The organism is Paenibacillus sp. AK121 (assembly GCF_019042715.1).
In the GTDB taxonomy this organism is placed as follows: Bacteria; Bacillota; Bacilli; order Paenibacillales; family Paenibacillaceae; genus Paenibacillus; species Paenibacillus polymyxa_C.
In genome coordinates, this window is the sequence record NZ_JAHPJM010000008.1 from 173015 (window position 1) to 230685 (window position 57671).

The following is a 57671-nucleotide window of genomic DNA, read 5'->3' on the forward strand; positions in this document are numbered from 1 at the left end:
CATTTAGCTCATTACCCGCAAAACGGATTATATTCAGTAGCAACCTTGTGTTTTCCCAGCTGAATTCGAAAGAAGGAAGGTAGATCCCCTTTCCTTTACCAAAGGCATGAGTAGACAATGCTATCATACCACTCGTTTCCTCCACTACCGCAGCTGACCCATCGGTAAGATAAATGCTATTCTTTGGCGTTATACTGGCTCCCTCAGGCACCAAACCATGCTCATCCCTAGCCTCGTATGCCCATCTTCCATGACCTACTCTGGAGCCTGTATCCTCATCCAGTCCGAGAACATGTGCCATTCTGAAAAAGCTGTCGTGGCCTTCAACCGCAGAGGGCTGGTTGATGCCAATAAAGGTACCACCCTCATAAACCCATTTCGTCAGTAAGTCCACACACTTGTTGTCATTCCAGTACTCCCCACCACTCCATGCTGAACCGGCAGAGCCTGCATTGATGACTACATCACAGTCCTGTAGTATACCCTGACGGATATCTTCAAAATCGATGAACTGAACTTCAACCGGCAATCCGGATAAAGCCTCATTGATATGAATCAAATCATGCATATACGTTTCGTGGAAATGGCCAGACAAGGTCCACGATCTCAATTTTCCCCAGCTGTGCAGAATAGCTACCTTCGTCTTGATGTGATAGGGTTTGCCTTCATGATGCAGTTCTTTGATTTCTCTGAACTCATTGGCAATCTTTTCGATGTAATCGCAAAAATCCGGGTAAGGCTCTACAAGATGCAAATATCCCCCCAGTCCAATCCGGTCAATAGGCTCCCTCAACAGTGCGCGTCGGATATTAATCCAATACTTTTTGGCATCTAGCGTGGGGTCGCCCCCCTCCATAAAGGTAGGAAGCCCGCCTAAGCCAACCGGAAATAAGTATGGATGCAGCCGAATCTCATGCGTATTCACTTTTACACCTGAACACAGCCTCGCCTCATAACCTGAGAACACACATTTAATCAACCCGTCAAATCCAAACTCTTGAAAACGGTCATTATAAGGCTCCATCCCAACCCAACTGTCATCATAAAACACGTAGGCCAGCTTATCGTGCTGATGCACAATATCAATTAATTTCTTGCCAAATTCGATTACAAAATCATTGATAAATGTCATCCAGTCCAGCTTGCGTTGCTCAGCCGGGATATGTGTGACGCGATACTTTCCGCCATTCACAAAATCCTCGGCAGTCATCGAATACCCATATCTCTTGGCAAATAGATCAAGCGCTCTTGAGCTTACCGTAAAATCGTATGACCCCCAATCAGAGAACAGATGGCGATTGCGCTCATTGCTGCCCCAAATCCAGGCGAAGTTATAAAATAAGGAGGTAAACCGGACAACCGTGGTTTCCTTATGATGAAGACACCAATCCTCCATCCAATCCAGCAGATACTGTTGCGTTTCTGTATACATGGGATCAATCTGCATTAAATGCTCTTTGTCCCAATGATTCGTGGTGTGATTGTACATGGAAATCTCTTCCCAGATCCGGTAGACCATGAAGCTTACCGTGTATTTATGCCAAGGAGCAATTCCGGTAATGACCACATTTCCGGATTCCCTTTCATAATTCCATTGTTCTCTTGGAACTTCTTCCCCGGTCGTTCTGTCAAAAACCTGCCAGTAGTTAAGCGCCTCTTTAGAATCATTCACTTTGAATTGTTCTGCAAAAAAATCCTCCATCAGATAGATGGATACATAATCCTGTACAGCTACCTTCGGATTCGTAATTAAAAAACACTGTTGCAGCTTATCCAGGTTGCGGGACGCCCACTCGTTATGATCTCTGATGATACAGATTGTAGAATAAATGCCGTACCCAGCGTTTATAATCTCATCGGATAACTGCGTGCCGTCACTGTCACGGATGACATCAGCGCCCCATCGTTCAGCTAATTTCAGGGTCAGCGCCTCATAACCAGATTCTCCTGGTAGCGTAAAGGCCCCCGTTGTTTGTTTAGACAACTTCGATCCCTCCTAATTCAACATATCGGATAGAAAAGCCAACGCTAAGCCTTGTCCCCAGCCCTGAATCCAGTCTTTTGGAATATTGCGATACCCTTCACGATCTTTCATAACCGCCGTGCCGCCCGATACACCCAATACCCGTCCGTCTTCGCTAATATGGTTCAAGATGCCCTCCAATGCCTTTTGCACGTATTTGGTATGCAGCGGATTGCCGTTATTGATCATGGCCGCCGCAATACCGCAAGATGCAGATACTTCTTCATAGGACTCCTCGTCATCCAGTACCGTCCGCCACAAGCCATTCTCTGTTTGAACACCCTTCAATGCAGCCAGTTGATCCCGAAGGGAACACTCCACGTCCATACAGGGCGGATACAAATACCAGTCTTTCAAATGAATTTTGACTTGCGACATGGTATATGCTCCCCAAGCATTCGCTCTTCCCCAGAAAAAGCCGGACATGTGATCCTGTTTGACATTATTGTAGCCATGGTACCAGAAGCCGCTACTAGGGTCTTGCAGGTATTTGATATGCCAGTAATATTGATTTAAGGCATCCTGGATCATTTTCTCGTCCTTTAATTTGGTTCCTACACGAAGCAGAAAGAATGCCGCCATAAACAACGTGTCTGCCCATGCCTGTTCTGGAAAATCATTAGCAACGGATACCGTATGCTGCAGAACATGGTCTCCGAACCTGAGAGCATGGTTTTGGATGTAATCCACCTTGCTCATCACAATATCCCAATATTTCTGGTCCCCTGTTTCTTCATACAATGTGATCAGCATATGGCCCATGGCACATGTGTTTACCGTCCAGTGCGGCAGACCCAGCTCGATGTATTCATCTGCCCACTGGGCAAGCATATTTAGATACTCTTTATTCCCTGTTTTCGTATAGGCTCTGGATACACCATAATAAGCCACACCACAGGGCCAATCCCACGTTAAATCCATCGCCATGGTTTTTCTGACGACTTTGTCGATAACTTTTAATATTTCTTCCTTGTCATAAGTTAATTGAAGCATCATTATTCCCCTCTCATTAGCGCACACGCCCCCAAAGGCGCTTGAGAGCTGTTCGTCACTATTTTGGAAACGCTTTACTTATTCCATTGTACGCAGTAAAATAGTCTCAATCTAAGCACATTCGCAACAATACTGCGCAATTCCAATCATTTATATGTATACCTGCTGGCTAAACTTGACATAGCGTTCACCTAGAATCAACTCAAATCCAAGTGTGGGAGTATCGAATATGCCCAGAAAAAAGAAGCCCATTATAGAATACCGACACTACAGCTTACCCATCAACTTTCCTGTCTTGCTATTAAGCGGTGACCGCTGGAAGATTTCTGATATTAAAAGTGAGCATCTCCATTTTCATAACCATTTGGAGATTGGTATTTGCTATTCGGATAGCGGCTTCATGGAGATCAAAGGAGAATCTGTCCCCTTCAAAGCCGGGGATGTAACTTTCATTCCCAGGTATCTTCCTCATACCACGTACAGTTCGCCAAATACAGCCAGCCTTTGGTCTTATATCTTTTTTTCGCCAGAGGATCTTTTTCAACATACTTTTAAAAGCGCTTACAGCAACTTTGAGCCCAATTTGTGGGTCGTAAAGGGAATAAACTGCATATTGAACAAGGAGCAGCATCCCAAGGTGTATACACTTGCGACTTCGATCGTAGAGGAATTACAACAACAGAATCCTTACTATCAGGAAAGCGCCTACGGCTTATTGCTATCCCTTTATATAGAACTTCTCAGAATTCACTCCAGGAATGAATCATTGAAAGATGCAGAAACAGTACATAGCCGGAAAAGCGATTTTGCCATTTCTCCGGCTTTGGAATACATCACTAAAAATTATATGACACCTGTTAACATTGATTTTTTGGCTGACCTATGCCATTTAAGTACAACTCATTTTCGCCGAAAATTTCATGAGATTATGGGAACGTCGCCTCTTGATTTCCTAAACAGCACCCGAATCGAAGAAGCCTGCAAGCAGTTAAAAAGCACAGATGACTCCATTCTTTCCATCTCTGAGCAAGTCGGTTATCGTTCCATTTCCAGCTTCAATCGATGCTTCTCCAAGCTTATGGGAGAGCCGCCTAAAGAATGGCGTAAAGGAGCGCAATCCGAAGCACAATCCGCGAAAGCGTCTATACTGGAGTTTACGGGGTGGGTTTAATTTTACCAAACTGAATCAAGCAGCTCGTCCACTTCCTGAATTCGGGTCACCGATGGTGTTTGTATAAGATTTCCTCTCACCATAACCATAGCTACATTCGACAAAGCTTTTATATTGTCCAAAGGGTTGTGCTCCAGCACGATTAAATCTGCCTGTTTTCCGATATCAATGCTCCCTGTAAGATGATCAATGCCTAGGATTTCCTCATTCTTTGTTACCCGTTCGATGACCTGACCCGCATTCAGTTTCGTTTGTCTCATATAGTGGTCTAGTTCCCGCCACATATCATAGTGAGTGACGTAAGACATTGCGGCATCCGTTCCAATTCCAATTTTGATCTCATGTTCTACAGCCTGACGCAGCCCCTTCAGCATGGAGTCGTACACAAGCCGCGAATTTCCCTTAACCGTTTCATTCACCTTCGTTAGGCTCGTATCCAATTTCGCAATGGGATACCCAGCCTGCAAGTAGGAATCAATGCAGTATAGCCCGATATAAAAAACAGGGAAAAGACATGATAATGGAAGCCGGTTCGCCCTGTTTTCCACTCCACTTTTCCCCGATTTCTTTCAAGTCTTCATTCATGTTTTCAGTGAGAACAACCCTGACACGAAGTGTCCCCATTATTGAAAGTTATTTTTTTCATAACATACTGCGCCGTAACTCATAAAAACACTGCACAATCGGATGCTTTAACTTCATCTTCTCAGACATGTTTAAAATTCGCTTTTTTCCTACTCGTCTGTCCACTAAAGCTAGAATATTCAATAAAATATCATTACTCTCTAAGCTGTCCTCTATAGAAGTAGTTAAAAATTTATTAGCTACAACATTAAAATTAGACTTGCTTAATAAGGCCTGTGCTGACAAAAGCTCCTTTGCATGCTCTGATATTTTTCTACCTCTTGCTATTACTTGTAGACGATCCTCCGGAACATTCCCATTAGTATCTTTTCTGATCGTTTCAATGTCTTCATTGCTGATAGGAACTTGGATATCTGGATCATTTTTGATTTCCAACTCCGTCTGATACCATTTGATTGAACTAGTGATATCATTCATATTGAGTATGTTCTTCTTATCTACAGTTATATAACAAGTTCCAGATTTATCAGAAAAATAACGGTAACTGGTCGCTCGGTATTCGACCCTTCCGTCTAACGCAGGACAGCGGAAGTTCTCCAGTTGTTGCTTCAATTTACTCCAGGACATATATCCTCCTATGTTTTCAATGTCTACTAAAAGCCCGTCCCCAACTTGGCAATTTAATTTCCGCGTTCCTCTACCTCATCATGATCCTTGCTTCCAAACTCATCAAGCAATGTACGCACTTCACTTGTTGATTTGGCGTTCATTAAGCTGTTTCTGAGTTCACTTGCCCCTCGGAATCCACGGACATATATTTTGAAGAAGCGGGCGAGAGGGCTGAACGAACGTGGCTCCTGCGCTGAATATTGATCATGGAGATCTAGATGAAGCCGCAGCAGTTCAAGCAATTCCTCACTGCTGTGTTCCTTCGGCTCCTTCTCAAACGCAAATGGATTCTGGAAAATACCACGCCCAATCATAATGCCGTCCACTCCATATTGCTCAGCGAGCTTCAAGCCGGTCTGACGGTCCGGAATATCTCCGTTAATGGTCAGCAGTGTATCTGGTGCTACCTCATCACGAAGTTTCTTAATCTCCGGAATCAGTTCCCAGTGAGCGTCTACTTTGCTCATTTCCTCTCTTGTCCGCAGATGAATGGACAAATTCACAATGTCTTGTTTCAAAATATGGGTCAACCAGTCGCGCCATTCGTCTACGGCAGTGAAACCGAGCCTTGTTTTTACACTAACGGGCAGTTCCCCGGCTTTGGCGGCCTGAATGATATCCGCTGCGATTTCGGGACGGCAGATCAGACCGCTTCCCTTCCCATTCTCGGCTACATTCGCTACAGGACAACCCATATTAATATCGATGCCTTTGAAACCTTCTTTCGCCATACCAATGCTCATTTCACGGAAATATTCCGGCTTATCTCCCCAGATATGGGCCACCATGGGCTGTTCATCCTCTGTAAAAGTCAAACGCCCGCGTACACTTTTGTTCCCCTCCGGGTGACAATAACTCTCTGTATTCGCAAACTCCGTAAAAAACACATCCGGTCTGGCTGCTTCACTTACGACATGGCGAAACACAACATCCGTCACATCTTCCATCGGTGCCAGTATAAAAAAAGGTCGTGGCAACTCACGCCAAAAATTATTCGTCATATCAAAAACTCCTCTATAATTACCAGGACAAATCTTTGGTCCCAAAATGGTAAAGCTAACCTGTTCATGTCCTTGCTTCTTCTTCACATATCACATGTTTAAGCAACGTAGTTCAAACGGCAGTATATGTTAAGCATAGACATCTAAATGAGTATATCATACTCAATAGAGGAGCATACTCCCCAAAAGACTCGCAAAAAAAGGAAGAGCGCCGCCCCTCCTTGCCATCTTCTATAACGTACTGCGCCGCAGTTCATAAAAATACTGCACGGCATAACTTCCACCAGTCTACGCCGTTCCCAAGAGATTTAAAAAAAGAGCCGAGGAATAATATCCTTGACCCTTTTCATCAAATTCTACACATGAATACCCAAAATTTTCAGCTGTTCATTGATTTTGGCTTCAAGTTCAGCGATTTCTTGTTTATCTTGCTCTATTTCTTCAAGTGATGCCACGTGAGCATATTTATCAACATTTACACGATTTCGGTACGTTTCGATAATCTTATTGATGTTTTTATCAGTAAGTTTGTTTTGATTTTCACCTTTTTCAAACGCCAATACACCTCAACTATTAGTCTTTTCTGACCAACAGCGCAACACTCTCCACATGAACCGTATGCGGAAACATATCTACAGGCTGTACTTCCACTGTACTATACCCGCCATCCTCCAGTATCCTTAAATCCCGCGCCAGTGTGCTTGGGTTACAGGATACATACACCACGCGCTCTGGCTTCATCTCCAGAATGGTGTCGAGTAGGCGTGGATCGCAGCCCTTACGGGGCGGATCGACGACGATAACGTCGGCGGTGATGCCTTGCTCTTTCCATGCGGGAATGACGTCCTCGGACGCGCCTACCTCAAATTTCACATTACGCATTTCGTTCAACAGCGCATTACTCCGTGCATCGTCGATGGCTTCTTTGACAATTTCGACCCCATACACCTGGTCCGCATGCTGAGCGAGGAACAAAGAAATCGTGCCGATGCCGCAATACGCATCAATTACCGTTTCTTTACCCGTGAGACCGGCATATTCGACGGTTTTGCTGTACAGCACTTCCGTTTGTACGGGATTCACCTGATAAAAGGATCGTGCGGAAATCGCAAATTGGACGTTTCCTATGTAATCGTAGATCACGTCACGACCCCACAGTACGCGAGTCTCGTCTCCAAATATAACGTTCGTTCGCTTCGTATTCACGTTCTGGCATATGCTTGCCACGTGTGGAATATGCTCACGAATACTGCCGATCCACGCATCTGCGTGCGGAATATCTCGTCCATTCGTCACGAGAACCAACATCATTTCACCTGTGCGAAAAGCAGTCTTCACCACGACATGGCGCAACAGCCCGCGTCCGGTTTCTTCATTATATGCACTGATGCCCAGCATTCGGCCAATCTCTTTGACACGTGCGACCACTTCGTCATTACGCTCGTCCTGAATGAGACAGGTATTCATATCCACGATGCGATGGCTGCCACGTGCATAGAAGCCGCCGACAAGCCCGCCCTCGGTGACACCAATCGGGACCTGGGCTTTGTTGCGGTACCGCCACGGCTCACTCATACCAAGCGTAGGATGCACGACTACGCCTTGTACACGCGACATGTGGTCTGCATTTCCATCCGCAGAGTCAGCCAAAACCTCTGCAGTACGCTCACTGGACTCCGTAGTCACACTCAGCTTTCCGATACGTTCCAGCACATCCACTACATGCTGTCGCTTCCAGCTGAGCTGCGCTTCGTAGCTCATATGCTGGAGCTGACAACCGCCGCATTGATCATAGATGGCACACGGAGCTGCAATCCGGTCAGGGCTAGCCTGCACAATATCCAGCAGCTTGGCATAGCCATATTGCTTTTTCGTTTTTAGCACCTTGACCCGTACCTTTTCACCCGGTAACGCACCCGGAACGAACAGCGTAAAACCCTCGACACGCCCTACGCCCTCGCCATCATGGTTCATGCCGATGATGTCTATCACGGCCTCATCGTTCTTTTGCACAGGCAGATCGCTACGCTCTGCACTAGACCGTTTACGATTGGAAGCCTCCTGACTCCGTCTCTCGTTACTCCGTTCATTTTTAGAAAAACGACGAAGGTTTCGTTCATTCACCCCTTTTTTCCGAGGCGAATCATCCATATTTCCATTTTTATTTTCGGTTCCAGTCCGAAGCATTCTATTCCCAGCTCCAACTCGTGACTGTTCCAGTTCTCTGTCTTTTTTCGACTGCATGGTCTTGTTGTGCTGCTTTCCTTGAACTGGAGTTGCTGTTGCTGTATTCCGGCGGCTTTTTCCACGTCCGCTACGGTTATTCGTCATGATGGTCACTTCTTTCTGTTCTTCTTTTCATGCTTATCTTCATTCAGCCATATCATTCAAATCGTCATCTAGACGATGTTTAAACCTCAACCCGAAAATGCCGTTACTCCCCACGGAGAACGGCAAGGACCGATATGTTCCCTACAAAAAACAACTATCTACTCTGCGTTCCGTATATCACACTGCTCAACCAACCGGAAATAAAATCACTACCGCTCATTTCTTTACCGAAACACATTCAAATGATGCGGCAGATTCCGGAAGGTCGCTGGCAAGGTGCCTCCTAATTCGCCATCCAGGTTAAGCTGGACATAGCCAGGTGAGGTCACTTCCATATAATCTGTTCTGAAATAAACGATTTTCTTGTCCTGCAAATGCTCCCCGCGCAGCGCAAGTGTAACCAAGCGGATCATTTCCGCCAGATTGCATTTGCGCACAGCGATGACATCGAGCAGTCCATCATCTATTGTCGCCCCAGGAGCAAGCTTTTCAAACCCGCCGACCGAATTTGTATTTGCGATCAGGAAAAGCATAAATTCGTCGTGGATCACTTCCTGACCCGATGCCTTGATGATCAGCTCCTGTGGAGCAAGGCTGACCATCTTCTCCATACCTTTAAAATAATAGGCCAATTGGCCAATCATCGTTTTGAGCTTGCTTGGAACTTCATATGTAAGCTCGGTTAAAGTTCCGCCGCCTGCGATGTTGATAAAGTAGCGGTCATTGGCTTTTCCGATATCCAACGGCTTCGGATTTTGACGAATAACGAGGTCACAATAATCCTCCCAATGCCTGGGAATGCCCAGTGCTCTGGCAAAATCATTCGTCGTTCCTAGAGGAAACACACCCAGAGGCGGGCGGTTTTCCCTTTCAGCCATCCCGTTAATGACCTCATACAATGTACCATCGCCACCAGCGGCAATAATCATATCATAGCCACGCTCAACGGCCTCTGTTGCGGCACGCGTTGCGTCCCCTTCCCCTGTAGTTGCATGGCAAGAGGCCTCAATACCACCTTCATCCAGGCGCTGCAAGACATCCGCAAGGCGACGCTTCATTTCCTCACGCCCAGAGGTCGGGTTATAGATTAATCTAGCTCTTTTCATTCCGTTACGCCACCCGTATATTTAATGATATTTATATTCACATCGCAGTTCATCACATTCAGTCTGTACAAAATATCATCATACTGGAAAAAGACCTCTTTTACAATAAAAGAAGCCATTCACTATCCAAATAAGGGAATTTCAGGTTCGGAACACTATCGCCAAATTCAGGTTAATTATTATCGGTCCTTGCTTGCGTCTTCATGCTCTGTAACAGCTCACGAATTTGTCTGTCCATCCAGCTTGTGAGCAAAGGATGCGGCAATATAGGGTCTCCTGAATAACGGTAATCCAGCCCCTGTAAGCGTTTAGGAATCATATGACTTGTAAAATATCCCGAACTCAAAAACAGCGGTGCCACAATAACATCATGACCCCGCTCCTGATTCCAGTACGCCGCCTTGTCATGCACACCCTCAGGATTTAGCAAAGCGTGGTCCGTAATGATGCCACTCACGTTTTGCACCGTACGGGCCAACGAGGAAATCCCTTGCTCCCAGCGCTGAAGAAAGCCGTTGTGCGCGCTGCCGTGTCCTACGAGTAAAATGACCTCTCGCGCAGGATCGACCGACAACGGGCGAACCTTGTCCCACACCATGCGGGCAACATCTTCGCCGTCATCCAATGGACTGCCAAAATGCACACGTGCCTTCAATCGAAACGGCTCCAAATCTGTTTCTTTGTCTGGCGCAGCTTTGACTCCCAGCGCATAGCTAATTTCATCTACATGCGTACTACCTGACGACACGAACAAAGGAATAACCAGTAAATCTGTTACCCCCAAGGCTTCCAGACGGTCAATCCCATTTTGAATCAATCTTCCTTTAACCGTTTCCAAAAATGAAACCTCTACCGGCATTTCTTCCAGCAATTGAAGCTTTGCAACTGCCTGATCCACCTGTTCCACCCAATATGGCTCCCTAGAGCCATGGCTGATGACCAGTATCCCAGGGTTCCGCATTAGCGACCCAGACGTTCCAGAGTCATTTTATACCCGTCATTCCCATAGTTCAGACAACGCTTAACACGTGAAATGGTGGCTGTACTGGCGCCTGTCTCAGCTTCAATCTGATTATACGTGCTGCCTTTGCCAAGCATACGGGCAACTTCCAGACGTTGGGAGAGGGATTGAATTTCATTAATTGTGCACAGATCATCAAAAAATACATAACACTCTTCCAAATTTTTAAGAGTTAAAATAGCTTCAAACAATTGATCAATACTTTTATCATTAAGCTTTTTAAGCTGCATAGATTATCATCTCCCAAAGGTTACAATCTCTCCTCATTGTACTCGACAAATAGTCAGTTTTTCAAGCATTAACGGTTTCACGCATTACAGAACAACATTACATGACTACAGAAACATACTGTGCGAATGCCCAAATCCGCTTTTATACCTAATTTCGGGACACGCGCCTAAACCCACTGTGCGTTTGTAACATACAGTAGAGTATCAATCTGCAAAGGAATGTGATCTCATGCCTGGACATTACTATCATCGGAGGGCGCAAACGCGTTCCATTTCCGATCCGTATAGTTCAACTCCTTATCCTGGACTCGATCCATACAGCGAGGTTCCGCAAGTCGATTCCTCCGCCGTGGTGCCCTATGAGGCACCAGCGAGTATAACAGATTCCGCCGTGGTCACGCCAGACCCCGCCCCAGCCAAAGGAGGGCTGCTTGGCGGTCTTGGTAATCTCAACGATATTAAAGGTATTATTGACCGTATGGGCGGTATTGACGGGATTGTTGCTACGGTCGGCAAGGTACAAAAGATCATGTCTAGCGTGCAGCAATTTGCTCCGATGGCAAAACTGATTATGGGCTCGCTCCCAGCATTCAACAAAAACGCAAGCAAAAAAACGACAACACCAATTACTGAGGAACTGGATGAATATACACCACCACGCCGACGCCGGAAAAAGACACAGCGCAAAAGTACCACTACCCCACGCAGACGTCCGCGCAAACGCACAAGAAAGTAGGCTATTTTATTTAAACCAACCTCGGCGCATAAACCACACCACCATCGCAACACTCAATAAGAACATAAAGAACAATACGCCAAAATATCCATATTTCCAGCCCAACTCGGGCATATTCGAAAAATTCATACCATAAATTCCTGCAATCAGCGTCAAGGGCATAAAAACAGTTGTAATTACAGTCAGCGTCTTCATAATTGAATTCATGCGATTGGAATTAAGCGATATGTAACTGTCTCTCAGGTCGGCTGTCATCTCGCGGTCGGCCTCCAGCATATCCGTCAGCTTCAATAAATGATCATAGATATCAGTAAAATAAGCCATATGATCCCCCTGACCCTGCACATGCTGTGAATTCAAAACTCGGTACATCAGATCACGCATCGGTACGATCGTGCGCCGCAGCTTGAGCAACCTGCCACGCAGGTCAAATACCTGCTTCATTAATTCCTCTACCGATTCGTGTGCACCCAAACCTTCAAGCTCGGCTAATTCATCCTCAATGATGAAAAGGCTCGGAAAATAGTTGTCAACCAGCTTGTCCATCACCGTATAAGCTGCAGCCAGCGGTCCGCGAGACCATATTTTGCGTTCGTTCGCATGCTCGACAATCCGCTCCCAGGCCTGATCCAGCTCCTCTAGTTCATGATGGTGATATGTAACCAAAAAACGGCTGCTAATAAACATATCTACCTCTTCCGCCTCTAATGTATCTACATCAAGCGCATGTACCACCAGAAACTGTACATTCTCGTAATAATCCAACTTGGGACGTTGCAGAACATGCATACAATCCTCTACAGCCAGCGGGTGAAAATGAAAATAACTCGTCAGCAGCTCCGACTCTCGATCTGTAGGCTCGTTAAAGTCAGCCCAGATCCATATGTAATCTTCCATGACAATCTGCTCCAATGGTTGTCCCACCGTCACCTGATGATCGTGCCCTATAGTCAATGTGCGTATCACCGTACGTCCCCCTCGCTTACTGCCGTTTTATATGTTATTTATATTGTATATAAGCCATTCAACATTATACAAATCTCACGCTCTACATTCCCATACACTAAATAAAAAAAGGATATCTCCGGGCCAGCACGCTCCCGAAGATATCCTTATACAATAATCCACGCATTATATTTTTCAAAAAAACTATGCTTGTCGCTTCATACCCTAATCGGCGATAAAAATAATGTGCATTCAGTCGTTCACCCCGATAGTCATATGTTGCTTGTATCGCTATTTCCCTCGGCGCAGCAAGCAAAGCGCTGCGCCAATTCCGCTGCCTGCACCCACTCATTTAAAAGTGGGGCAGGCTTTTGCGAAGAAAGGAGTAGGTTCAGCAAGTCGTAGCGTAGCGGTCCATTTGAATCTGTAGAAGCGCCAGCGTTCGCCTTTGCCCTTGAATTTTCACCATATAGGTCTTATATAATCGAAAAAATTCATAGGCAACAGCGATCGAAAGATCAAATGGATTGTGGAGCGTCTCACAACGAGCACCCCGACTCACATTCACACCCCCTACCCCACTTACAATACCTTCTCCAAGAAACTTATAGTCCGCTCGTTTTTCGGATTACCAAATACCTCTTGCGGTGTTCCTTCTTCCACGATGTAACCACCGTCCATAAATACGACACGGTCGCTTACTTCTCGCGCAAAGCCCATCTCATGCGTTACGATCATCATCGTCATGCCTTCGCGAGCCAGATCTTTCATTACGCCGAGCACTTCGCCCACCATTTCAGGATCAAGCGCCGAGGTTGGCTCGTCGAACAGCATAATGTCTGGGTTCATTGCCAGAGCACGTGCAATCGCCACACGTTGCTTCTGACCGCCGGAAAGCTGTCCTGGCAACACATCTGCCTTATCAGCCAAACCTACACGATCCAGCAGCTTCATAGCCGTCTCGCGGGCCTGCGCCTTCGTCTGTTTGCCCAGTTCAGTCGGTGCGAACATAATGTTCTTGAGCACCGTCATATGCGGGAACAGATTGAAATGCTGAAACACCATACCTATATTTTCACGGACCTTGTTAATGTCCACGTTTTTGTCACCCAATTTGTAGTCATCGACGATGACCTCACCAGCTGTAATTTCCTCCAGCATATTCATACAACGCAAAAACGTACTTTTCCCTGAACCAGAAGGGCCAATGACGCATACAACTTCGCCTTCCCGTACTTGCATGTCAATGCCTTTTAGCACCTGGTTACTGCCATAGCTTTTTTTCAGGTTTTTAACGATAATTTTACCCACGGCGAACTCTCCCTTCAAGACGGTTGGAAATTTTGGTCAGGATTGTAATGACGATAAGATACATCACCGCAACGACCAGCCAAATATCAAAGGATTGGAACGTCCGCGCAATAATGATTTTGCCCGATTGGGTCAATTCAACCAAACCGATAACTGACAAAATTGACGTATCCTTCAACGTAATAACCAACTGATTGATAAACGACGGGATCATGATTTTCACAGCTTGTGGCAAAATGATCTTCAGCATGGCTGTCCGGTATGGCAAACCAAGCGAACGAGCTGCTTCCATTTGTCCTGGATCAATGGACTGAATACCCCCGCGGATAATTTCGGTCACATAAGCACCAGCGTTTAGAGATAACGTCAACACCGCCGCGACAAAAAGCGGCATTTTAAAATCGAGTGCCTGTGGGATACCGAAGTAAATAAAGAATGCAAGTACGATCAGTGGAATACCACGGAATACATCAACGAAAACAGTTGCAATACCGCGGAACACCTTGTTATGGCTAACTTTCATAAAGCCGAACACTAGTCCCAGCACAAAGGCTACGAGCAAGGATACCAGGGTGTACAACAGCGTATTTCCCATCCCTTTAATCAAAGCAGGCAGCGAAGCGGAAATGAGCTCCCAGCGGCTACGTTCTACAGGGGCCACACCTTTGCCGGATTCGCCAAGATATTTGGACATAATCTTGTCATATTCCCCGCTGTTGCGAAGATTCACAAGCCCTGCATTAAATTTCTCCAGCAGCTCCGCATTTTTGCCTTGGTTGACAGCAAAACCGTAAGAACCGCCTTTTTCCTTATCAGTCACTAGCTTAAGACCATTATTCTGAGTCACACCGTATGCCAGTACCGGATAATCATCAAAGCAGGCAACCGAGTTACCTGTTTTAACTTCATCATACATCTGAGAAGAATCGTCGAACGGAACTGTAGTGAAGCCATATTTCGCCTTAATGGATTCCGCGAACGTGTAGCCTTCTGTTCCTGTTTTGACAGCGACACGCTGTCCTTTCAAGTCCTCATAGCGTTTAATCGTATCATTATCCTTACGGACCGCCATGACAACACCTGAGTCAAAATAGGGTTCAGAAAAATCAAATTTTTGCTTGCGTTCATCGGTAATACTCATCCCGGCAATGACACCATCCACTTGATTTGTTTCAAGGGCCTGCACTGCCGCGTTAAAGCCAAGTGGCTTAATGGTATACTCAAAATTCTGATCCTTAGCAATAGCTGCCAGTAAATCCATGTCGATTCCGACAAATTTCCCATTTACATCTTCAAACTCAAAAGGCGCGAACGTTGTATCCGTGCCGATATCATACTTTGTTTTATTTTCTGCGTGAGCCACCACACCGAAATTACCGGCCAGGGCAACCACAGAAAACAAACAAATCATGAGTGCTATTAGTTTTCTTGGTTTTTGCATAAGATCCTCCAGTCAGTTGAACGGTTCAAAGTTTTCTGTTTATTCTACAGGAGTTATTAAAAATTGACTACTTTGATGTCAGGTATTTTTTAAAAAACATCTCATGGAACTATCTGGATGTGTGAACTCTGAAGATGTATTTTTGCCCCAGAATGCCAATAAGCCCCTGCCGCAAAAAGCGGACGGAAGCTTATTGTGTATCCTATATTGTATGTTCTTTTTCAGGGATTCATGAAGAAAACTAGAAAAGAATTTTGAAAATTAAACCTGACAACAGCGCAGAAATTGGAATCGTTATTACCCAGGTTATTACAATACGACCAGCTAATGACCAGCGAACTGCGCTAAAGCGCTTCGCAGAACCAACACCCAAAATTGCCGAAGTTATGGCATGTGTGGTACTTACTGGCAAATGGAGCAAGGTGGCTGTGAATATAACGGAAGCCCCCGAAACGTCGGCTGCGAATCCATTAATTGGGTCAATTTTAAAAATTTTGGTTCCCATCGTTTTGATGATCTTCCAACCACCAATAGACGTACCCAGTGCCATAGCGGTTGCCGCTGAAATTTTAACCCACATAGGTACTTCCAAATGGTCTTGATACCCTGCGGAGACGAGTGCGAATGTGATAATCCCCATCGCCTTCTGAGCATCATTCGTACCATGCGTAAACGACTGGATAGCTGCCGTAATGACCTGCATGGTGCGGAAACCTTTGTTCACTGTATGTGGACTGCGATAAGCAAAGATGTATTTCAAAATCATCATCACAATGTAACCGACAACAAAAGCAATCAACGGGGAGAAAATAAGCCCTTCCACAATCCCGATGAAGCCGCTCCAATTTAATTTATCCTGTCCCGCACCTACATACACCGCCCCTGCCAACGCACCAATCAATGCATGAGAGGAGGATGAAGGAATACCAAACCACCAGGTTAGAAGATTCCAGATAATCGCAGCAATCAGCGTCGCAATGACGATATCAATACCGTTGGTTAATTTGGTAGGGTCAGCAACACTTCCACCAATGGTTTTGGCAACCCCAGTGAACATGATGGCCCCAAGAAAGTTCATAACCGCAGCCATAATAATCGCACGTCGCGGCGTCAATGCACGGGTCGAGACCGAAGTCGCAATCGCATTCGCGGTATCATGAAACCCATTGATAAAATCAAATGCCAGAGCAAGAAAAATAACAATACCTAATACCAGTAAACTTGTATCCATGTAACAGGACTCCCTTACGAGTTACGCATAATGATGGATTCCAGCATATTTGCAACATCCTCGCATGAATCCGTTGTATTTTCAAGGCGTTCGTACAATTCTTTACGTTTAATCAGCTCAATAGGATCAGTTACAGTTGCAAACAGGTTTTTGATGCAAATACGCAATAATTCATCCCCCTGATTTTCCAAATCATTTAGGCGAATGGTGTATTCACGAATAGCCAACAATTTTTTCTGTGAAAGCAAATGTACAGCCTTCTGAATTTCGTAAGCTGATTGACGCAAAATATCAGCGAACTGCACAATATACTCGTCCGGCTCTGTAATGTTGTACATATAAAAACGAGAGGCTGTCGCTTCAAGACCGTCCAGCACATCATCCATGGTCGTTGTCAGTTCCATGATGTCGTCGCGTTCCAGCGGCGTAATGAAGGTCTTGTTCAACTCAGTAATAATCGTGTGTGTGTAATCATCACACTTATTTTCATACTTCTTCATCTCATTGGTAAACAAAGTCACATCTTGTAAATTTGAAGTATGTTGGGCAAAATAATCGGCTGCTTGCACGATCGTATCTGCCATATTTTCCAACGTCTCGAAGAATATATCCTTTTTCTTCAATCTCATAACGATTACCCCTTTACGAAAATATCCGCAACCTGTTTCGACTGCAATAGACAACCTTTGCTATCTTATCACACTCATCAATGTTTTTGTAATGTTTGTAAAAGCAAATTTCTAGATATACGTATACAATGCCCGACATAGAGAGTCATTATCCGACAATTTTTTCCTAAATAGGTGTATTACGTTTTCTAATTCGCTTCAAACGTTACATGTTCCGTTAGTGAAGTATCTGCAGGTACTACATGTATATAGGATGTACCTGGTGTTAACGGGATTTCAACCCCATTTTTCATAAACCGAATCGCATCGCCAGATGTATGCTGCCATTCAGCACGTATTAACTGTCCTTGTTGAAACACCATGGCCTCTCCGCTACCGTCCAGTTCAACGCTTAGTCTGCCTACATCATCCAGCGTTCGATGCCTCGTGCTCATCACAATAACATTAGCCGCTGAGAGCTGTTGGTTATTATTTTGATCTAGATGTGACTTTTCGTTCACAAAACGCTTATATCGTTGATCGGCTCGATCATAGGTATAAGATACGCGATAGCTTTTCAGCAAAAACCGGATGTGCACAGATGCGGCACTCTCGTCCACCATAACTGGAGTTTCGCCGGTTTTGAGATAAGGATACACTGGAACTTCCGTCTGCTTGGTATATCCTTTGCTTTCGCTTCCTTTACGTAGCCTGCTCACATCTGTGTATAAATTATGTGGTGGACGACGATCTTTACTTCGCCAAAAATAAGCCCCTCCATTTGAAATCTCATCCAGATGCTCCTTCCGCTGCTGCTGTAAAATCGCATAGGCATCTGTACTTCCCCCTGCATGTATCGGTAACGCACCATAGGTTTCGCCTAGTTCAATCAAATACGGCCGAATACTGCGGACCGGACCGATCTTCACATCTCCACCATGACTTTGGAAAAAAGCTACCAAACGGGTAATTCCGCCTTCTGCAAGAACCTCATATACCATGTCTGCCTGGCTAAGCCCTGCCTGTGGACGCGCAGCCGGGGCATTGTTAATCATGACAGCCAGTGGCCGCTCCAAAACAGGCTGCTCCACCGGAAGCCCGGTAAGCGGAGCTGTAAATGCCGGAACAGATGGCTCCTTAGGCGGTTCAAGCACCTTCTTCTCTGTTTCTTGCTGGTTCGGTTGGGGAACGGATTCAGATTCACCCGTATTGGACAAAGCAGAACAAGATATCATTGTCATGCATAACAGAGCTGAGGCCATCACACGCAACCAATGATTTCGTTGAAACATGGGCCCGGACAAGTTCATCCCTCCACATCGTTATTTTTCTCATTATAAGCTTTATTTCCTGTTTTTGTCTTGATTGAGGCATTACCTCTCTATAGAATACTTATCTAAAGACATTAAAATTTAAAAATATTAGAGTTTGTGATTTTTATCACAAATAACTGTAACTGAACCTAATACAATAAAGGTGTAGCAAAGATGATCATCCCAAACAAAATGAAATACAACCCATCATTATAGATTAAGAAAGAGGAGTGATTTGAATGTTTAACAACTGGTTACGTGAGAACAAAGTAGCAATGTGGCTGCTGACTGTAGTACGGATTTATCTAGGTTATGAATGGATGACCCACGGACTTGAGAAGCTGACTGGCGGATTCGATGCAGGTGGATTTATTTCGGGGGCCATTGCTAAAACAGGCGGAGATCACCCCGCTGTACAAGGCTGGTGGGGATCGTTCCTTGAAGCCTTTGCCCTGCCGAATGTCGGTTTGTTCAACGTCCTGATCCCATTGGGTGAGTTCTTAGTCGGGGTTGGCCTGCTGCTTGGTACATTGACTACACTGGCTACTTTGATGGCTATGGTTATGAACTTCTCGTTCCTGTTCTCGGGTACAGTAAGCACCAATGCAATCTACCTGCTGGTTGAAATCTTCCTTATCGTTGCTGGTGCAAATGCCGGAAGAATCGGCTTTGACCGTTGGGTACTGCCCTTCCTGCGTGGACTGTTTGGCAAAAATAAAGATACTTATCAAACGGACCCCAATCGAAAAATAGCTTAACTATCCAAAAAACAACCGTTATCCTCTGGAAAATGGTTGTTTTTTTGTTCAGCCATGCTGCTTCTCTTTAATGTATGGCTATGCTGCACCCTCCTCTATTTAAGTGAACAAAGGAGTCCTCAAGTCCATCCTGACTTGGAGACTCCTTTTTCGGGTTCATCTTTCCCCCGAACGTTTACAAGTTGGATACAACATGGAATGTTCACGATACATTTACCTTGTACACTACAGTTACATCAAAGAACCTAATGGAGGGTTATACCATGAAAAAAATCACCCAAGCCTATCTCATGCTCGCAGCAGTAACTTTCACAGTACAGACGATCGGATTGGGATCTACGACATCAGCCAAAGCAGCGACATCTACTACAATATCTCAAGCAGAAGTTGTACAACATATTTCCAAAACCTTCGAGCAGCTACTTTGCCAACCAGGTAAGCTACCTCAGGCATTCATTTATTTGCAAAAACATATTCAATCCATTCCTGCCTCTCAAGCTACCATCCTAGTGCTACATTTCGAAAATGCACAGAAACAGCAATTGGATTCATATGCACAGACCTTATATCCGACCTCTGTTCAAACTAAGATTAATCAAGTCTATAAACCCGGTGATTCGTTCACTAATGTAATCAGTCGGACAAACGATGCAAAACTGAAAAAATTACTCACTCAATCCAGAGATGCCGGCTACAAACTTGAAACCGCAGAAGGCATGTTTTACCCAGTCATCAACTATGAAAAATATAAAGTATTCAGAAATGACATTACCGCAGATATCCGCAGCTATATTGACATCATGGCGACGGAATCTGGACAGCCGGCTACCAAGGATGCGGCATTACACATCGGTTATCAACAGTTAGCCGGAAGGGTGCTGGCGCAAGAGTCGTTTATAACCCAATATCCACATTCCAATCGTACACAAGCAGTGAAATCATTACATGATCTCTATTTCTTCTATACTTTTTATGGTACGAACAATACACCACTATTCGTTGATGACACCGGGAAGATTCGCCCCAATGCCAAAAAAGGGTATCAGCTCGTCGTTCAACGCAACAGGGATTCGAAGAGTACCTACATTCAAAAGCTGAAGGCATTTATGACACTATTGGATCAAAATGAAGATAAGCGAACTCCGCAAGTATCCGCCTGGCTAAAAAAGAACGTGCCTGCTAATTAATCACAGAAGAACACACCAAAAGAACTTCCAACCCCACACACCATGCGGTTTCGGAAGTTCTCTTTCTTACATTTACAGATCATTTTCTTGACCAAAAGCCCAACAATTGAGGCTCAATGAGCCAAGGACATACGACTGAAAAAGCTTACGCGCGGAGCGATCATGATCGGCAGCCCCCATCACGTAAAACAAAGGCGAAAAGTGCTCTATTCCATACGAAGGAACCGCCTGCTTGGCATATGGAGCCTTCTTGTCATATTGGAATAGATGACGCAAATTCCAGTCTTGAAGCTGCTGTGCAATCCAGTCATCATATTGAACGGCCCAATCGGCTGGCTCACTCGTCTGCTTGAGTGTCCGCAAGTTGTGGACCAAGCCTCCACTACCAAGGATCAAAATCCCTTGTTCACGCAGTGGCGCCAGCATCCGTCCAATCTCATATTGCTCCTGAGGATCGCGTCGTGAATCAATGGATAAGGGTACGACCGGTATGTCCGCATCAGGATATATATGCCGCAAAACCACCCATGCTCCATGATCCAGTCCCCGGTTCCGAACCGGCTGGTGGAACAGGTTATGCTGACTGAACAGATGCCCTATCTCCTCATACAGCTTTGGATCGCCTGGTGCAGGGTAATCAAGTGAGTACATTTCTTCGGGAAAGCCGTAGAAATCGTGCAACGCTGCATGCTGATCATCCGCGCCGATACATTGATCGGGGCTATCCCAATGCGCGGAAAAAATGATGATTCCTTTGGGTCGGGGCAGGCTCGCGCCCAGCTTTGCAAGAAAGCTGGTATATGCGTTATTTTCTACAGCCAGTGTCGGTGAACCATGCGCAACAAAAATTGAGGGTAATGTCATCGCTGCCAACCTCCACACGCCAGTATAGTGTTACTCTTTCATTTTACTCCGGCGGAGGAGCAATTTCCAATACAATCCGTTACACCCTGAAATCAGATCATCCAGTGCTGCCAATCCCGTTGAATATTTTCCTGTTCATCCAGCCATTCCAGTGTGCGGTCAATCAGCTGTTGCCGCTCTTTACCTGACGAGAAAGTGTGATCTCCCTGGAAAATAATCTCCTTATCACAGCGTCCCTCTGGACGCATCCAGAATACCTTTTGAAACAGAAATGCATAATCCACAGGAATGATATCATCCGAGGTGCCATGAATAACGAGCACATCACCGTTAAATTTAACGGCCTCTTGGAACGGTTGGAATTGAGCTAATGACTCAAAATAAGCTGGTGTGAACTTATAGCCCAAGTAGTCTGCATGACCGGTTTTAACAGACTCGTCGTACACGCTTCGCTCCGTAATTTTGACAATGTCGTTGAACGGATAGCCGACAGCTGACCAAAGGACCAGGTTTTGTACTCTCTTGTCCCGAACGGCTGTGAGCAGGGCAACAGCGCCCCCCAAACTGTGACCGATCAGCGTCACCTTGGTCGGGTCAATGTCCGCGCAATTCACGGCGTAATCCAACACTGTGCGTGTCTGATTGATCATGGATTCGAGCCCCTGCTTGCCGTATTCACCCGTACTTTCCCCACAACCGGCAAAGTCAAAGCGCAGTACAAAATATCCACCTTCGGCCAATTCACGCGCAGTCTTGACGAACAATCGATCGACTCCGATACGATTGCCCACAAAACCGTGACAAATGACAACGAGCGGAACTCGTCTCTGACGTCCTCCCTCATTCGTACGGTTTGGATAATGAATTGTTGCGGCCAGCTCCTCATGTTCAAAACGAATTCCAATTTGCCGTTCCATCCTGATTCCCCCTGTTTCAAGCTTCACTAAAGCATTTTATCATTCAAACTCATATAGTAACGTGGAATATCCATCCAGAATATTCATTCACTTTAATTCCGATAAGTTTAATAAGTTTTATAGTAAAGTCAGTCTATCATCGCCCTGCTTCCTTGTCAACCTGTCAGTTCATACCGGGATGGAAGTAAACAAATGGCGCTCCCCGATGTGATGCCGGAGAACGCCATACTACTCGCTTATTAGAGTGCATTCGCTACATTAGAGTAGACGACTTGCTACTCGTAGCTGTGCCTGAACATTTGGTGGGTTTCGACTCGTCCCTCCCACTCCAGTTTACAAGAGGCGCCGTTATTTTGATCCTCATGCCACAGGCTGCGGTAGCTCTGTTCACCCAGTTCACCTGCAAATTCTGTGTCCTCAGCCAATTCAGTATCGTCCAATATACGGTACGTTGGAGATGTCCCTTGAACGCTTCGGTGACTCACGTTTGCAAGCAAGGCTTCGCCGCTGTTCCCGTTCGGAGCACCTGTCAGTCGTTTTTGGACCGAATAATCTGCCTGGTTCTCCAGTTCCATGATGCCACATCCTCTCAACGTTTTATATTCAGGTTGCTCCATGTGCTCACCCTTTATCCAGTTTGAGGAGAATGCAGCGGTAATATACATAATGGATAAAGCCTTTTGCCATCCGGCGTTTCCTCACGTATACTGTCTTTGTTACAAAATGGCGATTCCAGCAGCTTGGGATACGATCATAAAGCAGGAGGAAGCAATGAATAAAGCAAAAAATTATACACTTATTGCCTGGGTTGCCTTGTCCATGTTTTTCTTGACACAGGCGATTATTGGTTGGTTTATCACATTTACAGGCGGGGATATCAAACCTTTTGAAAAAATTAGCCTTTCCACCCTCATCATCATCGCCGCAGGTGCCATTCTGCTGGTTGAAGCACTGATGAATTTCATGGATCGTCCGGAAGAAGGCGAGGAGACTCAACAGCCAGACCATGCTCCCGCGAAGCCCCAAATGAATTTCAAATCCATCTTGATGTATGTAGTACTGGTTGTTGTCATTCTTGTCGCCGGACTTGCGCTACGCAGTGTGCTGCCGGTATTCAAAATCTCACCTTGGATGAATTTAGTGCTTGCGGCTATTGGCTTTATTGGACTCAAACCGATTTTTCTGCGTAAAAAACGTTCATAACCTCGCAATTCTCACAGTGCTGGAGCCGCCTCATTACGGAATCGTAGCAGCTCCTTTTTTATTTGCAATCAGCCATCTGACTCGAAGCTTGGGAATCGTCAGAAAAGCCGTATCCCCACCTGCAAGAAGATGCATGGGGAATACGGCTTGATGTACTTTCGCATTTATTTGGAAAATAGTTGTTCTGCATTATCCAATGCAATTTTGTGCCCCATCGCGGAATAGTCCAGCCAAGGCTGTCCGTTCAACATGTAGACATGACCTTGCTTCACAGCTTTGAGTCCTTGCCATACTGTATTTCCCTCCAGCTGCTTATATACCTTTTGGGCATCCGCACCTTTACTGATAATTACCAGGATGGCATCAGCATCGTAATCTGGCAAAACCTCTTGAGACACAACCTGGTAGGCCTTATTAATCTTTTCCACACCTTTAGCTGGCTTCAAGCCCAAATCCTGATACAATAGCGGTCCTACTGGACGCTTCATCCCCATGACACGAACTTCTTTCGCTGTGACACGTACAGCCATGACAGTCCCGTCTCCGATTTTGGAATGAATGAGCTTTTTGACCCGTTCCCTCTGTGTATCATAATCTTTCAGAAAAGTGTCTGCCTGTGCTTCATGTTTAACCATAGCAGCTATTTTTTTCAATTGATCTTTCCATGTACCTTCATCCAAATCAAAAACCTCGGTCGGTGCAATTTTTTCAAACTTGGCCACATCGGTTCCCGAATATTTTTTGTCGAGGAAAATATGATCAGGTTGAAGCTCCAGTACCGCTTCCATATCGGGGTCTGTGACAACCCCCAGCTTACGAGTATTTTGAAGACGATCTTTTACATGGGGCAAAAAATCCTTCACATCTCCACCAATAACCGAACCCGCTGGAGTAATGCCCAATGCTAGCAGATTGTTCGTCAAATGAATAGACATGGAAGCAATACGCGAATCCGCACTCATGGTGGTTTGGGCACTATCGGCTGCTTTCGTACTACTAGCTTGTTTGTCTGCTGTTTGCCCACAAGCAGACAGCATGATCATGCATGCAACAAGAAACAGGGCTATCCACGAACGTTTAAACCCTGAACCCTCAAATCTATTTTTTCTCATGAATATTCTCTCCTATACTATAGAAGCTCTATTTTTAATGTTCGATCCTCAACGCTTCTATTTCGTTGTTGTTTAGCATGCTGCATCATGTGCAGCTTTGGGTTTCATATGTAACCTAATCCTATTGTCATTTGGTTCGGGACAACAAGAATAAAAAATACGGAGCTCCTACCACAGCAACCACTACACCTGCTGGAATCGCATTCGGCTGAAATACCGAACGACCAATCGTATCTGCCGTGACCAGAATGACGACTCCAACCAAAGCGGCTACTGGCAACAAATGCTGATACATCGGTCCAACCAAACGGCGAGCCAGATGAGGCGCAATCAGCCCAATAAAACCGATACCTCCGGCCATGGATACGCTGGCGCTCGATAGAGCCACTGCTGCGCCCAGCAGTATCAAGCGCTGGCGTTTTACACTTGTACCGATTCCAGCTGCGGTCTCATCACCCAGCGACAGATTATTCAGGCTACGTGTCTGCGATAGAACGTAGGGCAATACAATGACAATCCATGGCAGTAAAGCCACTGCATGTATCCAGTCCCGTCCCCATACGCTGCCAGCCAACCAACGTGCGGTAAATGCGTACGTATCCTCATCCAACCGCAACGACCAATACAGCGTTATGGCGCTGAGCCCTGAGGCTACACCGATACCGGACAGGATTAGCCGCACAGGCACGATTCCTCTGCTGCCACTATAGGACAGCATAACTATCAGCACCGCTGCGACGACACCTCCTGCAAAGGTAAACAAGGGGATGAACAAGGCTGCTGATCCTTCCAGATCGCGAAAAAAGCTGACATACATCACCAGGCCCAACGCAGCCCCCGCATGAAGGCCCAGCACTCCCGGATCTGCGAGTGCGTTTCGCGATAAGCCCTGCATGACCGCCCCGGCTGCACCCAGTCCCGCTCCAGCCAGTACCGTTACAACAATCCGCGGCAGCCGGTATTCAAACAGGACCATATGGTCACGTCCGCTGCCTCCGCCAAAAAGTGTATCCAGCACGCGTAGCGGTGGAATACGAATCGTTCCGGTATTCAAACCCAGAACAAGGACAGCAAAACTGATTCCAGCCAATACGAAGCAAACGAGCCAAGCCTTGGTCGTTCTTGTATCCCCTGCCCCTAGAGAGCGTCTCACTATAATTCCCTCCTTTCCTTACGGGCGAGAAAGAGGAAAAAAGGTACTCCGATAAAAGACACCATAATTCCAATAGCTAGCTCCTCTGGCGGATTCGCCATTCTCGCTCCCAAATCAGCCAGCACTAGCAGCACGGCTCCTAATAATGCAGACAATGGTACGATCTGGCGATAATCCACACCGATCAGCTTGCGAGCAATATGTGGCACGACCAAACCTACAAAGCCGATGGCCCCGGCAGCCGATACAGAAAGTCCAGCCAGGACCACCACAGTCAGCAGCCCCAGCAGCCGGATACGCCGGAGATTTAATCCCAGATTCAGCGCTACCTCATCGCCCATTGAAATCAATGAAATGGAGCGTGCGAGCCCCATAGACCAAGCGATCACAATAAGCAGAATCGGTGCAAGAATCTCAAGCTGCGACCATTTGATTCCGGCAACACCACCCGCATACCAGTAGGCTAGATCCTGACTTAGATCAAAATAAATCGCAATTCCCGAAGTCATGGAACCTAACAAGGCTGCTGTCACAGCTCCAGACACCGTTAGTCTCATGGGTGTCAATCCTCCCGGCGCGGAAGCTCCCAGTCCGAATACCAGTAAGGTACTCATCAGTGCCCCCAGGAACGACAAAACAATTAACGTCCCATAAGGTAGATCAGGGAAAAAAGCAAAGCTCACTGCAACTACAAACATCGCTCCTGCGTTAATGCCCAGCACACCTGTATCCCCTAGCGGGTTGCGCGTGATTCCTTGAATCAGAGAGCCTGCAACCGCCAGCGCAGCCCCAATGACAGCTGCACCGAGCACACGCGGCAATCGCAGTTCATGAATGATCTGATGGGTCGTCAGCGAACGATCATAGTGAAACACTGCTGACCACACCGTGCTTATGGTCAGATCCTTGGCTCCTAAGGAAATGGCAGCGAACATGGCCAAAGCCAATAATACAGCCGAAGCTGTGAACAACAACGCCTGCCGAATCCTGCCCGCTCGGAGCACCGGACGGGCTATAAAGGCTACTTCAGGAGCGTTCCTCTCTATCGAAGCTGTATGTTTGTCCATGCTGTCTTTAGACTGCATTTGGTGAGGTCACTCCCTCCATACCTGAAAGCCATTACGACTTTCATTACAATAAACGCCAATGATAATGATTATCAACTTGATTCATAATAGCATGTTTCTATGACATTGCAAGCCAAAAACTGTTCCCCCGTGGGAGGAACAGTTTTTAGATATATCTATGTGAGATCACTTTTACGATAATTTCAAGTAACCCTCTATTTAGTACGTAGGCCAACCTGCCGAATCCCATTTCAAATCACTAATCAGAAGCTTTGGATTTCCGCCATCAGTGGCATCATAGGCATGACGCGCAATCACACTGTTGTTATAGACAGATTGTCCGCCTGGTCCCTTCCAGCGATCATTCCCCGCATCCAGTATTGTTCCACCGCCGTCCATCAGATTTTTTCCGCTCTTATCCACATACGGCCCGGTAATACTGGTGGAGCGACCATAAATGATTTTGTAATTACTGTCTACGCCTTTGCAGCAGTTATCAATGGAAGCAAACAGATAATAATAGCCATTGCGGTATGTAACATGCGGTGCTTCCAAACCACCAGCCGTACGTCTAGCAATAGAATAAATCTGGCCCGTAGGCTTCATCGTATTCTTATCCAGTCGAGTCACTTTCAAGCCTGAATTCCATGAACCGAAGGAAAGCCACGGGTTACCGGAAGCATCAATAACAAGATTCGGGTCAATAGCATTATAATCGTCAGAATCCGTCGTACGCAGCACTAGTCCATCATCTCTCCAGCTTCCCGCGCCGATGCTCGTTGCTGAAGTCAAGCCAATGGCCGAAGTGCGCGATCCAAACGTAGAAATGGAATAGTAAACCCAGACACGTCCATTGTACTTTTGAGCATCCGGTGCCCATACATCATTAGTCTTTTGCTTAGGTACATACGATTTCCACCAAGATGGTGGCGACAAGAAGATTTGCGGCAATCTGTAAAAATTGCGTCCGTCATCCGATCTTTGAACCTGTATCCCCTGCCCTGTGGAGAAAATATACCATGCATTTCCTTCCTTGGTGATGGACGGATCATGTACTGCCACATCGCCTGTTAACGCCCAATGCTCGGCCGATGTGGACGGCACCACGGACAGCAACAAAGCAGCCGAAGTTACGGCAGCAAATGCTGTTCGGGCGAATTTACCCTGTACTGATTTTTTCCATGCTTTCAACATTCTTTCGCACCTCCGAATTAATATTTTATGATGAAAATCAGGTGATACGCTTATTACATTAGTGTTTATACTTATGAAGTTACCCATATATTAACCTATCAACTTCAGTTTTGTAAACGCTTTATTTCAAATAAAAAGAAATTTATAAACTACGCATAACATTGCATATACAAAAAAAAAGAGCCCGTAGGCTCCTTGTCAGATAAGCATATTAAACAAATTCTCATTTTTGTTCAATTCCGTATAGTTAAGCCCCTTGCGATTCATTCGTTCAATTAAAGGAAGATAGTCTTCCTTGTGTAACAATTCAATACCGACCAGCGCCGGGCCATTTTCTTTATCATTCTTTTTCGTATACTCAAACCTAGTAATGTCATCGTCCGGTCCAAGCACTTCCTGAAGAAACTCACGCAGTGCCCCTGCTCTTTGCGGGAAATTCACCATGAAATAATGTTTTAGCCCTTCGTATATCAGGGAGCGTTCCTTAATCTCCTGCATACGATCAATATCGTTATTGCCACCACTGACGATACAGACTACTGTTTTGCCTTGAATCTGCTCACGATACAGATCAAGTGCTGCTACAGGCAGCGAGCCCGCAGGCTCCACAACAATCGCATTTTCATTATACAGCGCCAGAATCGCTGTACATGCCTTGCCCTCCGGTACCTTCACAATATCATCCAAGGTATGTTTACAAATGTCATACGTTAACTGACCCACTCGCTTCACCGCAGCACCGTCAACAAACTTGTCTATTTGCTCCAGTGTAACGACCTTGTTCAAACGCATCGCTTCCGTCATTGATGCTGCGCCCAGGGGCTCTACGCCGATTACTTTGGTGGTCGGACTCACAGTTTTAACATATGTGCTTACGCCTGCCGCCAAACCGCCGCCGCCAATCGTCACGAACATATAGTCCGCAGGTGTATCCAGACTCTCCATCACTTCCATCGCAATCGTACCATTACCCGCGATAATTTTCGGCTGATCGAACGGATGGATGAAGGTCATTCCCTGCTCGCTACACACCTTCATAGCCTCGTCATAAGCATCGTCAAATGTATCTCCGGTCAAAATAACCTCTACACTGTCTCCGCCAAAGCGACGTACCTGCTTCACCTTCTGATTGGGCGTTGTGCTCGGCATAAATATTTTACCGTGGATGCCGAGCGCGTTACATGAAAAAGCCACGCCTTGTGCATGATTACCCGCACTCGCACACACGATCCCTTTCTCCATCTGCTCAGGAGTCAAGCTGCGGATCATGTTGTAAGCTCCACGGATTTTAAAGGACCGCACAACTTGGAGATCCTCTCGCTTCAGATACACATTACAGTTATATTTGGCCGATAGGACGGCATCCCTCTGTAAAGGTGTACGAACAATCACCTCACGCAGCATATGATGCGCCCGTACAATATCCTCCATGCCAACGGTTGACGCCGTGGCCGGTTCAGTTTTCTGGGTTTCTGTTGGTTCCATAGGTTCTCCACGCTCCGCCTGAATATTTCTGTGTATTTGAAATCTTTCAAACATCATACCACGTTTACCTATAGCTTGTGCAGTTGATAGCCATGAAAATGAGAATGAAAATCATTGAATCCATAAAAAAAGCAGGTCGAGACAATGCCCGACCCGCCTTTCCTGACTCTATACATTTCAGTATTCAATCGACTCATTCAGCACCGTAATGATTACCCTTTTACCCCGCCTGCAGTCATCCCTTCAATAAAGTAACGCTGGAAGAACAGAAACACAACGAGAATCGGCAGAATAGCCAGGACTGATCCGGCAATCAACACATCATAATTGTTGCCATATGGCGTCAGCAGACTGGACAGACCGATTGGCAGTGTCAGCATGTCGTTAGTACGCAATACGATCATCGGCCACAGGAAGTTATTCCAACTGTTCATAGCCTGTAAAATAGCCATTGCCGCAAAGGCAGGTGCCATCAGAGGCATCATAATCCGCACAAAAATACCATACTCTGAACAACCGTCAACTCGTGCAGCATCCATAAAATCCTTGGGTACTCCGCTCAAATATTGACGGAAGAAAAAGATCGGAATCGGTGCAACGACAAACGGCAAAATTACACCCCATACCGTATTGATCAGCTTCATACCGATCATTAGTTTGTAAAGTGGCAGCATGATAATTTCTACCGGGATCATCATCACGACCAGCACCAATGTAAAAATCACATTTTTCAGTCTAAAACGATACATCTCCAGGCCATACCCGACCATTGCGGACAATATCAGACATAACACCGTAAACAAGACGGTAATGACAAGACTATTCCAGTACCATTGAAAATAATCCGTCGTCCCCTGAAAGATGAACGCATAGTTTTTCAAGGACATGATGGCCCACTCCAGCTTGAGATTCAAACCGTAGCGCAGCAGCTCCGTTGATGGCTTGAATGAGGCAAGCGTCACGGCAAATAGCGGAAACAGGGCGAACCCGGCAAACAGAATGAACAGGACAACGAGAAATGCGGATAACGGGCCTTTTTGTTTCTGAGCCATCGCTTAATCCTCCTTCCGAAACATGCCAAAAAATTTGAGCTGGATCAGGTTCAGTACTAATGTGAATACGAGCAATACAATGCCGACTGCCGCTCCAAAGCCCATACTATTCTGTTCCAGACCTTGGCGATAGAGATAGCCAACAATCGTTAACCCAATATCATTCGGGGAGTTATTTCCGTTCCACAACATATAGCTCTCGGTGAACATGGATAACCCGGCATAAATACTAATCGTAAATACGTAGATCGTCACGGGTTTCAGCATAGGAATCGTAATCCGCCAAAATGAATCGAAACGACTGGCTCCATCAATCTGTGCAGCTTCATACAACTCGGGAGGAATGTTCTGGAGTCCCGACATGTAGTACAGCATATTTACGCCTAGCCATCTCCATAAGGCCAGCACGATCAACGCTAAAAAGCCGGTGTTCGCGTTCATTAGCCATTTGTAAGGCTCAAGACCGAATAACCCCAACAGAGAGTTCATCAACGAGCCGTCCAATTCCCCGAACATGAGTCGGAAGATTGTTCCTGCTACCACCACTGAGGTTAGTGCGGGTATAAACATCACGGAGCGAAACAGCCCTCTGCCCGGCATTTTAGGCGAATTCAGCAATACCGCCAGTACCAGTGGCAGAGGAATCAGCACGACCAGTGTAAGCAGCGTGTACAGGACGCTGTTTAATATCGCTTTTCCAAATGTAGGATTCATTAAATCCTTATAATTTTCCAGGCCAACGTAAGTTGTTATCCCCGGCAGAACTTCCTGAAAGCTCATAATGACCGTCGAGATGACCGGATACGCAAAAAACAGTGCAAAGGACAGTAAAAATGGAAGGACAAATACATACGGTGCCGTACGACTGGAATGAATAAATCGGCTCCATTGGCTTCTGGTCGGACGCTGAGTTTTTGGCGGCTGACCTGTCGGTACATTAGCGTTCGTATGAACGGGCGTTGCCATGAATCTCACTCCCTTTCCTGTTGGGGTCTATCTCAGTTCATCTGCTAGCTCATGCAGCACCCTGGCTGGATCTTCGCCACTCTGTAGTGTCCGATAAAGTATTTTATTGCGTACAGCACTAGCGATGTCAGGCGTTTTCGGTCCGATATGCACCGCATTGATCTCATCTTTGACTTCGATCAGCGTGTCAAAAATATTCGTTCCGAAATACTCCGTAAATTTGTTTTTGGCTTTGGCTTCCGGCATGGTCCACACTTCACTGCGGATGGGATCAAACCCTAGCTGCTTCCAAATCTCCACATTCCCTTGCTTGGACAGCTTGGCAAAGGCTAGAAAACGCATCGCCAAATCCTGGTGCTTTGACTGGTTCGTGACTACCGTTCCGGTCCCGCCCATACCTGCTGAGCGATAGCCGCCTTTTTCCCACGCCGGCATCGGTCTAATGATGATTTTTCCTTTCAAATCAGGCATGTAATCCGTAAAACGTCCCATATACCACATCGGCATCCACACCGAAGCGGCCCCGCCTTTGTTCATAAACCCGTAGTATTCCTCCATATGATGCCCGCCGCCCGGTGCGGGAATAGCGATCTTGTCTTTTATCATCTGTTGGAGAAACTCAAGTGTTTTAATATTGGTTTCGTTATCCAGCGTCAACTCGCCCTTGTCATCCAAAAAATCTGAATTTTGCTGTGAGATCATCGGCCAGTAGCTCCACAGGTCATTGGTCTCCAAGGTTGCCATCGGCTTGCCCGTTTTTGCCAGCACTTGCTTGCCAGCAGCAGCATAGTCTGCCCAGGTAACGATGGAATCCGGGTCTACCCCCGCCTGATCCATAATCTCTTTATTGTAATACATCACTTCGGCTCCAACGTGGAAGTCAATGCCGTAATACTTACCGTCTTTGCCGTAAATCTGTACTCTGGAAGGCACAATGTTATTGATCTCAGGGTCAATCACCGGATTGAGCGGGACCAGTTGCGGTATTCCTTTAAGGAAATTACCAATCTTGTTCACCTCAATATCCGCGATATCCGGCGCTCCCACCCCTGATTGCAACGCAATCGAGAGCTTGCTGTGGTGGTTGTCATAAGGAAATGTATTCGCTTTCAAATTAATCAATTCATCAGGGTGCTGTTGGTTCCATTGGTCAGCCATTTGCAGAAAAAACTTCTCATGCAGTTCATTGAAAGTCCACAATACAAGTTCTGTTCCCGGCCCATCCTTTTCATCGCTCTTGAAAGAACAACCTTGCAGCAGTCCAGCCATCAAAACCACCGCCATAAGCATCAAAGCCATGCTTTTTCTTCGCAGCAGCATATCCTTCCCCCTTCGCATGATGAAATCCTAATTCGTAAATGATTGCGCTTTCTTTTATTATTTAACATCAATACAAATTAGTTTACAACAACATTATTCAAAAAAAATTCGTTTTTGTGTAAAACAGATCTCATTGCATTATAGGGGGAAAATGAATTGGATGGGAATATGATGATTTCTGCATAAAAAAACGACCCAACTTCAATTGAAACTCGGAGTTGGGTCGCGCTATGTTAACTACTCTTGCGAATGTGCTGCTTCGTCTTTCACTTCTTCTCGAAATGATCTAATACTTTGTTTACGACGATTATTTTTTTCTTCGATCTGCTTACGCTCCTCATTGCTGATTTCAGAGGAAAATTCGTTTAGGTATCCTTCAGCCTCATGAAGATTCTGCAATGTATTCTGAATATTTTGTTGCAAATGCTCCACATTATCTGCTCGATTATCCGGTTTTGCCATCGGTTTAACGCCTCCTAATCATAGAATCGCTCACTAGAGCGCTAAACCGTAGCTTGATCGTTATCGAGTTGTTTTATACATTAAAATGCTTTCTAAACCACTGGCCGGCTGCTTCGGCTTCCGTACGGGTCAATTGATGACCATTGCGTTCCCAATAGGCTTCCACCTGCGCCCCAGCCCCTTCCAGCAAAGCTTGCAGCTCCCGCGATTCCGCAGCTGGAACAATCGGGTCATTTTCACCTGAAGACAAAAATACAGGGACACCGTTCAAGTTCGGCAGTTGCAGCCCTCGCAATGGCACCATGGCATGATGGAGAATGGCTGCACGCAGCGCTTTGGCATCATGAAAGAGCATACTGGCCGCTATGTTGGCTCCATTGGAATAGCCCAGAGCCACCACGTTGTTACGGTCAAAATCATATTGCTCTGCAGCTGAATCTACAAATTCGCTTAGTTCTTTGGTACGAAATACGAGATCCTCAATATCGAATACCCCCTCAGCCAAACGGCGAAAGAAGCGCGGCATCCCATTTTCCAATACATTACCTTTCACGCCCAGCACAGACGCTCCCGGTGCTACCATATCAGCCAAGGGTAGCAAATCTTGTTCATTCCCGCCGGTACCATGCAACAGCAAAATAACCGGGGCTTGCGGATCATTTCCTTTACGAAAGACGTGTTTCATATCTATTCCCTCCTTTAATTAACTTTAAATTAAGAATCTTATTTTTTGTATAAATTGATTATAGCCCATTTCACTGCTTTATACAAACATAATTGACCTCGTTCATTTTTTCTAAAATGATGTCTTGTTCCATTGACATGTAGTATAGCTGTATTTTACTATGGTGTTAGATATTTAGAATATTATCTAAATATCTAAAGGAGGAAATGTATTTTGAACGATGCCTTCAAAGCTTTGGCTGATCCGACCCGGCGTACAATCTTGCAGCTTTTAAAGGAAAAAAGCATGAGCGCAGGCGAAGTAGCTGAACATTTTCAAATTAGCAAACCCAGCATCTCCCACCATCTCAATATCCTGAAGCAGGCTGGGCTGGTGCTGGATGAACGACAGGGGCAAAACATTATCTACACCCTGCATACAACGGTTGTGGCGGATGTGATCGGTTGGATGTTCAGTATCGCCCACTCCGATACCCCTGCGAAAAAAAATAGGAATCATATTAAGGATGGGGAGGAATCTGAATGAAATTTCGAACACCTTGGAGCTTGACGGATGTTTTGACAACTTTGATTGCCTTATCACCCGCCATAGGCGCTATACTGCTGTACGACCGACTTCCCAATGTTCTAGCCTCGCATATTAACTTTAACAATACAGCAGACGGGTATACGAGCAAAAGTGGTTCTATTATCATGCTCGTGTTGTTGGGCCTAGTCCCGCTGGTCATTCGATTGGCACGCCACATGGACCCCAACAGAGCTAATTATGAGAAATTTTCAAAAGCCTATGAAGTTACGCGTGCAGGTGTTTCTGTAGTTCTCGCTGTAGCTGGATGGGGAATGCTGCTGTATAACCTGAATATACGACTGCAAATGAATGCTATAATTTTAGGGTTAATAGGCCTGATGCTGATGGTGATGGGGAATTATATGACTCAGGTACAGCCGAACTATACGTTCGGTATCCGCACGCCGTGGACTCTGTCTAATCCCGAGGTATGGCGTAAAACGCACCGTTTCGGGGGGCCTATGATGATGCTTGGCGGTGCTTCAGCGTTGGTGGCGGCATGGGTCGGTGGAATGGCGGGAGTAGTCATTTTCCTAACCGTACTGATCATATCCGTTATCTCTCCTGTACTCTATTCTTACTTGTTGTATCGTAAGCTAAACAAGTAAATAGACAAAGCCACACCTGAACCTAAAAAAGGAACCTCCCAAACCGCGATAAAAGCAGAATGGGAGGTTCTTTATACATCTACATATTCAATTAAAACAACAGTTTATCGGGATGGGTGCCTACACGCTCATCCAGATGAAGACCATTGATTCGGTCAATATCCTCAGTCGTCAGTTCAAAATCGAACAAATCGGCATTTTCGCGGATACGATGCGCGGTAACCGATTTGGGAATCGTCACAATCCCCCGATCCAGATGCCAACGCAAAATAACCTGAGAAGTCGTTTTGCCGTATTTAGCAGCAATCTCAACAATGTCTGCCTGCTCCGTCAGTTTCCCCTTCATCAGAGGACTCCACGATTCAAGCTGGATCTGGTGATCCCGGCAGTATTGATGCAGCTCTTGCTGTGTCAGACGCGGGTGAAGCTCTACCTGATTGATAACAGGCACAATATTGCTGTCTTTCAGGAGGTCTTCGAGATGGTGAATTTGGAAGTTGCTTACTCCAATTGCGCGTACGCTTCCTTCTTCATACAGCCGTTCGAACGCCTTCCAAGTTTCCTTGTACTTGTCCTTGCCAGGCCAATGGATAAGGTACAGATCAATGATATCCAGGCCCAGCCGTTTGCGGCTTTCCTCGAAGGCACGCAGTGTTGAATCGTAGCCCTGATCTTGATTCCATAGTTTAGTGGTCACAAACAGATTTTCTCTAGCCGCTCCACTGTCACGAATGGCTTGTCCGACCAGTTCCTCATTGCCGTAGATCGCCGCGGTATCAATGTGACGGTAACCGACCTCAATCGCTGTTTTGACTGCTTCGTAAACCTCATTACCTTCGGCCTTGTACGTACCAAAACCAAGCCAAGGCATCTGAACTCCGTTATTTAGTAAAGCTGTATCCGCAATGTTCCCCATGTCTATCTCCTCCTATTCTTAGTTATAAATTATTCAACGGGATGATTACAGTTTGGTCGCATCCTGAAAAGCATTCACTTCAAGTGGAGCAGCCAACAATTCTTTAGCAGCAGCAACAAATGCCTGGAAATGGGCAGACTTGTTATGGAAATCTACAGCAGCAGCATCCTTCCACTCTTCAACCATCGTAAATGCGTTGGGATCATTCAAATCCTGCATCAGCGTATAGCGCACGTTGCCTTCTTCAGCTTGTGATGCGCTGATCAACCCTTGGGTTTGTTGCAGAAATGTTTCTCTTTTTTCTGGTAAAACTTTCATATCAGCATGAATAATAATCATAATATTTTCCTCCTCGCATTATGTAACTATTTCTATTATAGACCATTCTTTCGATAGATTAAAAGTGCGGCCGTTTCTGAAATACAGTAAAATGAATCGTATTGGGGAGTTGATCGGCTGATCAACTGCTCCTATATTTTGTTTAGTGGCGGTGAAGGCATGTGCGTTTTCAGACAAAATTAATGGTATTCATATCCCTTCTAGTGCTAGTCGTTACCGGACTGTTGGGATTATCCTTGCGCTATATGATTACCTCCGCCTTGTATGAAGAGATTGGGAAAAGGGCGCTGACCGTAGCCAATACGCTTGCGGTAGATGCACAGGTCAGGGATGCTCTAGAACAGACCGATACAACGCAACTACGTGCGCGGATCAACGAGGCAGTGAAGCCCGTTCAAGCCAGCAGCGGGGCTGATTTTATTACAATTGCAGATCGTCATCTCATTCGTCAATGGCATGTTAACCCGGAACGCATCGGACAGCCTATGATGGACCCGCTGAATACTAAGGTGCTGCAAGGGCAGTCCTTTATTACGGAATCCACCGGCTCTCTCGGACCGTCACTGCGAGCCAAAACCGCAGTCTATAATGAACAAGGCCAAGCTATCGGACTCGTTTCTGTAGGTTTTCTGATGACAGATGTGGCGCAAAATATTCGTACATACACATATACATGGCTATGGTTCATGATAGGCGCGCTGATGATCGGCATATTAGGAAGTTTAGTTATAGCACGACGGGTACGGCGCGAACTGCATGGGCTGGAGCCAGTAGAGATTGGACGGTTGTATCAGGAAAAGCAAGCCATTCTCGAATCCATAGGCGAAGGGATTATCGCGGTTAATAGCAGTGGACAAGTCACACTTGCCAATCCACAAGCCGTCCGTTTGCTGGGCCTTCCCCCGGAAACTAGCCTCTATGGATGCGAGCTTCGTCACTTGGCGGACGCTGCAGATCAACTAGCAGATGTACTTGCTACAGATTTTATCGAGAAGAGTCCAAGCATGAAGCCCGATCAGGAACAGAACGTATTCAATGAGGAAATTGAGATCCAACAACGAGTCGTAGTCGTTAGCCGTGTGCCGATCAAGGATCGATTCGGACGAATGCTGGGCACGGTTGCCAGTCTGCGCGACAAAACAGAGTTGCTTCGCATGACGCGGCAGTTGACGGAGGTCAAGGATTACGCGGATGTGCTGCGATCACAAACACATGAATATACCAATCGGCTATATCTCATATCCGGTCTGATTCAGTTGGAGTGTTATGACGAAGCAGTGGACTTTATTACTCAGGAATCGGAGGAGTATCGTGTACATCGTTCCGTTTCCTCTTCTCTTTCACCTGATTCAATCATCGCCAGCCTGCTGATCAGCAAGAAAAAACAGGCATTGGAAAAAGGGATTGTACTCCATTCATATATTAAAGGAGCATTTTCAACTCCGTCTCCTACGTTGGAGTGGTCGCTTCTTGGTGCCATTGCCGGAAACCTGCTGGACAATGCTATGGAAGCAGTTGCGATAGGCTCTATACCTGACGGACAGGTCTGGTTCCGGCTTGAAGAAATGACTGAAGCCATCATCGTCGAAGTTGCAGATAATGGATCGGGTATTTCAGAGGATATCCAGGAAAAACTGTTCGTTAAGGGAGCATCAACCAAAGCAGGGGCAGGACACGGATATGGCCTCGCTCTCGTGCAGGAGTACACTGAACGAATGAGTGGCTCCATAAAAGTACATGAACGGCCTGGTGGTGGTAGCATTTTTGAAGTATACATTCCTTTAAATAGGACAGACACGGGGAGCAATAATGCAAAAGGAGGTTACGTCCATGAATGAGCGGGTTTTATCGGACATTGAGGTTCTTATTATTGAAGATGATCCGCGAATTGCGGAGATTAACCGACGATTTATTGAAAAGGTGGACGGGTTCGCTGTATGTGCAATAGCAACGAACGAATTTGAGGCAAAGCTTCAACTAGATGTTCTGCGTCCGTCTTTAGCCGTGCTGGATGTTTATTTTCCCGATACGAATGGTCTAACCCTGCTATCGTTCATCAAGCAACACTATCCGGGTACAGATGTCATTATGCTGACTGCCGCCAAAGAAGCTGAAACTGTGGTACAAGCGGTTCGCGCAGGCGTATTTGATTTTATCGTAAAGCCGCTCGTATTCGAACGATTGCGAGCGACCTTAGAGGAGTATGCCCGTTTTCGCCGCCAAGTCACAACATGGCAAGAGGAACAATCTACGGTGGAGCAATCCGAAATTGACCGTCTACTAAAAAGCGCGGGCACGGGTCGGATGACGAGTAACGGAGTCGGAGAGCTATGGGCCAAAGGCATTGATAAAGTCACTTGCGAAAAGGTGCTTGATCTCCTGAATCGACAAGGTGAGGTTACTACGGGTACAGTGGGAATTGAGCTAGGTATGAGCCGATCTACCGCCAGAAGGTATCTGGAATATTTAGTTGAAAGTGGCGATGCGCACCATGATCAGGTATACGGAACCGTCGGCAGACCGGAGCGTATCTATCGCAGACGGCAGGAAAATGCATAATCCCCGAATTTTGCTGCCAGGTCTGTCCTTTCCGCGCTCCTCGTTGCTTGTGACTTTTATGAACTTAATTCATTTAATAGGCTAAAATGGTTTAAATGATCACATTATTTACGTCCCCCTTCCCGGTTGCTAGAATGGTCAACAGTTAGTTAATTGATAATGATTATCAGTTTCTCTGGTAAGCATATTTGGAACGGGGGACAATACATGGCAACACCAAAACAGCGACTACCACTACGCACAGGCATGCTGCTTGCAGCGATTCTGGTACTACTGACAGCCATTATGGCGGGATGTGGAGGCCAATCACAAAATAATAATGCAGCAGCACCTCAGACCACAGGCGACACTCGAACGATCAAACATGAGATGGGAGAAACCAAAGTTACAGGTAAACCCAAAAGAATCGTAACGTTGGAATTCTCTTTTGTCGATGCCGCTACCAAACTGGGTGTGATGCCTGTCGGCATAGCTCAGGAAAATGAGGATGATATCGATGGTCTGCTTGGTAAAAAAATCGACTTTACACCTGTCGGCACACGCAAACAGCCGAACCTGGAAACGATCAGCTCCTTGAAACCCGATTTGATTATTGCTGATCTAAACCGTCATAAGAGCATATACAAAGAACTAAATGAGATTGCTCCTACCATTGTTCTTAAGAGCCGCAATTCCTCTTATGAACAAAACCTGGCATCCTTCGGCGTTATCGCTGACGCGTTGGGTGAGAAGGAAAAGGGTGAGCAAATTCTCGCAGCACATAAAGCTACCATGGCAAAGCTGAAAGAAGGCATCCAAGCTGGTGAGTCACGCAGCGTATTGCTTGGGGTATTCCGTTCGGATTCACTATCGGCTCACGGCGCTTCATCTTTTGATGGACAACTGCTGGAGCAAGCAGGCATCCACAATGCGCTTCAAAATACAAGCGAGCCTACAGTCAAGCTGACACTGGAGCAGATTGCACAAGCTGATCCAGATGTGATCTTCTTGGTGGAAGCCGATGAGAAGCTGCTTGCGGAATGGAAGCAAAATCCGTTATGGCAAAACATTACGGCCGTGAAAAAAGGGGAAGTTTACGAAGTAAACCGGGCACTGTGGACCCGGTACCGTGGACTCGGCTCTGCCGAGAAAATACTGGAGCAAGCGATTTCGCTTCTGTATCCCGCGCAAAATAAAGGAGACGGCTCCCGTTGATCGGACAAGCCTTACGCGACCGGCTAAATAAGCCGGTCGTCTTTGCACTTCTATTCGCGCTGCTGGCTGGACTGCTGCTGAGCGTGGCAATTGGCCCAGTCAGGATGGATATCCCCACCATGCTGACTGCGCTGTTCACCGAGCATCCGTCCAAGGATCAGCTCATTATCTTGACGATACGCCTACCACGTGCCGTCATTGGCCTGATCGTCGGCGCCGGGCTTGCCGTGGCCGGAGCGCTGATGCAGGCTATCACACGCAATCCGCTGGCTTCGCCGCAGGTTTTTGGAGTCAGCTCTGGTGCTTCGCTGGCTGTCGTTCTGTCGGTCGTGCTGCTGCCGAATATCGGGTCGTCCGGCAGCATTTATTTTGCTTTTGCCGGAGCGATCGCAGGCGGCTCCTTCGTATATGCGCTGGCCGGAACGGCGGGCATGACGCCAGTCAAGTTGGCCCTTGCCGGGATGGCAGTGCATCTGCTGCTGGCCTCTGTCACTCAGGGACTGCTCGTGTTTAACGAGCAAATATCCGATGTACTGTATTGGCTCGCCGGAGCCATCGACGGGTCCACTTGGGCCGATACGCGTCTGGTGCTGCCCTGGTTCGCCGTCGGTATGATCCTTGCACTGGCACTGGCCCCCTCGCTATCTGTGCTTAGCCTCGGTACAGAGGTCGCACAGGGACTGGGGCAAAATGTACGTCTTGTCCGCTTACTGGCCTCAGCCTCAGTTATTATGCTGGCAGGCTCTGCTGTAGCAGTAGCCGGGTCTATCGGCTTTGTGGGCCTGATGGTGCCGAATATCATCAAGGTGTTTACAGGCGATAATTACAAACGGGTCATCCCCCTGTCTGCAATCTGCGGAGCTCTGCTGCTGACATATGCAGACGTGCTTGGACGATTTATTGCCTTTCCTTATGAATCGCCCGTTGGTATCGTAACTGCGCTAGTGGGCGCGCCCTTTTTTTTATTTCTGGCGCACAAGAACGGGAGGGCTTCACGATGAAAAAGCTGTGGATTTTACTCGTGTTAATGCTGTGTGTTTCCTTTGTAGCTATCGGCGTGGGCAGCACCTACATTACACCCGCTGAGCTGATCGCCGCTCTGACTGACCGAAATGCCTCTTCCTGGTTCATCGTTCACCATTACCGACTGCCTCGTGGCCTGCTGGCCATCATGGCCGGTGCTGGCCTTGCAGTAGCTGGCGTGCTGCTGCAAGGCATGATACGCAACCCACTGGCTTCGCCGGATGTGGTGGGTGTATCCAAGGGAGCCGGCTTTGCTGCGGTTCTCGTCATCGTGCTGCTCCCCTCCTCCCCCGTGGCGCTACTGCCTGTAGCTGCCTTTGTCGGTGCCGGATTAGCTGCACTACTGCTCGTACAGCTTTCGATGAAGGGAGGCATGCGTCCTAACATGCTAGCCTTAACCGGGCTGGCGGTAGGTGCTATTTTTCAGGCTGCAACCGATTATATTCTGGTTAAATATCCACTTGAAGCCAGCGATACGCTGACTTGGCTTGCTGGAAGTCTGTGGGGCAAAGGCTGGGATGAAGTATATGGACTTTTGCCATGGTTAATTGTATTGCTGCCTCTCGCCTATACGCTACAGCGCAAGCTGGATATTATGAGTCTGGATGAAGAAAGCTCCGCTGGCTTGGGACTTAGCGTGAAGCGTATGCGCACAGGACTGCTGGCCGTATCCGTGGCCTTAGCTGCTTCCTGTGTCGCTGCCATCGGCTCCATCGGCTTTATAGGACTGCTGGCACCACATCTGGCACGGCGTTTGTTTGGCAATCGCCACCGCTATCTATTGCCCGGCGCAGCCATGATCGGTGCCCTGATTCTCGTCCTTGCCGATGCGCTCGGACGGGGGCTGAAGCCGCCGCTCGAAATTCCCGCTGGTATCGTGACAGCCGTGATTGGCGCGCCCTATTTCCTGTATCTCTTGCTACGGGAACGCAAGCAAAAAAGCAGCGGATAAAAGACAAGTTCTCCATTACAGCTAAACGCTGTACGATAACGTAGCGTTTAGCTGCATTACCTCCCCACCTGTACACCGATCTCAGATAACATAAAAAAGGAGAGTCAGCCTGTATATAACACAGGCTGACTCTCCTCACCCCTCAACACTTACGCTGGATAGGGTACTTCTGTTCCATTCAAAATGAGGTGCATCCGAATTTCCGCTTTTAAGGAGTCGGATACTGCACAATATTTTTCCTTGCCCATCTGAATCGCTTTCCATACACGGTAATCTGGAATATCTCCATCCACGTGGAATGTCAGATCAATCGCTGTAAACCCCGTTGGCATTTGTTCCTTGCGCGTACCTTCTGCATCAATATCAATTCGCTGAATGTCCGACAAAAAACGATCCAAAATCATCGTAATATCAATACCGATACATCCCGCCAGACCCGCAAGCAGCAGTTCCATCGGTGTCATCCCTTTACCATCACCGCCATAAGCCGCCGTAGCATCCATCCCTACGGAATAACCGGATGGTCCTTCCGATGTAAACGCGCGTTTGCCGTGCCAAGTTGTAGATACTTTCATGTTCAATTGCCTTCTTTCTATCTTAGTAATCTATGATTTATTCTCAATCTAACTTAAAATTCGCTAATTTGACGCAAAAATTTTTGTGTCCTCTCATGCTGGGGAGCATCAAAAAATGCCTGTGGCGCAGCCTCCTCCACAATGATTCCGTCTGCCATAAATACAACCTTGTCCGCCACCTCGCGGGCAAATTTCATTTCATGAGTCACGACGACCATCGTCATTCCGTCTTGAGCCAACTCTCGCATAACCCCTAGCACTTCACCCACCAGTTCGGGATCAAGCGCCGATGTCGGCTCGTCGAACAGCATAATCGCCGGGTCCATCGCCAGTGCACGTGCAATAGCTACCCGTTGCTGTTGTCCACCGGACAGACGAGATGGGTGTACATCCTGCTTATCCAGTAATCCCACCCGCTTCAGTAGCTGTTGTCCGATAGACATAGCCTTGTCGCGCGGCATTTTCTTTACTGTCAGCAGTCCTTCAATGACATTGCCGATTGCTGTTTTATGCGGATACAAATTGAATTGCTGGAACACCATCCCCGTATGCTTGCGAATATCACGAATGGCTGCTTGGCGGACACGAACAGGAGCCGTAGCATCAACCTCAATCCCATTCACCTCAAACTTGCCGGAAGACAGCTCTTCCAGACCATTCAGACAGCGCAGCAAGGTACTTTTACCCGAGCCGCTGGGACCGAGCAATACGACGATTTCACGAGCGGCGACCTGAAAATCTATGCTTTTCAGAACCTCTACCTGTCCGAATCGTTTACCTAATCCGTTTGTTGTTATCATCATCTATCATCTCCACCTTAATAAGCTCGAGCCAGACGCTTTTCCACCCGCTCCAGTATAGCGGAGAATCCAATGCTCATAATCCAATACATCAGGGCAATTTCGAGCAGAAACGGCATGTAGAGTAAATACTGCGCCTGTAAAAGCTGTGCCTGCCGCATCAATTCACTGACCCCGATAACTGACACCAGCGACGTTTCTTTAAGCATACCCACGAACGTATTCCCCACCGGTGCAATTGCAATGCGTAACGCCTGCGGAAGAATGATACGCCACATCGTTTGACCAGGCGACATTCCCGTAGCATAAGCGGCCTCGGTCTGTCCCTGCGGTACGGCTAAAATAGCTCCACGGAACGTCTCCGATAAGTACGCCCCTGTATTAATACTGAGCGCGAGACAAGCAGCCGTTAACGATCCAAATGATATTCCGTAATCATCCAGACCATAATAAATGACCGCAATCTGCACCAAAACCGGCGTTCCCCGGATGATTGATACATACATGCGAGCCAGCCACCGAACAGGTCGATTCCCCTTCAAGCGCGCTACTGCAACAATCAAACCAATGATTAGACCAAACAGCATAGAAACAATCGTTATATACAGCGTATAATAAGCACCCTTCAATAAAAAAGGCACGTTCTCCCACATTAATTCAAGCATCGGTTATATTCCCTTCTTTCAGACGAGTGGCCCCATGTCAGCATAAAAGCCAAGACTGGAGCCAGACGCCTGTAACAGGCTTACGTTATTCTTTTGGCTCCTCGCCAAACCATTTTTTGAAAATTGTTTTGTAAGTGCCGTCTTCCTTCATTTCCTTCAGAGCCTTGTTCAAGGCTTCCTTCAGCTCAAGAGTTTTCTGGTTAATAGCTACAGCCGCCTGATCCGATTTAATCGGCTCGCCTACAGCTTTAATTTGAAATCCGTTTTTGTCGATAATGGGCTTAAGAGCATACAGATTGTTAATGGTTGCATCAATACGACCAGAGTTTAGATCCTTCAATGAAGTAATGACATCATCATATGTTTTGATCTCAAAATCGCCTACCTTTGGCAGCACTTCGTTGCGCAGATAAGACTCATCATTTGTTCCCAAGCCGACACCAATCGTTTTGCCTTTAAAGTCTTCCAACGTCGTAATGTCATTGGTTTTACTGTTCACGATAATATTCACATTATTGGTGATATAGGGATCTGTGAAGTCAATGGCCTTCTTGCGATCCTCTGTAATCGCCACCTGGCTAACCACTGCATCGAATTTTTTCTTTTGCAAACTTGGAATCAGTCCCGAAAATTCTTGTGCCGTGAACTCCGCTTTTACTCCAATCCGTTTCGCCAATTCTTTGGCAATATCCACATCAAACCCGTCCAACTCCTTGTTGTCGTTCAAGAAATTGTACGGCGGGTAAGTACCCATCATGCCTACCTTCATTACACCAGCCTTCTTGATGGCTTCGAGCTGATTGGCGGCTGCCTCGTTACTGCTGCCTGCTCCATTGCTAGTATTCGAAGCTTCTGGCTTTGTACCGCAAGCGCTCAGCACAAGACTGAACAATGCCAGAGCCATGAGTGTGGTCACCAAGAATCCTTTTTTACGTGTTTTCATGTATCGTTCTCTCCTGTCTAGATGTAAATGTTTAAGTTTGTAAGTGTAATTGGGCTATATTAATTGTTGCCCACTACTCATTCATGATGTTGACCGTCTAGCTTTGGCCTAATAGTCCGTAAAATTCAAAATTAGCAGCCTCTTCTGCCAATCTTGTAGCGGATACCTGTTTGATATGGTCATGTGTTCCCTCTGAACCGAATAGCCAGCGTATAATGACACCTTCGATCATGCTCATGAGTAATGCTGCCCTCAATTCGACATCTAATTCGGCAGGCAACATGTTCAGCTCGATCGCTCGCTCCATATTGCGCCGGAATGCAAGCTCCATCGCAGTCCTTGTTTCACGGATGCTCTGCCTCACTGGTTCATCGACACCGCTGCCGATCAGCAGCAAACCCATCAGATAACGGTTCTCGAATGCAAAATGAAATAGCCGAACAAACAGCGCTTCCGATGCCTTAACCATATCAGCCAGCGTTCCCGCATCACGGCGATACCCCTGCCCGATCGCTGACAAAAGCTGTTCACGACCTGTAGCGATAATCTCCAGCGCCAAGGCCTCTTTACTTTTAAAATGCCAATAAAATGTGCCTTGAGCTACTCCTGCCTCCACCACGATATCTGAAATCTTCGTTTGGTGATAACCCTGCTCAGCAAACCGCTTTAACGCAATGTGAAGAAGCTGTGTTCTGCGGTCTGTTTCTTCTCCCCCATGGTCAACAGGTGAGTCATTCGAAAGGGTTTTGGGCTGCTTCGCCTTACGTGGCTGCATGGGTTTCCTCCTCCCGATTGATCAGTCAGTCAGTTTTGTATTTTTAATCCTATAGGATAAGTATACATTTGTCAAACGAAAAAGAGGACCTCCGAAGAGGTCCTCTTTATCCTATATATTGCTGTTATAGCAATGCTTTTGCCGCAATGTCTGTACGGTTTTGCTTGCCTTCAAAGGTAATATGAGCAGCCTGTTCGTAAGCTTTGTCCCGTGCCTCGGCAATGTCACGTCCCAAACCAACCACGCCTAACACGCGTCCGCCGTTCGTTACCCACTCACCCTGTTCGTTGATGCCTGTTCCGGCATGGAAGACGATAGCTTCGTTTGCCTGGTCCAGTCCGTGGATAGGTACTCCTTTGGCGTAAGCTGCAGGATAACCTCCGGATGCCAGCACCACGCACACCGCAGCCTCATCCTTCCACTCGATCTCCACCTGATCCAGTGTGCCGTTCACCGCTGCGAGAAAAATATCGAGCAAATCGGATTGTAGTCGAGGCAATACGACTTGTGTTTCTGGATCACCAAAACGTGCATTAAACTCAATGGTCTTCGGCTTGCCGTCCGGCGAAATCATCAGTCCAGCAAATAAAACACCACGGAACGGGCGTCCTTCAGCAACCATAGCCTTGGCCGTCGGCTTAATAATCGTCTCAATGGCTTCCTCAATAATGGAATTGGCTATGTGAGGCAGCGGGGAATATGTTCCCATGCCACCTGTGTTCGGTCCTTTGTCACCATCAAAAACCGGCTTGTGATCTTGCGCCGCTGCCATCGGCCGTACCGTTTCACCGTCAACAAAGGAAAGAATCGACATTTCCTGTCCAGCGAGGAACTCCTCGATCACGACCTGTGCGCCCGCTTCTCCAAATACCTTTGCCACCATAATATCGGACAGCGCCCTTTCCGCTTCCTCCATTGAGTAAGCGACTGTCACGCCTTTGCCTGCTGCCAGTCCATCGGCCTTAATGACCACCGGAATCGGCTGGTCCTTTAAGTAGGCATGTGCTTCCTCATAGGTATAAAATTTGCGATAATTTGCTGTCGGAATTTGATATTTATGCAGCAAATCTTTCATGAAAATTTTGCTACCTTCAATTTCCGCCGCATTTTTACGCGGTCCGAATACTGGGATGCCTTTGGCTTCAAAGGCATCCACAATGCCGTCTGCCAGCGGATCATCGGGGCCTACCACGACCAGTCCGACTTTTTTGGATTCCGCCAGTTCTGTCAGCGCGTCAAACTCACTCACCGGAATCGGCACACACTCCGCTAATTGTCCAATACCAGCATTACCTGGCGCACAATAGATTTGTCCGGCCTTAGGGCTTTTCTTCAGCGCCCATACAATTGCATGTTCGCGGCCGCCCCCTCCGATAACCAAAATATCCATTCAGGTGATTCCTCCCGCTCCCAGTATGATCGTTCAGGTGTGCTGCATCCACAACTCACGCAACTTAGTGCTTGAAATGACGTACGCCCGTAAAGACCATAGCAATGCCATATGCGTTAGCAACCTTGATGGATTCTTCGTCTTTGATGGAGCCGCCTGGCTGAATAACTGCCGTGATGCCTGCTTTAGCTGCCAACTCCAGCGTATCGCCCATCGGGAAAAATGCATCCGATGCCAGTACCGCACCTTTTGCTTTGTCACCGGCCTGCTCGATTGCAATCTTGGCTGCTCCGACACGGTTCATTTGTCCTGCGCCTACCCCTATGGTCATATTATCTGCCGCCAGTACGATGGCGTTGGATTTCACATGCTTAACCACTTTCCAGCTAAACAAAAGTTGTTTCAGTTCCTCCTCGGATGGCGCGCGCTCTGTTACAACCGTAAGTGCATCCGGGTCTATAGCATGAACGTCATTTTGCTGAACAACCATGCCACCTTCAATGGAAGTCACGACGAAACGGCTCTTCGCCTCAGACGGGGAAAGCTCACCAAGATCAAGCAAACGGATATTTTTCTTTTTCGTTAAAATCTCCAATGCTTCTTTCGTGAAGCCCGGTGCCAATATAATTTCCAAAAAGATTTCACTCAGCTTGTTCGCTGTATCACCATCAATAATCCGGTTAGCCGCAACGATGCCGCCAAAAATCGAAGTTGGATCTGCTGCGTAAGCTTTGCTGTACGCTTCATAAATACTGCCGCCAATTCCCACACCGCAAGGATTCATATGCTTAACTGCAACTACTGTCGGCTCGCTGAATTCTTTGACGATTTGCAGGGCTGCATTAGCATCATTGATATTATTGTAAGACAACTCTTTACCGTGAAGTTGCTTTGCTGTTGTCAGTGTACCCTTGGCCGCCAATGGCTCACGGTAAAACGCAGCCTGTTGATGAGGATTTTCGCCATAACGCAAATCCTGAATTTTTTCATAGGTTACAGTGTAACGCTCAGGCAGCGGGTCGCCTGTCACATTCGACAAATAATCGGAAATCAAAGCGTCGTATGACGCCGTATGACGGAACACTTTTGCAGCCAAACGCTTACGAGTATTCAGCTCCGTGTCGCCATCCTTACGTATTTCCTCCAGTACAGTGCTATAGTCATCAGCATCGACCACTACACTGACAAAAGCATGGTTTTTTGCCGCTGAGCGGAGCATCGTTGGACCGCCGATGTCGATATTTTCAATCGCGTCCTCATAGGTTACACCGGGTTTGGCGATCGTTTCCGCAAAAGGATACAGGTTCACAACGACCAGATCGATATAATCCAATCCAAGCTCCTTCATTTGACGCTGATGCTCTTCATTATCCCGAACAGCCAGCAAACCGCTGTGTACCGCAGGGTGGAGTGTTTTAACACGTCCATCCATAATTTCTGGAAATCCCGTTACCTCTGAAATACCGATGACAGGAATACCCTCCTTCGACAGCAAGCTGCTCGTTCCCCCTGTCGAAACGATCTCCACACCCAATTTGGACAACTCACGGCAAAACTCTACGATTCCCCGTTTATCTGATACGCTGACGAGCGCTCTTTTAATACTCACCCTGTCTCCTCCTTTAGCTCTTTCAGAATTTTGCAAATTTCTCTTCTATCAATTTATTTCCCGAGAAATATCGGAAAATGCCTGTACAGTATCCTTGTTAGGACAATGATATGACAAATTACAGTTATCTTTAGAGAAGTGAGTTCACCTTGCGGCCATTCAATTGGATTTTGCCTTGGGCCAGTCTGCCAACTACCTCAGGATATAGCTGACGTTCCACGGATTGAATGGCTACGGATAAGGATTCCGCTGTATCATGATCGTGAACCTCCACGACACGTTGGGCAATAATCGCCCCAGTATCCATCCCCCCGTCCACAAAATGGACGGTGACCCCACTTACCTTGACCCCATAGGCTAATGCCTGTCCAATAGCATCTTTCCCTGGAAATGCCGGAAGCAGCGACGGATGAATATTAATGATTTTCCCAGCGTACGCATCAACCATGACACTAGATAGCAAACGCATATAGCCTGCTAACACGATGAGATCAATCGATTTCTGCTCCAGCAAAGCCACTAATTCACGCTCATAGTCTTCTCGGGCAGGATAATCTTTAGGACGAAAAGTATGACAGGCAATTCCAGCTTTTTGTGCTCTAGCTACAGCAGGAGCCGCAGGCTTGTCACAGATGAGCAGTTCTACCGAGGCGCCGCCCAGTTCACCCCGCGCAGCCGCATCCACCAAAGACTGAAAGTTCGTCCCTTCGCCTGATGCAAAAACAGCAATCCGGTACTCGTTCATTACACCTCGGCTCCTGTAAAGGTCACGATAGAGCTGCCTTCCGTTACTTTTCCGATCACATACGCAGCTTCACCCTGTTCCTTCAGAACTTCCAGTGCGGTCTGTGCGTGCTCTGCACCGACAACGATCACCATTCCAATCCCCATATTGAAAGTCGTGAACATGTCTTTGTTGGAGATTTCGCCTTTTTCCTGCATGAGCTGGAAGATCGGCAGAATCGGCCAAGTGCCATATTGTATATCCACATTGACGTGATCCGGTAACACTCTAGGGATATTTTCAATAAAACCGCCACCAGTGATATGCGCCATGCCTTTTACTTTTACCTTATCCAGCAATGCCAACACAGATTTCACATAAATTTTCGTAGGCTCCAGCAGTACATCGCCCAGTTTGCCATTCAAGCCTTCGATTTCATCATGCAAATCATAACCTTGCTGTTCCAATAACAGCTTGCGAACCAGGGAGAAACCATTACTGTGAACGCCACTGGAAGCTAGTCCGATTACGGTATCTCCAGGAGCAATGGAACTGCCGTTAATGATTTTGCTTTTATCTACAATCCCTACCGTGAATCCGGCAATATCATATTCGCCCTCGCTGTACATCCCCGGCATTTCTGCGGTTTCACCGCCAACCAACGCACAACCTGACTGGTGACAGCCCTCGGCAATACCGGCGACAATCGCTTCGATTTTCTCAGGTATAACCTTGTCACAGGCGAGATAATCGAGAAAAAAGAGTGGCTCCGCGCCCCCTACGACAATGTCGTTTACGCACATCGCAACTGCATCAATGCCGATGGTGTCATGACGATCCATTGCGAAGGCAAGCTTCAGCTTCGTGCCGACACCGTCAGTACCAGACACAAGTACAGGCTCCTCGTACTTATCTTTATTCAGGCCGAACAATGCACCGAATCCGCCCAAGTCCGTGAGCACTTCCGGACGGAAGGTACGTTTAACGTGCTTTTTCATCCGTTCTACTGCTTCATTACCAGCAGCGATATCTACCCCTGCGTTTTTGTATGCTTCGGACATTCATGAACACTCCTTCAAATGATTGACCCTCCTAAGTCCTCCCTAGCAGGGAGGATTCCATGGGGCTGCTCCCCCTGGACCCCTCAAGAGTCGGTCAGATGCGTAGGATTGGGTGCTGCTTGGTGGTGGTTCGTGCTGTGAGTCGCGTGTTTTCCTTTGTGAGTTGCGGGTCTTCCCGCAATTCACAAGGACACGCTTTGATGCGTGGCCGCCTTTGGTAGTGACGGCGGCAGGGGCACGTCCCGGGCTGTTTGCTTTGCAAAGTCGGGGACGTGCCGGTCAAAGAAGTGAGCAGCGCCAACGGGCGGCTTACTTCTTTGACCCTTGAGGCAGGCAGTTGCGCCCTGGCCGTTAAAAACTCATGGCATGAAATAGTTATGCCATGAGTTTTTAACGGCCTTACCTATCCTCTTCCCTGTGGGAACAGAAGAGGTACAGGCACTGCTGCAAAATGCTGCACACCTGAGGAACGCAGCGATCGTAAGAACCATCCACACGCGGAGTGGCCACCTCAGAACCACCATCCCCATGCACCTCTGTACCTCTTTTGTTCCCTATACTAGCAACTACACCCGAACTTTTCTTCGCCTTTGAAATCTACCTGTGTCGGATAATCATTATCGAAACAAGCCAGGCACAAACCGCCCTTGTAATCCTGTTCGTTATGTCCGCCTACTGCGGCAATCAATCCTTCGGCGCTCATAAAGAAGAGCGAATCAGCGTTAATCTCTTGCCGAATTTCCTCTACGGTTTTGGACGAAGCGATCAGCTCCCGACGGTCCGGCGTGTCGATACCGTAGAAGCACGGGTTTTTGAAAGGCGGCGAGGTAATACGTACATGTACTTCCAGCGCGCCCGCATCTCGCAGCATATTTACGATTCGACGAGACGTGGTGCCACGAACGATAGAGTCGTCGATCATAATGACCCGTTTACCTTCAACCACACGGCGTACGGCGCTCAGCTTCATTTTCACACCCTGCTCGCGCAGCTCCTGACTCGGTTGAATGAAGGTACGACCGGTATATTTATTTTTAATCATGCCCAGCTCGTAAGGAATACCTGTTTGCTCTGCATAACCAATCGCAGCCGATATGCTGGAATCCGGTACACCTGTCACCAAATCAGCATCGACAAAAGCCTCCAGCGCCAGTTGGCTGCCCATCCGTTTGCGTGCAGCATGAAGATTAGCTCCGTTCAAATCACTGTCAGGACGAGCAAAATAAATATACTCCATCGCACACAGCGCTTTACGCTGCTTATCTTCCGTATAGCGGTCTTCGTGCAGTCCATTTTTATCAAGAATCAACAGCTCACCTGGCTCGATATCGCGCAACAGTTCTGCACCTATCGTTTCCAAAGCACAGGATTCGGATGCAAACAGATATGCATCTCCCAATCTGCCCATCGTCAATGGACGCAAGCCGTTGGGATCAGATGCCACAAGCAGCTTGTCATTGGTCATAATAAGGAAAGCAAACCCGCCGATAATACGCTTCAATGCATCCTTGGCAGCCTCCACCAAATCCTTGGACGACCGGGCGATCAAATGCGCTACTACTTCGGTATCGCTGGTCGTTTGAAAAATAGACCCACCCTGCTCCAGCTCATGCCGAATTTGCAAAGCATTTACGATATTTCCGTTTGTCGCTACCGCCAGATCACCATCACGATACTTGAACACCAAAGGCTGTGCATTCGTCAGCTTACTGTCTCCACTTGTTGAGTAGCGCACATGTCCTATGGCAATATCGCCTGTCAACGAAGCCATTAAGTCTTTATTAAATACTTCTTTGACAAGCCCCATTCCACGATGATAATGGAACTCGTCGCCACTGCTCACACAGATCCCTGCGCTTTCCTCACCACGATGCTGAAGCGCGTGTAAGCCGTAATAGGCTAGGGAAGCGGCATCGGAGTGTCTGTATACCCCGAATACGCCGCATTCCTCTTTTAATTTATCAAACAGCCCCTCTTTACCCGAGCCTTCATTATAATAATCTCCAGTCCACAACATCCGTGCTGTTATTTCATCAGACATGGAATGACATCCTCCCAGATTTGCTTCAAACTGGCGACTGCCTCGTTCAAAGCGGGTTGTCCGTTCACCTCAACTGTCAATTGTGATCCTTCAACTTTTCCCAATACGGCAACTGGCACTTCCAATCCACGCAGATGCGCTTCCAACGCAGACGCTTTATCCGGCGATGCGGACAACAAAATGCGGGATTGACTTTCGCTGAATAAAGCATGGTCAGGACGCAAAGACGTCTCTACGTTAACCTGTGCTCCCAATCCGCCGCTAATTCCAGATTCGGCAAGCGCCACAGCCAATCCGCCCTCTGCGAGATCATGCGCGGATTGTACCAATCCGGCTTGTATCGCTCCCAGTACTGCGGTCAGCAGTTTTTTCTCTACGTTCAAATCTAGCTCAGGCGGACGTCCTTCGGATACACCGTGCACGACAGCCTGGAACTCACTGCCTCCTAGCTCAGCCTTCGTCTCCCCCACCAGGAAAATGACGTCGCCTTCAGCTTTGAAGCCTTGTGTCGTAATATGATCTGTATCATGTACGAGACCGACCATACCGACTACAGGCGTCGGATAGATCGCACCTTTGGCATTTTCGTTGTACAAGCTAACGTTACCCCCGATAACAGGTGTATCCAGTACACGACAAGCTTCTGCCATACCGTCCACGGCTTTTTCCATTTGCCAGAAAATATCCGGTTTTTCAGGGTTGCCAAAGTTCAGGTTGTCCGTAATCGCCAAAGGCTCGCCGCCGGAGCATACAATGTTACGGGCTGCTTCGCTGACTGCAATTCGTCCGCCTACCTCTGGATCCAGGTATACATAACGTCCGTTACAATCTGTAGTCATCGCAAGTCCCTTGCGGGTGCCGCGTACAGTCACTACAGCCGCATCCGAGCCCGGACGAATGGCCGTACTGGTGCGAACCATGTAATCATACTGCTCGTATACCCATTTCTTGCTGGCTACACTTGGTGAAGACAGCACCTTTTTCAGCGCACCGTTCAAATCAGTCACTTCTGGGTAACGCAATGTGTCAACAGCAGCATTTTGCTCATAATAAGCAGGAACTTCGGAAGGCTTGTCATAGATCGGACACTCATCTACTAGCGCCGTCACTGGCATATCCCCCACCACTTCACCGTGATGGAACAAACGCAAACGCCCGTCATCCGTCACCTTGCCGACCTTGGCACAAATGACGCCCCAACGCTCAAAAATTTCAAGCGCCTGTGCTTCGTCCTTTGGCTCAACAACGAACAGCATACGTTCCTGTGATTCAGACAACATCATTTCATAAGGGGTCATGCCCTCTTCACGTTGCGGTACCTGATCCAGATACAACTCAAGACCGTTGCCCGCCTTGCTTGCCATTTCGGCACTGGAGCAGGTAAGTCCCGCTGCGCCCATATCCTGAATACCTAGTACAATACCGCTGTCGATCAGTTCCAGACATGATTCCATAACCAGCTTCTCCATAAATGGGTCGCCTACTTGAACCGCAGTCCGATTCGCTTCGGATTCCTCTGTCAGCTCAACCGATGCGAAGGTTGCTCCATGAATCCCGTCACGACCTGTCGGAGGTCCCACATAAAACACCGGGTTGCCGACCCCTTTTGCCACACCGCGCTGAATTTTATCATGGTCAATCAGTCCGACACACATGGCATTGACGAGCGGATTGCCCTCATAGCTTTCATCAAATACAACCTCGCCGCCTACGGTTGGAATACCGATACAGTTTCCATAGCCCGCAATACCGGATACCACATGCTCGAACAAATATTTCACACGGTCGCTCTCCAGCTTGCCAAAACGCAAAGAGTTCAACACAGCTACAGGTCTTGCGCCCATGGAGAAAATATCACGGATGATGCCGCCTACCCCAGTCGCTGCCCCTTGAAAAGGTTCTACAGCGGATGGATGGTTATGACTTTCGATTTTAAATACAACCGCTTGGTTGTCTCCAATATCTACAATCCCTGCTCCTTCACCCGGTCCCATCAGCACTCGCGGACCGCTCGTCGGGAAACGTCTCAGCAACGGCTTGGAGTTTTTGTAAGCACAATGCTCTGACCACATAACACTGAACACGCCAATTTCCGTATAATTCGGCTGACGCCCCATGAAATCACAGATCAGCGCATATTCACTGTCCGACACACCCATCTGCTGATACAGTTTATGTTCGGCAACCTGCTCTGCCGTCGGTTCCTTAGCGGACACTTGCTGCGCCATGACGATCCCTCCAAGCATTCAAAATAGATGTAAACATACGTTTGCCGTCATCCGTGCCAAGCAATGCATCCACCGCACGTTCCGGATGGGGCATCATGCCCAGTACGTTACCTTGTTCATTACAAATCCCCGCAATATCCGTCATGGAACCATTGGGATTATCTTTATACGTAAATACGATCTGATTGTTCGCCTGCAAACGAGCCAGCGTCTCATCATCACAGTAATAGTTGCCTTCACCATGTGCGATCGGAATAATGATTTCTTCACCAGCAGCATAATCTCTTGTAAAAGGCGTATCGTTATTCGCAACCTGCAACACCGTATCACGGCAAAGGAATTTCATCGACAGATTACGGCGCAAAGCTCCTGGCAACAGCCCGGCTTCGGTCAAAATTTGAAAACCGTTGCAAATCCCCAAAATATATTTGCCTTCAGCAGCCGCTTTGGCTACTTCCTTCATCACCGGGGCAAACCGGGAAATCGCACCGCACCGCAGATAATCCCCGTAGGAGAAGCCTCCCGGAACAAGAATACAATCGTAAGGTGACAGATCCGTTGCAGTATGCCAAACATAATCGACAGGTTCACCGACCGTGTCCTCTATCGCCTTATAGCAGTCAATATCACAGTTGGAGCCCGGAAAAACCAGAACTGCAAATTTCATGGAATCAGCCCTCCAGTTCGTAGCGGTAGTCTTCAATGACCGTGTTGGCCAACAGCTTTTCACACATCTCGATGACGCGTTTCTCTGCACTCTCGCGGTCTGTTGTATCCAGATTCAGTTCCATATACTTACCAATTCTGACGCTATCCACTTCTCCGAAACCCATAGAATGCAGTGCGCCCTGCACCGCAACCCCCTGCGGGTCCAAAACGCTTTGCTTAATCGTGACATAGACTGTTGCTTTCATCATGTTCCTTCAGTTCCTCCTCCGAATGAGTGAATCCTATTGGTTGAATTATGATTACTATTTACTGTGCCGTCAGACGCCGCCAAATATCCGTATATCTTGCAGTTGTTTCTTCTACGACCTCAGCAGGCAACGGATCGGGCTTGCTATTCTTGTCCCAACCGGAGGCTGCTAGATAGCTTCGTACCGGCTCCTTGTCCATGCTGTCAATCTCCACATCCAGCTCATACTTTTCCTGCGCCCAAAAACGGGATGAGTCCGGGGTGAAAATTTCATCAATCAAAATCACCTTGCCATCAACAAGACCAAACTCAAACTTGCAATCCGCTAAAATGATTCCTCGCTTTTCGCAGAAAGCACGCGCAAATTCGTACAATGCCAAGCTTTTTTCCTCAAGCTCACCGGTTAGCTGGGCCCCGACCAATTCCTTCATTTGGTGAAGGGAAATGTCCTCGTCGTGACCGACATCATTTTTTGCAGCCGGTGTAAATAGAGGCTTGGGAAAGCGTTCATTCTTACGTAGCCCCTTGGGCAATGGAATACCGTTTACCTCGCCGGTCTGCTCATACTGACGCCAGCCGCCTCCGGTAATATATCCACGCACCACACACTCGATGTCGATGCGTTCAGCCTTCAGCGTAACCATGATCCGGTCCTTTAGCAGCTCTTTATGCTGTTCGTCGATGACATGTCCGAGCTTGTCTACATCGGTATGCACGACATGGTTTTCCAGCAGTTCTTTCGTCTGTTCAAACCAGAAAGCACTGAGCTTGTTCAATACATTTCCTTTTTCCGGTACGGGCGGCTCCAACACATAATCAAAAGCCGAAATCCGGTCCGTCACGACAATCAGAAAATGTTCTCCGAGATCATACAACTCACGCACTTTGCCTTTGTACAAGAGCGGCGCATGAATCAGACCTTCGGCGGTAGACAATGACATTTCATTACACCTCTTTCATAGAAGTTGCCCCTCCTAAATCGAACCTTTGCCCCTCCTAAATCCTCCCCTCGGGGAGGACCCCCAGGGCTGCTGCCCTCGGGACTCCCGCAAGAGTTGGCTAGTGAGCCGGGTGAGGGCGTCTATTTTGTAGCTACGGTCGGGTGAGCGCGTTCCGCTGGATGAAGGCTTGTTAGCTTGTTAGTACAAGCCCTCATCCAGCAACGCTTTTACGTCGGCGCGAACGGCTGGCTCAAGGCTTCGCTTCTTGAGCCTGTGCGTGCTCGTAAGGACTGCGGGCTGTTTGCTGCGCAAATTCGGCAGCCCTCACGAGCACGTGGTCTGCGATAGAAAAGCAGTGGAACACGGCTTTTCCATCGCTCTTGGGAAGGTGCGGCATCTTATGTGCCGCACCTTTTCAAGTTCTGCTCCCACATGAGGGTTGGTGCTGGAAGCAGCGGAGCAGACGGAATCGTTCTGGAGAAGCGTTAGCGTTTGCCTTTGCCCCTGGATTCCAACCTTTGCAGGTTTTCCAATTCAAGAATCCAGGGGCAACAGCAATCGGAAGAACGATCCGTTCGCGCAGCGGTCTCATCACGCTCCTGATCCTCTCCCAAGCGCCAACCTTCCCTCTTACTCCCCTAATCCCAGCTTTTTAAAGATCGTATCCACGTTCTTCAAATGCCAAGCTGGGTTGAACGCATCCTC

61 protein-coding genes (2 of these 61 running past the window's edge) are annotated in these 57671 nt (G+C 47.2%); 13 read left to right on the forward strand and 48 right to left on the reverse strand.

What is annotated here, in order from left to right; translation table 11 throughout:
- Together gnpA and KSP24_RS16190 are read right to left on the reverse strand one after the other, a co-directional pair.
- On the reverse strand, window positions 1-1984 hold the 5' portion of the coding sequence (gnpA, locus tag KSP24_RS16185) for a 1,3-beta-galactosyl-N-acetylhexosamine phosphorylase (protein WP_216975790.1). It extends 191 nt beyond the left edge of the window; the window shows 1984 of its 2175 coding nt (coding positions 1-1984); it begins with the start codon at window positions 1982-1984; the stop codon falls past the left edge of the window.
- Window positions 1985-1996: 12 nt separating this feature from the next.
- The gene (locus KSP24_RS16190) at window positions 1997-3016 is read right to left on the reverse strand and encodes a glycoside hydrolase family 88/105 protein (RefSeq protein WP_040102086.1); all 1020 of its coding nucleotides are present in this window, start codon (window positions 3014-3016) and stop codon (window positions 1997-1999) included.
- A 229-nt stretch (window positions 3017-3245) separates the two neighbouring features.
- Between KSP24_RS16190 and KSP24_RS16195 the strand changes: the two genes are divergently transcribed.
- A complete protein-coding gene (locus tag KSP24_RS16195) occupies window positions 3246-4187 on the forward strand; it encodes an AraC family transcriptional regulator (RefSeq protein WP_216975792.1) in 942 nt (313 codons plus the stop codon).
- Window positions 4188-4189: 2 nt separating this feature from the next.
- Here KSP24_RS16195 and KSP24_RS16200 read toward each other — a convergent pair whose 3' ends face one another.
- From KSP24_RS16200 to KSP24_RS16235, 8 genes are all read right to left on the reverse strand, one after another.
- Window positions 4190-4735 carry an amidohydrolase family protein gene (locus tag KSP24_RS16200; protein ID WP_330706714.1) on the reverse strand — a complete coding sequence of 182 codons (546 nt, stop codon included), beginning with the start codon at window positions 4733-4735 and terminating at the stop codon, window positions 4190-4192.
- Window positions 4736-4829: 94 nt separating this feature from the next.
- On the reverse strand, window positions 4830-5399 hold the full coding sequence (locus tag KSP24_RS16205; RefSeq protein ID WP_216975794.1) for an SF0329 family protein: 570 nt from the start codon (window positions 5397-5399) through the stop codon (window positions 4830-4832).
- A 53-nt stretch (window positions 5400-5452) separates the two neighbouring features.
- Entirely contained in the window at window positions 5453-6442 is a 990-nt protein-coding gene (locus tag KSP24_RS16210; protein WP_216975796.1) for a tRNA dihydrouridine synthase, read from the reverse strand.
- Window positions 6443-6798: 356 nt separating this feature from the next.
- A complete protein-coding gene (locus KSP24_RS16215; protein WP_249930685.1) occupies window positions 6799-7002 on the reverse strand; it encodes an N-6 DNA methylase in 204 nt (67 codons plus the stop codon).
- A gap of 13 nt (window positions 7003-7015) precedes the next feature.
- The gene (gene rlmD, locus KSP24_RS16220; protein ID WP_216975798.1) at window positions 7016-8773 is read right to left on the reverse strand and encodes a 23S rRNA (uracil(1939)-C(5))-methyltransferase RlmD; all 1758 of its coding nucleotides are present in this window, start codon (window positions 8771-8773) and stop codon (window positions 7016-7018) included.
- A 224-nt stretch (window positions 8774-8997) separates the two neighbouring features.
- On the reverse strand, window positions 8998-9879 hold the full coding sequence (locus KSP24_RS16225; protein WP_025677329.1) for a diacylglycerol kinase: 882 nt from the start codon (window positions 9877-9879) through the stop codon (window positions 8998-9000).
- Between the two features lie 172 nt (window positions 9880-10051).
- A complete protein-coding gene (locus tag KSP24_RS16230; protein ID WP_129548722.1) occupies window positions 10052-10840 on the reverse strand; it encodes a sirohydrochlorin chelatase in 789 nt (262 codons plus the stop codon).
- Entirely contained in the window at window positions 10840-11130 is a 291-nt protein-coding gene (locus tag KSP24_RS16235) for a YerC/YecD family TrpR-related protein (RefSeq protein ID WP_007428885.1), read from the reverse strand. The genes KSP24_RS16230 and KSP24_RS16235 overlap by 1 nt, the downstream gene beginning before the upstream one ends.
- A gap of 229 nt (window positions 11131-11359) precedes the next feature.
- Between KSP24_RS16235 and KSP24_RS16240 the strand changes: the two genes are divergently transcribed.
- A complete protein-coding gene (locus KSP24_RS16240) occupies window positions 11360-11866 on the forward strand; it encodes a hypothetical protein (protein ID WP_013369521.1) in 507 nt (168 codons plus the stop codon).
- Window positions 11867-11872: 6 nt separating this feature from the next.
- Here KSP24_RS16240 and corA read toward each other — a convergent pair whose 3' ends face one another.
- The 7 genes from corA to KSP24_RS16275 all read right to left on the reverse strand — a co-directional run bounded on the left by corA (window position 11873) and on the right by KSP24_RS16275 (window position 18706).
- Window positions 11873-12832: a magnesium/cobalt transporter CorA gene (gene corA / locus KSP24_RS16245; RefSeq protein WP_216975800.1), complete on the reverse strand. Its 960-nt coding sequence runs from the start codon at window positions 12830-12832 to the stop codon at window positions 11873-11875.
- Between the two features lie 370 nt (window positions 12833-13202).
- Entirely contained in the window at window positions 13203-13373 is a 171-nt protein-coding gene (locus KSP24_RS16250) for a hypothetical protein (protein ID WP_158309126.1), read from the reverse strand.
- 20 nt (window positions 13374-13393) lie between these two features.
- Entirely contained in the window at window positions 13394-14122 is a 729-nt protein-coding gene (locus KSP24_RS16255; RefSeq protein ID WP_058710740.1) for an amino acid ABC transporter ATP-binding protein, read from the reverse strand.
- Window positions 14115-15563 carry an amino acid ABC transporter substrate-binding protein/permease gene (locus KSP24_RS16260; RefSeq protein WP_129548720.1) on the reverse strand — a complete coding sequence of 483 codons (1449 nt, stop codon included), beginning with the start codon at window positions 15561-15563 and terminating at the stop codon, window positions 14115-14117. The genes KSP24_RS16255 and KSP24_RS16260 overlap by 8 nt, the downstream gene beginning before the upstream one ends.
- 241 nt (window positions 15564-15804) lie before the next feature.
- Window positions 15805-16794, reverse strand: a complete 990-nt coding sequence (locus tag KSP24_RS16265; protein WP_040102097.1) for an inorganic phosphate transporter — start codon at window positions 16792-16794, stop codon at window positions 15805-15807.
- A gap of 14 nt (window positions 16795-16808) precedes the next feature.
- Window positions 16809-17423 carry a DUF47 domain-containing protein gene (locus KSP24_RS16270; RefSeq protein ID WP_216975803.1) on the reverse strand — a complete coding sequence of 205 codons (615 nt, stop codon included), beginning with the start codon at window positions 17421-17423 and terminating at the stop codon, window positions 16809-16811.
- 188 nt (window positions 17424-17611) lie between these two features.
- The gene (locus KSP24_RS16275; RefSeq protein WP_165082794.1) at window positions 17612-18706 is read right to left on the reverse strand and encodes a DUF3048 domain-containing protein; all 1095 of its coding nucleotides are present in this window, start codon (window positions 18704-18706) and stop codon (window positions 17612-17614) included.
- Window positions 18707-18954: 248 nt separating this feature from the next.
- Between KSP24_RS16275 and KSP24_RS16280 the strand changes: the two genes are divergently transcribed.
- Together KSP24_RS16280 and KSP24_RS16285 are read left to right on the forward strand one after the other, a co-directional pair.
- Window positions 18955-19473: a DoxX family membrane protein gene (locus KSP24_RS16280; protein ID WP_216975805.1), complete on the forward strand. Its 519-nt coding sequence runs from the start codon at window positions 18955-18957 to the stop codon at window positions 19471-19473.
- A 263-nt stretch (window positions 19474-19736) separates the two neighbouring features.
- Window positions 19737-20660 (forward strand): hypothetical protein, encoded by a 924-nt coding sequence (locus tag KSP24_RS16285; RefSeq protein WP_216975807.1) that lies wholly within the window; start codon window positions 19737-19739, stop codon window positions 20658-20660.
- A gap of 72 nt (window positions 20661-20732) precedes the next feature.
- On the opposite strand, the gene KSP24_RS16290 is transcribed toward KSP24_RS16285, so the two are convergent.
- The 3 genes from KSP24_RS16290 to KSP24_RS16300 all read right to left on the reverse strand — a co-directional run bounded on the left by KSP24_RS16290 (window position 20733) and on the right by KSP24_RS16300 (window position 23016).
- Entirely contained in the window at window positions 20733-21524 is a 792-nt protein-coding gene (locus KSP24_RS16290; protein ID WP_013369511.1) for a dioxygenase family protein, read from the reverse strand.
- A 92-nt stretch (window positions 21525-21616) separates the two neighbouring features.
- Window positions 21617-22441 carry an alpha/beta hydrolase gene (locus KSP24_RS16295; protein WP_040102100.1) on the reverse strand — a complete coding sequence of 275 codons (825 nt, stop codon included), beginning with the start codon at window positions 22439-22441 and terminating at the stop codon, window positions 21617-21619.
- A gap of 275 nt (window positions 22442-22716) precedes the next feature.
- The gene (locus KSP24_RS16300; protein WP_013369509.1) at window positions 22717-23016 is read right to left on the reverse strand and encodes a hypothetical protein; all 300 of its coding nucleotides are present in this window, start codon (window positions 23014-23016) and stop codon (window positions 22717-22719) included.
- Between the two features lie 196 nt (window positions 23017-23212).
- On the opposite strand from KSP24_RS16300, the gene KSP24_RS16305 reads away from it, so the two are divergent.
- On the forward strand, window positions 23213-23644 hold the full coding sequence (locus KSP24_RS16305) for a hypothetical protein (protein WP_025677306.1): 432 nt from the start codon (window positions 23213-23215) through the stop codon (window positions 23642-23644).
- Between the two features lie 164 nt (window positions 23645-23808).
- Here the strand turns inward: KSP24_RS16305 and KSP24_RS16310 are convergent, their stop codons facing one another.
- The 10 genes from KSP24_RS16310 to KSP24_RS16355 form a co-directional block, all read right to left on the reverse strand.
- Window positions 23809-24756 carry an ABC transporter substrate-binding protein gene (locus KSP24_RS16310; RefSeq protein WP_013369506.1) on the reverse strand — a complete coding sequence of 316 codons (948 nt, stop codon included), beginning with the start codon at window positions 24754-24756 and terminating at the stop codon, window positions 23809-23811.
- Window positions 24757-24883: 127 nt separating this feature from the next.
- Window positions 24884-25909 (reverse strand): FecCD family ABC transporter permease, encoded by a 1026-nt coding sequence (locus KSP24_RS16315; RefSeq protein WP_064962579.1) that lies wholly within the window; start codon window positions 25907-25909, stop codon window positions 24884-24886.
- Window positions 25909-26994, reverse strand: coding sequence for a FecCD family ABC transporter permease (locus KSP24_RS16320; RefSeq protein WP_216975809.1), 1086 nt, complete (start codon window positions 26992-26994; stop codon window positions 25909-25911). The genes KSP24_RS16315 and KSP24_RS16320 overlap by 1 nt, the downstream gene beginning before the upstream one ends.
- Window positions 26995-27195: 201 nt before the next feature.
- Window positions 27196-28170 carry an arabinan endo-1,5-alpha-L-arabinosidase AbnA gene (gene abnA, locus KSP24_RS16325; RefSeq protein ID WP_058828950.1) on the reverse strand — a complete coding sequence of 325 codons (975 nt, stop codon included), beginning with the start codon at window positions 28168-28170 and terminating at the stop codon, window positions 27196-27198.
- 198 nt (window positions 28171-28368) lie between these two features.
- Complete coding sequence (gene ilvA / locus KSP24_RS16330; protein WP_025676833.1) at window positions 28369-29655, reverse strand: threonine ammonia-lyase IlvA; 1287 nt, start codon at window positions 29653-29655, stop codon at window positions 28369-28371.
- A 212-nt stretch (window positions 29656-29867) separates the two neighbouring features.
- Entirely contained in the window at window positions 29868-30707 is an 840-nt protein-coding gene (locus tag KSP24_RS16335) for a carbohydrate ABC transporter permease (protein WP_013369500.1), read from the reverse strand.
- 3 nt (window positions 30708-30710) lie between these two features.
- Window positions 30711-31673 carry a carbohydrate ABC transporter permease gene (locus tag KSP24_RS16340; RefSeq protein ID WP_013369499.1) on the reverse strand — a complete coding sequence of 321 codons (963 nt, stop codon included), beginning with the start codon at window positions 31671-31673 and terminating at the stop codon, window positions 30711-30713.
- 27 nt (window positions 31674-31700) lie between these two features.
- Complete coding sequence (locus KSP24_RS16345) at window positions 31701-32993, reverse strand: ABC transporter substrate-binding protein (RefSeq protein WP_216975811.1); 1293 nt, start codon at window positions 32991-32993, stop codon at window positions 31701-31703.
- A 237-nt stretch (window positions 32994-33230) separates the two neighbouring features.
- Window positions 33231-33455, reverse strand: coding sequence for a small acid-soluble spore protein Tlp (tlp, locus tag KSP24_RS16350; protein ID WP_013369497.1), 225 nt, complete (start codon window positions 33453-33455; stop codon window positions 33231-33233).
- 73 nt (window positions 33456-33528) lie between these two features.
- On the reverse strand, window positions 33529-34140 hold the full coding sequence (locus tag KSP24_RS16355) for an alpha/beta hydrolase (RefSeq protein ID WP_025676832.1): 612 nt from the start codon (window positions 34138-34140) through the stop codon (window positions 33529-33531).
- A 213-nt stretch (window positions 34141-34353) separates the two neighbouring features.
- On the opposite strand from KSP24_RS16355, the gene KSP24_RS16360 reads away from it, so the two are divergent.
- Entirely contained in the window at window positions 34354-34665 is a 312-nt protein-coding gene (locus tag KSP24_RS16360) for an autorepressor SdpR family transcription factor (RefSeq protein WP_025676831.1), read from the forward strand.
- Window positions 34662-35315, forward strand: coding sequence for an SdpI family protein (locus KSP24_RS16365; protein WP_013369494.1), 654 nt, complete (start codon window positions 34662-34664; stop codon window positions 35313-35315). The genes KSP24_RS16360 and KSP24_RS16365 overlap by 4 nt, the downstream gene beginning before the upstream one ends.
- Window positions 35316-35406: 91 nt before the next feature.
- On the opposite strand, the gene KSP24_RS16370 is transcribed toward KSP24_RS16365, so the two are convergent.
- A complete protein-coding gene (locus tag KSP24_RS16370; RefSeq protein ID WP_216975813.1) occupies window positions 35407-36231 on the reverse strand; it encodes an aldo/keto reductase in 825 nt (274 codons plus the stop codon).
- A gap of 45 nt (window positions 36232-36276) precedes the next feature.
- Complete coding sequence (locus KSP24_RS16375) at window positions 36277-36570, reverse strand: putative quinol monooxygenase (protein ID WP_017426184.1); 294 nt, start codon at window positions 36568-36570, stop codon at window positions 36277-36279.
- A gap of 161 nt (window positions 36571-36731) precedes the next feature.
- Between KSP24_RS16375 and KSP24_RS16380 the strand changes: the two genes are divergently transcribed.
- The 5 genes from KSP24_RS16380 to KSP24_RS16400 all read left to right on the forward strand — a co-directional run bounded on the left by KSP24_RS16380 (window position 36732) and on the right by KSP24_RS16400 (window position 42298).
- Complete coding sequence (locus KSP24_RS16380) at window positions 36732-38408, forward strand: ATP-binding protein (protein WP_216975815.1); 1677 nt, start codon at window positions 36732-36734, stop codon at window positions 38406-38408.
- Window positions 38401-39129 carry a response regulator gene (locus KSP24_RS16385; protein WP_216975817.1) on the forward strand — a complete coding sequence of 243 codons (729 nt, stop codon included), beginning with the start codon at window positions 38401-38403 and terminating at the stop codon, window positions 39127-39129. The genes KSP24_RS16380 and KSP24_RS16385 overlap by 8 nt, the downstream gene beginning before the upstream one ends.
- Window positions 39130-39336: 207 nt before the next feature.
- Window positions 39337-40323, forward strand: coding sequence for an ABC transporter substrate-binding protein (locus KSP24_RS16390; RefSeq protein WP_216975819.1), 987 nt, complete (start codon window positions 39337-39339; stop codon window positions 40321-40323).
- Complete coding sequence (locus tag KSP24_RS16395) at window positions 40320-41324, forward strand: FecCD family ABC transporter permease (RefSeq protein ID WP_216975821.1); 1005 nt, start codon at window positions 40320-40322, stop codon at window positions 41322-41324. The genes KSP24_RS16390 and KSP24_RS16395 overlap by 4 nt, the downstream gene beginning before the upstream one ends.
- Entirely contained in the window at window positions 41321-42298 is a 978-nt protein-coding gene (locus tag KSP24_RS16400; protein WP_129548717.1) for a FecCD family ABC transporter permease, read from the forward strand. Before KSP24_RS16395 ends, KSP24_RS16400 begins: the two co-directional genes overlap by 4 nt.
- A 149-nt stretch (window positions 42299-42447) precedes the next feature.
- Here the strand turns inward: KSP24_RS16400 and KSP24_RS16405 are convergent, their stop codons facing one another.
- From KSP24_RS16405 to KSP24_RS16470, 14 genes are all read right to left on the reverse strand, one after another.
- On the reverse strand, window positions 42448-42873 hold the full coding sequence (locus KSP24_RS16405) for an OsmC family protein (RefSeq protein WP_013369486.1): 426 nt from the start codon (window positions 42871-42873) through the stop codon (window positions 42448-42450).
- A 53-nt stretch (window positions 42874-42926) separates the two neighbouring features.
- Window positions 42927-43676 carry an amino acid ABC transporter ATP-binding protein gene (locus KSP24_RS16410; RefSeq protein WP_302054365.1) on the reverse strand — a complete coding sequence of 250 codons (750 nt, stop codon included), beginning with the start codon at window positions 43674-43676 and terminating at the stop codon, window positions 42927-42929.
- 14 nt (window positions 43677-43690) lie between these two features.
- A complete protein-coding gene (locus tag KSP24_RS16415; RefSeq protein ID WP_216975823.1) occupies window positions 43691-44338 on the reverse strand; it encodes an amino acid ABC transporter permease in 648 nt (215 codons plus the stop codon).
- A gap of 85 nt (window positions 44339-44423) precedes the next feature.
- Complete coding sequence (locus tag KSP24_RS16420) at window positions 44424-45281, reverse strand: transporter substrate-binding domain-containing protein (RefSeq protein WP_216975825.1); 858 nt, start codon at window positions 45279-45281, stop codon at window positions 44424-44426.
- 97 nt (window positions 45282-45378) lie between these two features.
- Complete coding sequence (locus KSP24_RS16425) at window positions 45379-46056, reverse strand: TetR/AcrR family transcriptional regulator (RefSeq protein WP_090736855.1); 678 nt, start codon at window positions 46054-46056, stop codon at window positions 45379-45381.
- A gap of 124 nt (window positions 46057-46180) precedes the next feature.
- Entirely contained in the window at window positions 46181-47446 is a 1266-nt protein-coding gene (purD, locus tag KSP24_RS16430) for a phosphoribosylamine--glycine ligase (protein ID WP_216975826.1), read from the reverse strand.
- A 64-nt stretch (window positions 47447-47510) separates the two neighbouring features.
- Window positions 47511-49055, reverse strand: a complete 1545-nt coding sequence (purH, locus tag KSP24_RS16435) for a bifunctional phosphoribosylaminoimidazolecarboxamide formyltransferase/IMP cyclohydrolase (RefSeq protein ID WP_216975828.1) — start codon at window positions 49053-49055, stop codon at window positions 47511-47513.
- Between the two features lie 130 nt (window positions 49056-49185).
- A complete protein-coding gene (gene purN, locus KSP24_RS16440; protein ID WP_058710753.1) occupies window positions 49186-49800 on the reverse strand; it encodes a phosphoribosylglycinamide formyltransferase in 615 nt (204 codons plus the stop codon).
- Window positions 49800-50840 (reverse strand): phosphoribosylformylglycinamidine cyclo-ligase, encoded by a 1041-nt coding sequence (gene purM / locus KSP24_RS16445; protein WP_025675375.1) that lies wholly within the window; start codon window positions 50838-50840, stop codon window positions 49800-49802. Before purM ends, purN begins: the two co-directional genes overlap by 1 nt.
- 559 nt (window positions 50841-51399) lie before the next feature.
- Window positions 51400-52881, reverse strand: coding sequence for an amidophosphoribosyltransferase (gene purF, locus KSP24_RS16450; protein WP_216975830.1), 1482 nt, complete (start codon window positions 52879-52881; stop codon window positions 51400-51402).
- Window positions 52866-55109: a phosphoribosylformylglycinamidine synthase subunit PurL gene (gene purL / locus KSP24_RS16455; RefSeq protein WP_216975832.1), complete on the reverse strand. Its 2244-nt coding sequence runs from the start codon at window positions 55107-55109 to the stop codon at window positions 52866-52868. The genes purF and purL overlap by 16 nt, the downstream gene beginning before the upstream one ends.
- On the reverse strand, window positions 55087-55776 hold the full coding sequence (purQ, locus tag KSP24_RS16460) for a phosphoribosylformylglycinamidine synthase subunit PurQ (RefSeq protein ID WP_013369473.1): 690 nt from the start codon (window positions 55774-55776) through the stop codon (window positions 55087-55089). The genes purL and purQ overlap by 23 nt, the downstream gene beginning before the upstream one ends.
- 4 nt (window positions 55777-55780) lie before the next feature.
- Window positions 55781-56026: a phosphoribosylformylglycinamidine synthase subunit PurS gene (purS, locus tag KSP24_RS16465; RefSeq protein WP_007428837.1), complete on the reverse strand. Its 246-nt coding sequence runs from the start codon at window positions 56024-56026 to the stop codon at window positions 55781-55783.
- 58 nt (window positions 56027-56084) lie between these two features.
- On the reverse strand, window positions 56085-56966 hold the full coding sequence (locus tag KSP24_RS16470) for a phosphoribosylaminoimidazolesuccinocarboxamide synthase (RefSeq protein WP_216975834.1): 882 nt from the start codon (window positions 56964-56966) through the stop codon (window positions 56085-56087).
- A gap of 195 nt (window positions 56967-57161) precedes the next feature.
- Between KSP24_RS16470 and KSP24_RS16475 the strand changes: the two genes are divergently transcribed.
- On the forward strand, window positions 57162-57314 hold the full coding sequence (locus KSP24_RS16475; protein WP_216975836.1) for a hypothetical protein: 153 nt from the start codon (window positions 57162-57164) through the stop codon (window positions 57312-57314).
- Window positions 57315-57451: 137 nt separating this feature from the next.
- On the opposite strand, the gene KSP24_RS25490 is transcribed toward KSP24_RS16475, so the two are convergent.
- Window positions 57452-57580 (reverse strand): hypothetical protein, encoded by a 129-nt coding sequence (locus KSP24_RS25490; protein ID WP_302054366.1) that lies wholly within the window; start codon window positions 57578-57580, stop codon window positions 57452-57454.
- Between the two features lie 16 nt (window positions 57581-57596).
- Window positions 57597-57671: the 3' portion of an adenylosuccinate lyase gene (gene purB / locus KSP24_RS16480; protein ID WP_113050140.1), read on the reverse strand. 1224 nt of this gene lie beyond the right edge of the window; only the last 75 of its 1299 coding nucleotides appear in the window; its start codon lies beyond the right edge, outside the window; it ends in the stop codon at window positions 57597-57599.

Excerpts from the sequence above, each read along its gene's own strand:
- KSP24_RS16370 (WP_216975813.1), bottom strand. The coding sequence starts at position 36,231 with ATGGGGAACATTGCGGATACAGCTTTACTAAATAACGGAGTTCAGATG.
- KSP24_RS16335 (WP_013369500.1), bottom strand. The coding sequence starts at position 30,707 with ATGGCTCAGAAACAAAAAGGCCCGTTATCCGCATTTCTCGTTGTCCTG.
- KSP24_RS16400 (WP_129548717.1), top strand. The coding sequence starts at position 41,321 with ATGAAAAAGCTGTGGATTTTACTCGTGTTAATGCTGTGTGTTTCCTTT.
- KSP24_RS16260 (WP_129548720.1), bottom strand. The coding sequence starts at position 15,563 with ATGCAAAAACCAAGAAAACTAATAGCACTCATGATTTGTTTGTTTTCT.
- KSP24_RS16230 (WP_129548722.1), bottom strand. The coding sequence starts at position 10,840 with ATGCGGAACCCTGGGATACTGGTCATCAGCCATGGCTCTAGGGAGCCA.
- KSP24_RS16405 (WP_013369486.1), bottom strand. The coding sequence starts at position 42,873 with ATGAAAGTATCTACAACTTGGCACGGCAAACGCGCGTTTACATCGGAA.
- ilvA (WP_025676833.1), bottom strand. The coding sequence starts at position 29,655 with ATGGAACCAACAGAAACCCAGAAAACTGAACCGGCCACGGCGTCAACC.
- KSP24_RS16280 (WP_216975805.1), top strand. The coding sequence starts at position 18,955 with ATGTTTAACAACTGGTTACGTGAGAACAAAGTAGCAATGTGGCTGCTG.
- KSP24_RS16295 (WP_040102100.1), bottom strand. The coding sequence starts at position 22,441 with ATGGAACGGCAAATTGGAATTCGTTTTGAACATGAGGAGCTGGCCGCA.
- tlp (WP_013369497.1), bottom strand. The coding sequence starts at position 33,455 with ATGGCAAAACCGGATAATCGAGCAGATAATGTGGAGCATTTGCAACAA.
- rlmD (WP_216975798.1), bottom strand. The coding sequence starts at position 8,773 with ATGACGAATAACCGTAGCGGACGTGGAAAAAGCCGCCGGAATACAGCA.
- purD (WP_216975826.1), bottom strand. The coding sequence starts at position 47,446 with ATGGATATTTTGGTTATCGGAGGGGGCGGCCGCGAACATGCAATTGTA.
- KSP24_RS16390 (WP_216975819.1), top strand. The coding sequence starts at position 39,337 with ATGGCAACACCAAAACAGCGACTACCACTACGCACAGGCATGCTGCTT.
- KSP24_RS16320 (WP_216975809.1), bottom strand. The coding sequence starts at position 26,994 with ATGCAGTCTAAAGACAGCATGGACAAACATACAGCTTCGATAGAGAGG.
- abnA (WP_058828950.1), bottom strand. The coding sequence starts at position 28,170 with ATGTTGAAAGCATGGAAAAAATCAGTACAGGGTAAATTCGCCCGAACA.
- KSP24_RS16305 (WP_025677306.1), top strand. The coding sequence starts at position 23,213 with ATGAATAAAGCAAAAAATTATACACTTATTGCCTGGGTTGCCTTGTCC.
- KSP24_RS16375 (WP_017426184.1), bottom strand. The coding sequence starts at position 36,570 with ATGATTATTATTCATGCTGATATGAAAGTTTTACCAGAAAAAAGAGAA.
- KSP24_RS16285 (WP_216975807.1), top strand. The coding sequence starts at position 19,737 with ATGAAAAAAATCACCCAAGCCTATCTCATGCTCGCAGCAGTAACTTTC.
- KSP24_RS16195 (WP_216975792.1), top strand. The coding sequence starts at position 3,246 with ATGCCCAGAAAAAAGAAGCCCATTATAGAATACCGACACTACAGCTTA.
- KSP24_RS16300 (WP_013369509.1), bottom strand. The coding sequence starts at position 23,016 with ATGGAACTGGAGAACCAGGCAGATTATTCGGTCCAAAAACGACTGACA.
- KSP24_RS16470 (WP_216975834.1), bottom strand. The coding sequence starts at position 56,966 with ATGTCATTGTCTACCGCCGAAGGTCTGATTCATGCGCCGCTCTTGTAC.
- KSP24_RS16425 (WP_090736855.1), bottom strand. The coding sequence starts at position 46,056 with ATGCAGCCACGTAAGGCGAAGCAGCCCAAAACCCTTTCGAATGACTCA.
- KSP24_RS16240 (WP_013369521.1), top strand. The coding sequence starts at position 11,360 with ATGCCTGGACATTACTATCATCGGAGGGCGCAAACGCGTTCCATTTCC.
- purF (WP_216975830.1), bottom strand. The coding sequence starts at position 52,881 with ATGTCTGATGAAATAACAGCACGGATGTTGTGGACTGGAGATTATTAT.
- KSP24_RS16225 (WP_025677329.1), bottom strand. The coding sequence starts at position 9,879 with ATGAAAAGAGCTAGATTAATCTATAACCCGACCTCTGGGCGTGAGGAA.
- KSP24_RS16310 (WP_013369506.1), bottom strand. The coding sequence starts at position 24,756 with ATGAGAAAAAATAGATTTGAGGGTTCAGGGTTTAAACGTTCGTGGATA.
- purN (WP_058710753.1), bottom strand. The coding sequence starts at position 49,800 with ATGAACGAGTACCGGATTGCTGTTTTTGCATCAGGCGAAGGGACGAAC.
- KSP24_RS16385 (WP_216975817.1), top strand. The coding sequence starts at position 38,401 with ATGAATGAGCGGGTTTTATCGGACATTGAGGTTCTTATTATTGAAGAT.
- purS (WP_007428837.1), bottom strand. The coding sequence starts at position 56,026 with ATGATGAAAGCAACAGTCTATGTCACGATTAAGCAAAGCGTTTTGGAC.
- KSP24_RS16410 (WP_302054365.1), bottom strand. The coding sequence starts at position 43,676 with ATGATGATAACAACAAACGGATTAGGTAAACGATTCGGACAGGTAGAG.
- purQ (WP_013369473.1), bottom strand. The coding sequence starts at position 55,776 with ATGAAATTTGCAGTTCTGGTTTTTCCGGGCTCCAACTGTGATATTGAC.
- KSP24_RS16210 (WP_216975796.1), bottom strand. The coding sequence starts at position 6,442 with ATGACGAATAATTTTTGGCGTGAGTTGCCACGACCTTTTTTTATACTG.
- KSP24_RS16355 (WP_025676832.1), bottom strand. The coding sequence starts at position 34,140 with ATGAAACACGTCTTTCGTAAAGGAAATGATCCGCAAGCCCCGGTTATT.
- KSP24_RS16235 (WP_007428885.1), bottom strand. The coding sequence starts at position 11,130 with ATGCAGCTTAAAAAGCTTAATGATAAAAGTATTGATCAATTGTTTGAA.
- KSP24_RS16365 (WP_013369494.1), top strand. The coding sequence starts at position 34,662 with ATGAAATTTCGAACACCTTGGAGCTTGACGGATGTTTTGACAACTTTG.
- purM (WP_025675375.1), bottom strand. The coding sequence starts at position 50,840 with ATGTCCGAAGCATACAAAAACGCAGGGGTAGATATCGCTGCTGGTAAT.
- KSP24_RS16415 (WP_216975823.1), bottom strand. The coding sequence starts at position 44,338 with ATGCTTGAATTAATGTGGGAGAACGTGCCTTTTTTATTGAAGGGTGCT.
- KSP24_RS16345 (WP_216975811.1), bottom strand. The coding sequence starts at position 32,993 with ATGCTGCTGCGAAGAAAAAGCATGGCTTTGATGCTTATGGCGGTGGTT.
- KSP24_RS16265 (WP_040102097.1), bottom strand. The coding sequence starts at position 16,794 with ATGGATACAAGTTTACTGGTATTAGGTATTGTTATTTTTCTTGCTCTG.
- KSP24_RS16290 (WP_013369511.1), bottom strand. The coding sequence starts at position 21,524 with ATGACATTACCCTCAATTTTTGTTGCGCATGGTTCACCGACACTGGCT.
- KSP24_RS16190 (WP_040102086.1), bottom strand. The coding sequence starts at position 3,016 with ATGCTTCAATTAACTTATGACAAGGAAGAAATATTAAAAGTTATCGAC.
- KSP24_RS16270 (WP_216975803.1), bottom strand. The coding sequence starts at position 17,423 with ATGAGATTGAAGAAAAAGGATATATTCTTCGAGACGTTGGAAAATATG.
- purL (WP_216975832.1), bottom strand. The coding sequence starts at position 55,109 with ATGGCGCAGCAAGTGTCCGCTAAGGAACCGACGGCAGAGCAGGTTGCC.
- KSP24_RS16205 (WP_216975794.1), bottom strand. The coding sequence starts at position 5,399 with ATGTCCTGGAGTAAATTGAAGCAACAACTGGAGAACTTCCGCTGTCCT.
- KSP24_RS16420 (WP_216975825.1), bottom strand. The coding sequence starts at position 45,281 with ATGAAAACACGTAAAAAAGGATTCTTGGTGACCACACTCATGGCTCTG.
- KSP24_RS16340 (WP_013369499.1), bottom strand. The coding sequence starts at position 31,673 with ATGGCAACGCCCGTTCATACGAACGCTAATGTACCGACAGGTCAGCCG.